The 43,031-nt window shown below is 61.7% G+C and carries 39 protein-coding genes, 1 tRNA gene and 1 pseudogene (1 of these 41 cut by a window edge); 21 read left to right on the plus strand and 20 right to left on the minus strand.

Annotated elements, in window-relative coordinates:
* A protein-coding gene (locus IPQ13_15145) for a hypothetical protein (protein ID MBL0212227.1) crosses the window boundary here: on the plus strand, positions 1-333 show its 3' portion. The gene continues 324 nt to the left of window position 1, outside the view; 333 of the gene's 657 nt are visible here — the last part of the coding sequence; its start codon lies off the left edge, out of view; its stop codon occupies positions 331-333.
* Complete coding sequence (locus IPQ13_15150; protein MBL0212228.1) at positions 326-1,180, plus strand: SDR family NAD(P)-dependent oxidoreductase; 855 nt, start codon at positions 326-328, stop codon at positions 1,178-1,180. Before IPQ13_15145 ends, IPQ13_15150 begins: the two co-directional genes overlap by 8 nt.
* A 7-nt stretch (positions 1,181-1,187) precedes the next feature.
* Here IPQ13_15150 and ccsA read toward each other — a convergent pair whose 3' ends face one another.
* The 3 genes from ccsA to IPQ13_15165 form a co-directional block, all read right to left on the minus strand.
* Positions 1,188-2,951 (minus strand): cytochrome c biogenesis protein CcsA, encoded by a 1,764-nt coding sequence (gene ccsA / locus IPQ13_15155; GenBank protein ID MBL0212229.1) that lies wholly within the window; start codon positions 2,949-2,951, stop codon positions 1,188-1,190.
* Positions 2,948-4,030 carry a cytochrome c biogenesis protein ResB gene (locus IPQ13_15160; GenBank protein MBL0212230.1) on the minus strand — a complete coding sequence of 361 codons (1,083 nt, stop codon included), beginning with the start codon at positions 4,028-4,030 and terminating at the stop codon, positions 2,948-2,950. The genes ccsA and IPQ13_15160 overlap by 4 nt, the downstream gene beginning before the upstream one ends.
* Before the next feature lie 70 nt (positions 4,031-4,100).
* A complete protein-coding gene (locus tag IPQ13_15165) occupies positions 4,101-4,700 on the minus strand; it encodes a hypothetical protein (protein ID MBL0212231.1) in 600 nt (199 codons plus the stop codon).
* A 311-nt stretch (positions 4,701-5,011) separates the two neighbouring features.
* Between IPQ13_15165 and IPQ13_15170 the strand changes: the two genes are divergently transcribed.
* Entirely contained in the window at positions 5,012-6,163 is a 1,152-nt protein-coding gene (locus IPQ13_15170) for an aminotransferase class V-fold PLP-dependent enzyme (protein ID MBL0212232.1), read from the plus strand.
* A 4-nt stretch (positions 6,164-6,167) separates the two neighbouring features.
* Here the strand turns inward: IPQ13_15170 and IPQ13_15175 are convergent, their stop codons facing one another.
* Together IPQ13_15175 and IPQ13_15180 are read right to left on the minus strand one after the other, a co-directional pair.
* Entirely contained in the window at positions 6,168-7,037 is an 870-nt protein-coding gene (locus tag IPQ13_15175; GenBank protein MBL0212233.1) for a hypothetical protein, read from the minus strand.
* Between the two features lie 337 nt (positions 7,038-7,374).
* Positions 7,375-8,412, minus strand: a complete 1,038-nt coding sequence (locus IPQ13_15180; protein MBL0212234.1) for an aminotransferase class I/II-fold pyridoxal phosphate-dependent enzyme — start codon at positions 8,410-8,412, stop codon at positions 7,375-7,377.
* 64 nt (positions 8,413-8,476) lie between these two features.
* Here IPQ13_15180 and IPQ13_15185 point away from each other — a divergent pair, with 64 nt between their 5' ends.
* From IPQ13_15185 to IPQ13_15215, 7 genes are all read left to right on the plus strand, one after another.
* A complete protein-coding gene (locus tag IPQ13_15185; GenBank protein MBL0212235.1) occupies positions 8,477-9,355 on the plus strand; it encodes an undecaprenyl-diphosphate phosphatase in 879 nt (292 codons plus the stop codon).
* A gap of 131 nt (positions 9,356-9,486) precedes the next feature.
* Complete coding sequence (locus IPQ13_15190) at positions 9,487-10,242, plus strand: ABC transporter ATP-binding protein (protein MBL0212236.1); 756 nt, start codon at positions 9,487-9,489, stop codon at positions 10,240-10,242.
* Complete coding sequence (locus tag IPQ13_15195; GenBank protein MBL0212237.1) at positions 10,239-11,462, plus strand: ABC transporter permease; 1,224 nt, start codon at positions 10,239-10,241, stop codon at positions 11,460-11,462. Before IPQ13_15190 ends, IPQ13_15195 begins: the two co-directional genes overlap by 4 nt.
* Before the next feature lie 103 nt (positions 11,463-11,565).
* Positions 11,566-12,081: a hypothetical protein gene (locus IPQ13_15200; GenBank protein MBL0212238.1), complete on the plus strand. Its 516-nt coding sequence runs from the start codon at positions 11,566-11,568 to the stop codon at positions 12,079-12,081.
* A gap of 6 nt (positions 12,082-12,087) precedes the next feature.
* Complete coding sequence (yvcK, locus tag IPQ13_15205) at positions 12,088-13,065, plus strand: uridine diphosphate-N-acetylglucosamine-binding protein YvcK (protein ID MBL0212239.1); 978 nt, start codon at positions 12,088-12,090, stop codon at positions 13,063-13,065.
* Between the two features lie 99 nt (positions 13,066-13,164).
* The gene (locus IPQ13_15210) at positions 13,165-14,283 is read left to right on the plus strand and encodes a DUF4388 domain-containing protein (protein ID MBL0212240.1); all 1,119 of its coding nucleotides are present in this window, start codon (positions 13,165-13,167) and stop codon (positions 14,281-14,283) included.
* 36 nt (positions 14,284-14,319) lie between these two features.
* Positions 14,320-15,063: a hypothetical protein gene (locus tag IPQ13_15215; GenBank protein ID MBL0212241.1), complete on the plus strand. Its 744-nt coding sequence runs from the start codon at positions 14,320-14,322 to the stop codon at positions 15,061-15,063.
* Between the two features lie 108 nt (positions 15,064-15,171).
* On the opposite strand, the gene IPQ13_15220 is transcribed toward IPQ13_15215, so the two are convergent.
* From IPQ13_15220 to IPQ13_15230, 3 genes are all read right to left on the minus strand, one after another.
* Positions 15,172-15,486 carry a (2Fe-2S)-binding protein gene (locus IPQ13_15220; GenBank protein ID MBL0212242.1) on the minus strand — a complete coding sequence of 105 codons (315 nt, stop codon included), beginning with the start codon at positions 15,484-15,486 and terminating at the stop codon, positions 15,172-15,174.
* 114 nt (positions 15,487-15,600) lie between these two features.
* Positions 15,601-18,174, minus strand: a complete 2,574-nt coding sequence (locus IPQ13_15225) for an FtsX-like permease family protein (protein ID MBL0212243.1) — start codon at positions 18,172-18,174, stop codon at positions 15,601-15,603.
* On the minus strand, positions 18,171-18,842 hold the full coding sequence (locus IPQ13_15230; protein MBL0212244.1) for an ABC transporter ATP-binding protein: 672 nt from the start codon (positions 18,840-18,842) through the stop codon (positions 18,171-18,173). The genes IPQ13_15225 and IPQ13_15230 overlap by 4 nt, the downstream gene beginning before the upstream one ends.
* 62 nt (positions 18,843-18,904) lie before the next feature.
* Between IPQ13_15230 and IPQ13_15235 the strand changes: the two genes are divergently transcribed.
* Together IPQ13_15235 and IPQ13_15240 are read left to right on the plus strand one after the other, a co-directional pair.
* Positions 18,905-19,531 (plus strand): arylesterase, encoded by a 627-nt coding sequence (locus tag IPQ13_15235; protein MBL0212245.1) that lies wholly within the window; start codon positions 18,905-18,907, stop codon positions 19,529-19,531.
* Positions 19,532-19,580: 49 nt separating this feature from the next.
* Complete coding sequence (locus IPQ13_15240; GenBank protein ID MBL0212246.1) at positions 19,581-21,848, plus strand: penicillin acylase family protein; 2,268 nt, start codon at positions 19,581-19,583, stop codon at positions 21,846-21,848.
* A 63-nt stretch (positions 21,849-21,911) separates the two neighbouring features.
* Here the strand turns inward: IPQ13_15240 and IPQ13_15245 are convergent, their stop codons facing one another.
* Entirely contained in the window at positions 21,912-23,261 is a 1,350-nt protein-coding gene (locus tag IPQ13_15245) for a cytochrome-c peroxidase (protein ID MBL0212247.1), read from the minus strand.
* 252 nt (positions 23,262-23,513) lie between these two features.
* Positions 23,514-24,404 carry a 3-hydroxybutyryl-CoA dehydrogenase gene (locus tag IPQ13_15250; GenBank protein MBL0212248.1) on the minus strand — a complete coding sequence of 297 codons (891 nt, stop codon included), beginning with the start codon at positions 24,402-24,404 and terminating at the stop codon, positions 23,514-23,516.
* 180 nt (positions 24,405-24,584) lie between these two features.
* Here IPQ13_15250 and IPQ13_15255 point away from each other — a divergent pair, with 180 nt between their 5' ends.
* On the plus strand, positions 24,585-25,010 hold the full coding sequence (locus IPQ13_15255; GenBank protein ID MBL0212249.1) for an SRPBCC family protein: 426 nt from the start codon (positions 24,585-24,587) through the stop codon (positions 25,008-25,010).
* Between the two features lie 40 nt (positions 25,011-25,050).
* Here the strand turns inward: IPQ13_15255 and IPQ13_15260 are convergent, their stop codons facing one another.
* Positions 25,051-26,658, minus strand: coding sequence for an aldehyde dehydrogenase family protein (locus tag IPQ13_15260; GenBank protein MBL0212250.1), 1,608 nt, complete (start codon positions 26,656-26,658; stop codon positions 25,051-25,053).
* A 218-nt stretch (positions 26,659-26,876) separates the two neighbouring features.
* Here IPQ13_15260 and IPQ13_15265 point away from each other — a divergent pair, with 218 nt between their 5' ends.
* The 3 genes from IPQ13_15265 (at position 26,877) to IPQ13_15275 (ending at position 28,776) form a co-directional block, all read left to right on the plus strand.
* Positions 26,877-27,650, plus strand: coding sequence for a site-2 protease family protein (locus IPQ13_15265; protein ID MBL0212251.1), 774 nt, complete (start codon positions 26,877-26,879; stop codon positions 27,648-27,650).
* Position 27,651: 1 nt separating this feature from the next.
* The gene (gene trpS / locus IPQ13_15270; GenBank protein MBL0212252.1) at positions 27,652-28,641 is read left to right on the plus strand and encodes a tryptophan--tRNA ligase; all 990 of its coding nucleotides are present in this window, start codon (positions 27,652-27,654) and stop codon (positions 28,639-28,641) included.
* Positions 28,642-28,699: 58 nt separating this feature from the next.
* Positions 28,700-28,776, plus strand: a tRNA-Lys gene (locus IPQ13_15275).
* Positions 28,777-29,012: 236 nt separating this feature from the next.
* On the opposite strand, the gene IPQ13_15280 is transcribed toward IPQ13_15275, so the two are convergent.
* Positions 29,013-29,651, minus strand: coding sequence for an SOS response-associated peptidase (locus IPQ13_15280; protein ID MBL0212253.1), 639 nt, complete (start codon positions 29,649-29,651; stop codon positions 29,013-29,015).
* Between the two features lie 137 nt (positions 29,652-29,788).
* Here IPQ13_15280 and IPQ13_15285 point away from each other — a divergent pair, with 137 nt between their 5' ends.
* The 4 genes from IPQ13_15285 to IPQ13_15300 are packed head-to-tail and all read left to right on the plus strand — an operon-like array spanning position 29,789 to position 32,771.
* The gene (locus IPQ13_15285) at positions 29,789-30,865 is read left to right on the plus strand and encodes a radical SAM protein (protein ID MBL0212254.1); all 1,077 of its coding nucleotides are present in this window, start codon (positions 29,789-29,791) and stop codon (positions 30,863-30,865) included.
* Positions 30,866-30,892: 27 nt separating this feature from the next.
* Positions 30,893-31,189: a PqqD family protein gene (locus tag IPQ13_15290; protein ID MBL0212255.1), complete on the plus strand. Its 297-nt coding sequence runs from the start codon at positions 30,893-30,895 to the stop codon at positions 31,187-31,189.
* On the plus strand, positions 31,186-32,202 hold the full coding sequence (locus IPQ13_15295; protein ID MBL0212256.1) for a radical SAM protein: 1,017 nt from the start codon (positions 31,186-31,188) through the stop codon (positions 32,200-32,202). Before IPQ13_15290 ends, IPQ13_15295 begins: the two co-directional genes overlap by 4 nt.
* 32 nt (positions 32,203-32,234) lie before the next feature.
* Positions 32,235-32,771: a nuclear transport factor 2 family protein gene (locus IPQ13_15300; protein ID MBL0212257.1), complete on the plus strand. Its 537-nt coding sequence runs from the start codon at positions 32,235-32,237 to the stop codon at positions 32,769-32,771.
* A gap of 187 nt (positions 32,772-32,958) precedes the next feature.
* Here IPQ13_15300 and IPQ13_15305 read toward each other — a convergent pair whose 3' ends face one another.
* The 5 genes from IPQ13_15305 to IPQ13_15325 all read right to left on the minus strand — a co-directional run bounded on the left by IPQ13_15305 (position 32,959) and on the right by IPQ13_15325 (position 37,816).
* Entirely contained in the window at positions 32,959-33,657 is a 699-nt protein-coding gene (locus IPQ13_15305; GenBank protein ID MBL0212258.1) for a hypothetical protein, read from the minus strand.
* A 252-nt stretch (positions 33,658-33,909) separates the two neighbouring features.
* On the minus strand, positions 33,910-35,769 hold the full coding sequence (locus IPQ13_15310; GenBank protein MBL0212259.1) for a type IV secretion system DNA-binding domain-containing protein: 1,860 nt from the start codon (positions 35,767-35,769) through the stop codon (positions 33,910-33,912).
* Positions 35,766-36,308 carry a hypothetical protein gene (locus IPQ13_15315; protein MBL0212260.1) on the minus strand — a complete coding sequence of 181 codons (543 nt, stop codon included), beginning with the start codon at positions 36,306-36,308 and terminating at the stop codon, positions 35,766-35,768. The genes IPQ13_15310 and IPQ13_15315 overlap by 4 nt, the downstream gene beginning before the upstream one ends.
* Before the next feature lie 5 nt (positions 36,309-36,313).
* Complete coding sequence (locus IPQ13_15320) at positions 36,314-37,444, minus strand: hypothetical protein (GenBank protein MBL0212261.1); 1,131 nt, start codon at positions 37,442-37,444, stop codon at positions 36,314-36,316.
* Entirely contained in the window at positions 37,445-37,816 is a 372-nt protein-coding gene (locus IPQ13_15325; GenBank protein MBL0212262.1) for a hypothetical protein, read from the minus strand.
* 393 nt (positions 37,817-38,209) lie between these two features.
* Here IPQ13_15325 and IPQ13_15330 point away from each other — a divergent pair, with 393 nt between their 5' ends.
* Positions 38,210-38,566: a hypothetical protein gene (locus IPQ13_15330; GenBank protein MBL0212263.1), complete on the plus strand. Its 357-nt coding sequence runs from the start codon at positions 38,210-38,212 to the stop codon at positions 38,564-38,566.
* A 129-nt stretch (positions 38,567-38,695) separates the two neighbouring features.
* On the opposite strand, the gene IPQ13_15335 is transcribed toward IPQ13_15330, so the two are convergent.
* The 3 genes and pseudogenes from IPQ13_15335 to IPQ13_15345 form a co-directional block, all read right to left on the minus strand.
* Positions 38,696-39,523 (minus strand): hypothetical protein, encoded by an 828-nt coding sequence (locus IPQ13_15335; protein ID MBL0212264.1) that lies wholly within the window; start codon positions 39,521-39,523, stop codon positions 38,696-38,698.
* A gap of 40 nt (positions 39,524-39,563) precedes the next feature.
* Entirely contained in the window at positions 39,564-40,367 is an 804-nt protein-coding gene (locus tag IPQ13_15340; GenBank protein MBL0212265.1) for an ATP-binding protein, read from the minus strand.
* Positions 40,368-40,515: 148 nt separating this feature from the next.
* Positions 40,516-43,031 (minus strand): annotated as a pseudogene (locus IPQ13_15345) (type I restriction endonuclease subunit R).

Genomic DNA, 43,031 nt, shown 5'->3' on the forward strand with positions numbered 1-43,031 from the left:
GCTGAAAAGGACACGGTTGTGGTTCCAACCTCCACGGGCGGGATGGTTCGCTGCATCCGTCCAGAAGCGCTTTTACTGGACCGTTTGGCTCAAGTAGTTGGCTGGAATCACGCAGATGCATACGTGCAGGCCTTGGCGGTATTGGTGATGCAGGGAAACACGCCGGGATGGGATTGGGCATGGCTTGAATCAGCCTCCAAAAATTCCCGTCTGAGCACTGCCCTTGGATACCTCCGACGCGAATGGGAATCTGGTCGACCGTCACCGGAGAACTTGGATGAAGTGCTTGGGCTGAATTGGGATTCAGTTAAGTTGAGGCCACCCAATGGATGATCTCAAAGACAAGGTCGCGGTCATCACGGGGGGAGCCGAGGGCATCGGCCGGGCCATCGCTATTCGCGCCGCCAGGGAAGGCATGAAACTGGTGTTGGCGGACATCAACGCGGACAGCTTGGCAATCACCGTGGCCGAGCTGGAGGGGCAGGGCGCCGAGGCCATCGGAATCCCCGCCGATGTCTCCAATTTCGATGAGGTGGAAGCCCTGGCAAATGCAGCCTTCACCCGCTTCCACCGGGTGCACCTGCTGGTGAACAACGCGGGCGTAGCGCTATGCAAACCCGCTTGGGCAGTGAGCGTCGAGGACTGGGACTGGGTGCTGGGAGTGAACCTCCACGGCGTCATCCACGGCCTTCAAGCGTTTGTGCCGCGCATGATCTCCGATGGCGAAGAAGGCCGCATCATCAACACTTCTTCAGCCGCAGGCCTGCTGGCCACGCCGGGCTTCGCGGCCTACAGCGTGAGCAAGCACGGTGTGGTGGCCCTCTCGGAAGTGCTGCACCACGACCTGGCTTTGCGGGAGTCCAGGCTCAAGGTGTCCGTGCTCTGCCCGGCCTGGGTGAAGACCCGCATTGCCCAGTCCGAACGGAACCGCGAGGACGCCGAACGGAGCGACCTGAAGACCTTCGACCCGGTGTCCATGAAAATCGCCGCCGCGGTGCTGCAGGCCACGGCCAGCGGCATCGAGCCCGACCGCGTGGCCGAGGCGGTCTTCGAAGCCATCGCTTCGGACCGCTTCTACATCCTCACCCACCCCGACACCAAGGCTGGCGTGAGGGTGCGCATGGAGGACATCCTGCAGGGCCGGAACCCCACGCTGCTGTCCTTCGATGCGGGCGAATGATTGAAGATCAGGACTGGGGACTGGGCTTCTGGAATTGGAAGCGCCGGGGCAGCATGCAGAGGCCCATCAGAATCCCCTGGGAGGCGATGAAGCCCATGAGGGCGACGAAGGCCTCGTCCATGAAGCCGTAGGAGTGCAGGCCCACGCCGAGCATGTTCACGCCGAACCAGGAGAGGCTGGTGATCACGTTGCCGAAGATGGCCATGGTCATGATGCCGCGGTCCCGGGCGATGCCCGCCCAGCGGGCGTGCAGGATGATCGCGTTCCAGAGCACGATGAGCAGGGCGCCGTTCTCCTTGGGATCCCAGCCCCAGAACCGGCCCCAGGATTGATCCGCCCAGATGCCGCCCAGCACCGTGCCCACGAAGCTGAACAGCAGCGAGAAGCAGATGATGCCGTAGGCCATGCCCACCAGTGCTTTGCCGGTCTCGGGATCGGGGTCGGGGGCGATGTGCTTCCAGAGCGTGTAGGCGATGGCGATGGCGCCAGCCAGGAAGGTGCCGCTGTAGCCGATGGTGATGGTCACCACGTGGGTGGCCAGCCAGAAGTTGGAATCCAGCACCGCGCGCATCATTTCCATGGTGTCGCCCTCGGCCAGGTGCTGGGCCACGATGAGTGAACCGAAGCCGGCGGCGGTAGCCACGGCGGTGCCGAAGCCCTTCTTGTACATCCGCTCCAGCACGATGCCCAGGATCACCGCTCCCCACCCCACGAACACCGCGGAGGAATACAGGTTGGTGACCGGCGGCCGGCCCTGCAGGATGATCCGGAAGGCCAGGCCGCAGGTGTGCACGATGGCGCCGACCAGCAGCAGGGAGAAGGCCGTGGGCTGGAGCAGTTCCCCTTTCCAGATCCAGGAGACGAAGATGGTCAGCAGGGCCAGGACGTAGATGATCATGCCCACGTAGAAGGGCTGCGCCCGGTTGAAGGTGATCTCGTTGTTCGCGTGGCTCATGGCCTCGGGCCGGAGGCTGGAGACGAGGCCCTGGAATTCGGCGACGCTGCTGTTGAAGGCTGCGGCATCCTGCGCTCCGTAGGCCGCCGCGATGCGCGACAGGGGCGCGAGGCCGGGATGCAGCGGCTGGCCCATGGCGCTGGCCTGCAGGGCCTCGCCGACGCTCTGCCAGGCTTCCGGTTTCTCCCCGGCGAGGGGAGGCAGGATCCGGAACATCGCCAACTGAGCCAGGGCGCTGTGCATCTCCGCCGCCTGCGGCGCGCCCACGGCCTGGATCTGCACGGCGAGGCCGGGCGTCCCCGCGAGCTGCAGGGTGTTCTTCAGCCGGAAGTACATGTAGACGCGGTCGAACAGGTTCACCACCGCGGACTGGAAGCGGGTGCGCTTCTTGGCGTCGATGGGCTGGGCGACCTTGGCCTGCTTCTCGAGCTCATCGATGTGCGGAGCCAGGGTCTCGAAGCTGAAATAGCGGACCGAGGATTGCTTCAGGCCGATGAGGCCCAGCACATCGGGATCATCGATGTTAAACACCGGCTGTTTGTCGGCCGCTTCGGGACGGAACATCAGGTCCAGGGCCCATTGGTCGGCGCTGATGGTCTTGCCCTCGAAACGGACGCTCTGCTTGCTGCGCATCAGCAGCAGGGAATTCCGCGCGACGGAATCCAGGGGCTTCACCCGGCCCCCTTCGAGGACAGGCAGCTTGCCGAATCCATTGATGTCGAAGCCGTTGGCCCTGCCCGGCGGCATGGCGGAGAAGATGGCCGCGAAGAGGGCTACGGCGCCGACGATCCAGGGGAAAAGTTTGGCGAGTTTCATGACACCTTCTCCTGCCGCTTCGAGAGCGAACGGCGCAGCATGATGGCGAAGTGCACCAGGAGACCGATGGTCACCAGGACGCATGAGATATAGGGCAGCAGCCAGCCTGGATTCTCGACGACCTGCAGGATGGAAAGGGTGTCGCCCTTGCCGAAGCTGGCCTGGTAGAAGGTCCGTCCCTCGTAGCGGAGGGGCTGGTTCATGTAGATCAGGACGTCCCGGGCCTCCCCCTTGGAGGGGTTGGAAATCTGCACGAGGCTTGAGAAGTTCTTGGGGATGTCGGTGCCGGGGTACTTGTCATGGCTGAATTTTTTCAAGGTCAGCGCGTAGGGGAGGTAGTGCCGCGTGGGGCGGATGGACATCATGTAGGTGCGGCCTTCATGGATGAAGGACTGGGGGGCGCCCAGGGCGATGGACACCAGCCAGATGCCGTAGCTGCGGCCCGCCGCGACGGGTTCGACGAACACGGACGTGTTGTTCAGCTCGTTGTCCGCGGATACGACGGCCCGCTCCTCGATCTTGACGCTGGGACCGACGCCCGCGGTGGCGATGGAAGGCGGCTCCATGGGACCCCGGTCCGCCAGCGCGGCGTTCGGGAAGAAGCGCTTCACATTCAGCGTGATGGGGTTGTTGGGCAGATTGACCGTGCTGGCCTTCGCCAGCAGGCTCGTGGGCACGGCGAACACCTCATCGAAGGCGGGATCCGTCACATCGATGATTGCGAGCTCCGTGTCCCGGTAGCTCTCCACGAAGTTCACGGTCTGCCCCTGTTCGATGGCCATGCGGTCGTCCACCTGCAGGGCCGCGGACACGAACTCTCCCGACACCAGCAGGATCAGGCCCAGGTGCACGAGCCAAAGGCCCGCTTTGGCCCAGGTGAATTGCAGGCGTTTCACCGTGGCGGCGAGCAGGTTCAGGGTCAGGATCAACCCTACGATGGTCCCGCCGGGGAAGACGGGAATGATCCAGGTCGACCCTTCAGGCCCCCACCAGACCAGGATGCTGCGCATGTACATGTTGACGGCGCCATAGGTGCCCAGGGGCACCTGGGCCAGCGTGCAGAGCACCACCAGCACCATGAGCAAGGCCAGGGACGCGATGGTGAGCTGGAAGGAGGACAGGACGTCCCAGGCTTTTTGCAGGTATTTGTTAGTCAAGGTGGAGGCTCCCGATGATGCGCATGAAGTCCGGTTCGGCTTTCCCTACGGGGCCGGCGTCGCCCACGAGCTTCAGGAACCAGGTGTTTCCATCGTTGGTGGTGATGAGGCCGGCCACCATGCGGCTCTTGGCCTGGCCCTCTCCGGTGAAGTCGAACACGGAGACCGTGCCGGCCTTCGACTTGATGGGTTTGCGCGCGGCGGCCAGGGCCTGCTCATCGATGGGGCCGAGTCCGATCTGGCCGCGCCAGCGATTGACGTTGCTGAGTTCGCCGCCGGCCATTCCGGGCAGCACCACCACGGTGGCCTCGACCTTCCCTTGGACGGGCGGCTTGAGGGTGGCGTAGCGCATGCCGCCCGCCTCGCCCTCGGTCCAGCCCGGGGGAAGCGACCATTTCAGGGCGCCTTGGCCCGTGGGGCGCGGTGGCGCGGGAACATCGCCCGGGACTCCCATTCCCGGCGGCGGCATCCCGGCCGTCCCCGAAGGCATCGCAGCGGGCGCCGCGGCGTCTTTGGGCACGCGGTAGCGGGTTGCTTCCTCCCGCCGGCATCCAAGCGACAGCAGCAGCATGGGGATGGTCGAGAGAATCAAGGGCTTGGCGATGGTGGATCGAAATTCTGCGGCAGGGGTTTGGCTTCTCGGTCGCAACGAATGGTTCCTCCGGGTGGGATCGCTCGGGCTCCATTTCCTGGAGACCAATCCATGGCTTATAGAGTACCGGTGGTACCGCCAGACTTTCGGTGATTTTGTGCTCAATTGCGCACCGGCGGTGTCCCAGGGGTTCCGGGGGACGGCCAAACGGGTCCGCGGAACTTCCTAATTGATCAAGCGTTCATGGATTGCCGCCGATCCACCCGCCTTGGCCATGGACGGGGAAGGCCATTCCACCTGATGCTGTTGCCATGCTCATCTACCTGGACAACAACGCCACCACGCGGCTTGCCCCCGAAGCGCTGGATGCGATGTTGCCTTTTTTACAGGAAAGTTACGGCAACGCGGGCTCCGGCCACGTGCTGGGGCATCTGAGCGAAGGCGCGGTGGTGCAGGCCCGGGACCTGGTGGCCGCCCTCCTGGGCTGCTCTCCGGCGGAGATCCTGTTCAACAGCGGCGGCACCGAGGGCATCAACCACGCGTTCCGGGGCATTTTCGATGCGTTCCCAAAGAAACGGCATTTCCTCGTCAGCGCGGTGGAACATCCGGCGGTGATGGCCATGTGCGACTGGCTGAAGCGGCAAGGGGCCGAGATCACGCAGTTGGGCGTGGATGCTGAAGGGCGCCTGGATCTGGCCGAGCTGGAAGCCTCCATCCGGCCGGACACAGCGCTGGTATCCCTCATGGCCGCCAACAACGAGAGCGGCGTCTTGTTCCCCTTGGAGGAGATCGCGCAGATCGCCAAAGAAAAGGGGGCCTTGTTGCATGTGGATGCCACCCAGGCCATCGGGAAAGTGGCCATGGACCTGGCCGGGCTGCCCATCGATCTGTTGAATTTCAGCGGCCACAAATTCCATGGGCCCAAAGGCACCGGAGCGCTGTTCATCCGGCGCGGACTCCGGTTGAAACCTTTCATGCTGGGAGGCCATCAGGAGCGGGGCCGGCGCGGCGGAACCGAAAATGTGCCGGGCATCGTCGGACTCGGCGCCGCTTGCGGATTGGCGATGGGGCACCTTCCCCAAGTGGCCGCCATCGGTGGGTTGCGCGACCGCCTTGAATCGGCCATCCAAGCTGGCATTCCGGAGGTCCGCATCAACGGAGCGGGCGCACCGCGGCTCGCCAACACATCATTCTTGAGTTTCAAGGGGCTCGAAGGCGAGGCTTTGCTGTTGAAGCTCAGCGAGCGCGGCGTCTGCGTGTCCACGGGCAGCGCCTGCACCACGGGCCAGAAGGAACCGAGCCATGTGCTGCGGGCCATGGGCGTGCCGGCGGAATTCGCGATGGGGACGATCCGGATTTCGCTGGGCCGGTACACCACCCCCGACGAAATCCAGGCCGTCTCGGAGATGCTGCCTGGCATCGTGCGGGACCTGCGGGATTCAAGCCTGTTCGCAAGGGCTTGAAGCCTCATCTCCGGTGGCTTGCCGGCCGCAGTTCCAGATTGCTGAGCTGGCCGCTTTTCCAGGTGGCCACGAGTTCCTGTCCATCGCTGTCCCTGAACGTGAGGATCCGGGAGCGGGTGAAGGGCGATTGATACCGATGGATGCTGAATTCCTGGGCTCCTTCCACCGGATTCACGGGCAGCTTGCCCAGAGCTGGCCGAAGGGTCTTCATGGATTCCAGAAAGGCGCCCTCGCTCGGGTAGTGCGCGCGCAAGCCTGGTTCCTGTCCGTAGAGGGCCAGGGCCTCGCGGTCCTCGCCGCACCGGAGCATCAGCTTCCGGAAATCTTCCCATTCCCGCTGCTTCTTCAAGGCATTGGCATTTTTCCGCGCGGTCCGGAGCGCCTTCCGGTCCTCCCCGAAAAAGATCCGAACAATTCCCTCGCCTTGGATGGGGCCCGCCAGGTCGCCGCCCCGGATCTCCACCCGCATCCAGGCTCCGCCCGATCCCTGGACCGAGGCTGCGGCTTCGCCGGGGTCCGCGTCGGGCGAATAGGTGGGGCCTTCGGACGGCTCCTGGACGGGCACATCGCCAACCTTGGCCCGCCAGGCGCGGACCGTGTCCAGGAAGTCCTGGTCGCTGGCGTAGGCATCAGCCAGGGCGGGGTTTTTCGCGAAGAGATCCTTGACGCCTTCATCAGTCTGCAAGCGGGCATGGACGGTCCGGACCACCGGCCATAGCTGGGCCCTGTGGCGCAAGGCCAGGCCGCCGATGGAGGCGGTCATCAGCAGGGGGAGGCCCACCATCAGCCCCGTCCCGATGAGCGCCCACTTGAGCCAAGGCCGGCTGGACGCCCGAGGCATCCCGCCGCCATTGTCCCAACTGCTATCGCGCATGGTGTTCACCGGCCTGATCTACGCACTAGCGCGTCCGACGCTTAGAGCGTGTTTTAAAATTCCCCCGCGCCGCGCTGGGAGCGCCGGGCGAGCAGGGCAAGGCAGCCGACCACGGCGTATCGCCTATACGCCACGGGAGGGTAACGCAGCCCTACGAAGCCCGCCGCCCCAGCCCGGGGGGACGGGGCCAGCCGCGCGCACCACGGCGTCACGGGCCTTGAGCGTATGACATATACGCTGCTGCGGCCCCTTCCTTGTGTTGCATCGCGGCTGACCTCCGTCGCGGCACGGGGGAATTTTAAAACACGCTCTTAGGGCTTTCCTTGGGATCATGCGTTCAGGTTTCGGAAGCGCTGAGGATCGCATCGGCGCAGGTGGCGATCCTCCCAAGGGCTTCCTGGATTCCCCCCGCCTCGATATCCCGATGCGTGATGAAGCGCAGGGCCGAGCCCACGCTGGTGGCCAGCACGCCCAGTCCCCGCAAGGCCTCCGTGGAGCTGGGCACCGAGGGCACGGGCACCAGCAGGATGTTCGTCTCGGGCGTCTCCAGGTGGAAACCGAGCTTCCGCAGGCCGGTCGCAAGTTCCATGGCTTTGGCGTGGTCCTCGGGGATCCGGGGCAGGTAGTCCAGCGCCACCAGCCCGGCCGCGGCCATGACGCCACCCTGGCGGACACCGCCGCCCAGCATTTTGCGGATGCGGCGCGCTTCTTCGATTTTCTCCGCGGTGCCCGCCAGGAGGGAACCCATGGGGGCGCCGAGGCCTTTGCTGAGGCACACGCTCACCGTATCTGCGCCATCTGCCAACTCATGCACCAAAACGCCCAAGAAGGCAGCCGCATGCCACAGGCGTGCGCCATCCAGATGCACCGCGAGCTTTTTTTCTTGGGCTGCTGCTGTCAGTTCGCGATGGTCCTGGAGGCTGAGGCAGGTGCCGCCGGCGAAATTATGGGTGTTCTCCAGGCAGAGCAGGGTGGTGCGCAATGTGTAGTAAGGGCCGCTGCTTCCCGCAGCCTTGCGCACCTGGTCGCCGGTGATGCGGCCGGATTTTCCGGTCCAGGGCAGGGCCTCGGGCATGCCCCCCGCGAGCCATGCGGCGGTGCCCAGTTCCGAACCCAGCACGTGGGCCTGGGCGGGAGCCAGGAAACGGTCGCCCCGCCGCAGGTGCAGCATCATGGCGATGCCGTTGGCCATGCAGCCCGTGGGCGTCCACAGCGCCGCCTCCTTGCCCAGCACCTCCGCGACCTTGCGCTCCAGGCGATCCAGGGTGGGGTCCCGCTCCAGCACGTCATCCCCGACCTCGGCCTCCGCCATGGCGGCGCGCATTTCAGGGGACGGCTTGGTGACTGTGTCGGAACGGAAATCAAGGATTCGCATGGCTTCATTATTCACGGGAATGGAGGGGAGGATGGCAAACTCAATCTTTACGCCGGGAGTCTGAATGCAACTTTGGCACGCCATCCTGCTGGGCCTGATCCAGGGCCTTACGGAATTCTTGCCGGTGTCCTCCACCGCCCATCTGACCTTGGCCGAACATCTGATGCTGGGACGGGGCATGCCGTTGGCCTTCGACGTATTGCTGCATGTGGGCACCCTGCTGGCGCTTTGCGTCTACTTCCGAAAAGAGCTGTTCCAGGTCTTCATGGGCATCATCGGGAAGGATGCCGAGGGACGCAAATCGGCCCTTTGGCTCTTCATCGCCATGATCCCGACGGGCATCTTCGGGCTTGCCACCAAGGGCATCAAAGAAACCGCGAAGCAGCATCTCTGGGTTTACGGCATCGGCCTGCTGGTGACCGCCTGGATGCTCTACCTGGCGAATGAGCGCAGCAAGAAACAGGCTGGCCGCGACCTCGAAGCGCTGACGGCGAAGGATGCCCTGGCCATCGGCGCCATCCAAGGACTGGGCGGGGGTTTCGGTCTCAGCCGCAGCGGCTCGACGATTTCCGTAGGAGTGTTCAGCGGGCTTAAATTGCCCTCATCCACCCGCTTCAGCTTTCTGCTGGGCATTCCCACCATCGCCGCGGCCGCCTTGCTGGAGGCGAAGGAGCTGGTGGTGCCCATGGTCAAACATCTGCCGATGCCCGAGGAGATGCGGTTTCCAGCCGGCTCCATCAATCCGGTCCTCGCCTGCGTCGTCGGCGTGGCGGTGGCCGCAGTGTCCGGCTACTTCGCCATCGGCGTCCTGGATCGGTTCACCCGCTCCCCGAAACTCAATGGTTTCGCGTTCTACTGCCTTTGCATGGGGCTGGCGATGCTGATCCTGGGCACGGTCGGCGTGGACGGGTTCTTCTACGCGACGACCATGCAGCATCCCTAGAACGGATCAAGCCCTTCCGCTGATCCCTGCCGCTGTTCCGCTCGCCGATCCCTGCGGCCCGTTGGCCGGTTTGCGGACGGGGGCTTGGGCTTCTTTCCTAGACTGGCTTCATCGCTTCAACAGGAGTTTTCGTGATCCAGGTGACGGACCTTCACAAAGCCTTCACGGTGAAGGACGGAAAGACCAAGGCCAAGAAGCGCATCGAGGCCGTGCGCGGCATCTCCTTCCAGGTGAACCCGGGCGAGATCTACGGCCTGCTGGGACCGAACGGGGCCGGGAAATCCACCACGCTGCGCATGATCGCGACCCTGATGCAGCCGGACCAGGGCACCATCGAAGTCTGCGGGCTGGATACCCAGAAGGAGGGCGAGAAAGTCCGCGGCAAGCTCGGCTACCTCTCCACGGACATGAATGTCTACGAGCGCTTCACGCCCCGGGAACTGCTGCGCATTTTCGGCGAGTTCCAAGGAGTCGATCCCACCATCGCCGAGCGCCGGGGCCTCTACCTGCTGGAGAAGCTCCAGCTCATGGATTTCACCGATGTGAAGATGGATGGCCTCTCTTCGGGCCAGAAGCAGAAGGTCTCCATCGCCCGGGCATTGCTGCACGATCCCAAGGTGGTGATCTTCGACGAACCCACCACGGGGCTCGATGTGCTCACGGCCAAGACCGTGCTGGACCTGCTGCGGGTGATGAAGAGCGAGGGCCGGACCGTGATCGTGAGCACCCATGTCATGCCGCTGGTGGACGAGATCTGCGACCGGGTGGGCATCATCTTCGATGGGGAACTCTATGGGGACGCGCCGCCGAGGGAAATACTCGGCCGCTACTCGGTGCGGACCCTGGATGAAGTCTTCTTCCAGTTGGCGGCGGGAGGTGCAAGGTGAGGGGCGTTGGACTGATCTTCAAGAAAGAGTGGATGGAGTTCTCCAAGGACCGGCGGACGCTGTTCTTCACCTTCGTGATCCCGCTCATCCTGTTTCCGGCCATCTTCATGATGATGACCAAGATGGCCCAGGGCGATTCGAACCGCCGGCGGGGCCAGGCGAGCCGCATCGTCCTGAATGATCCGGGCGGCGTGGTGAAGGCCTTCCTGCTCGGAGACGCCAAGGCCTTCCAACTGGTGGACGGTCCAGGGGGAGACCTGAAACAGGCTTTGCGGGACAAGAAATTCGAGCTGGCGGTGGACGTGGAAGCCGAAGCGCCCGGGAAGCTGCAGCGCCAGGAGCCCTTCACCGTGAAGGCGATGGTGGATGAGAGCGAACAGGCTTCGGAACTGGCCCTCAAGCGCCTGAAAGAGGCTTTGAAAAAACAGGACCAGGTCTGGGTGCAGGCGCGCCTGGAAGCCATCCGGGCGCCCAAGGATCTTCCGAAGCCCACCAATCTGATCACTGAAAAGGCCAGCGACTTGGCCCTTGAACTCAGCAAGATGCTCGGACTCTTCGTTCCCTACATCCTGCTCATCGGCCTTTACACCAACGCGATGCAGCACGGCGTCTACATGACCGCCGGAGAAAAGGAGCGCCACACCATGCTGAGCCTCCTCTCCACGGCCATCCCCCGCAGCCACGTCATCTGGGGCAAGCTCCTGGCCACCTTCTCCATCGGCGTCCTCGGCACGGTCATGAACGTAGTGGGCATGAGCCTGGGCTTCACCCTTCTCGGCCACCAGGTGGCGGGCTCGGAAGCCGCCACGGCCGGAGCGGCCGCGGCGCCAAGCCTCAGCTTCTCTTCCCTGGCCAGCCCATCGACCTTGGGCCTCACCCTGCTGCTGCTGGTCCCGCTGGGCCTGTTCTTCTCCAGCATCATCCTGGTGCTGGGCACCCAGGCGAAAAACACCCGGGAGGCCATGACGGCCATCACGCCAGGCATTTTCGTGGTGGTCATGCTGGGGGTTTTCTCCACGGCCCCCGGCCTGGAGAAGATGGCTGCGCTGCCCTATGTGCCGGTGCTGAACGTGGCCCTCACGATCCGGAAATTGTTCTCCCATCAATTCGTGGCCTGGCAGTACATCCTGGCTTTCGTCATGACGTCGGGGCTGGCCGCGGCCATGGCCTGGCTGTCCACGAACATCCTGAACCGGGAGTCGGCGATCTTCAGGCAGTGAAGGCCCGGCAGCCGGTGCAGGACCCGTTTCCTCCAATCCGTGGTTGAATCAAGGTTGCGGCCCTGCGATATGATTCAGGTCTGAAACACTTGCGAGGATTCGAATGGCTAAGGCGAAACAACCGAGCGCGACAGCTACACCCTTGCTCCCCAAGGCTATCGACAGCCAGCTCACCAAGGCCCTCGGCCTGGTGGGTTCGAAGCACTACGCCGAGGCGCTGGAAATCTTCAAGGCCCTCGCGGGGCCAGCGAAGGAGACGGGGAATATCGCCCTGCAGCGGACTCTGCGCAATTACCTCGTGGTGTGTGAACAAAAGACCACCAAGGCCGCCAAGGCTGCGGCTGGGCCCGAGGGCGAAGCCCAATGGCTGTTGAACAAGAAGGACTCTGCCGGTGCCTTGTCGCTGCTGGAAAAATCCATCAAGGCCGCGCCCACCAGCGGAATTTTACACTTCCTGAAGGCGACGGCCCACGCGCAGCTCGGAGATGCGGAGGCCGCCGCTGAAGCGCTCAACCGTTCGATGCTGCTGAATGGCGACCTGCTGCACCTTTACCGGCTGGAAACGGATTTCGACGCGGTCCGCAACATGGCTCCTTTCGCGGCCATCGAACGTTCCTGACCCTTCATGGCGCTGCATCCGGACCTGCCCCTTCGAGTGGTGACCCTCGGGGGCGGGACGGGGCTGGCTGCCCTGCTCAGGGCCCTGAAATCAGAAGCTGAGCGGCCGGACCAGCCCTGGCAGCTCACCGGCATCGTCACGGTGTCGGACAACGGAGGATCTTCGGGACGGCTCCGGGAGGAACTCGGCGGCATCCCGCCCGGGGATCTGCGCAATTGCCTGTCGGCGCTCACCCGGCAGGAATCCATCCTCAGCGACCTGTTGAGCTACCGGTTCAAAGGCGAAGGAAGCCTGGCGGGACACAGCCTGGGCAACCTCATGCTGCTGGCCATGGTGGACATCACCGGGGATTGGGTGAAGGCCATCCGGGAGCTGAGCGGCGTGCTGGTGACCGCGGGGCGGCTCTTTCCGTCCACCACCGTGCCTGTGACCCTTTGCGCCACGGATGCCGAAGGCCGCTCCTATGTCGGCGAAACCGCCGTCAACGAAACCAAGGCGCCCATCCGGTCCATCTGGCTGGAGCCCGAAGCCCCGGAACCGCTGCCGGAAGCGATGCTCGCCATTCTGCGGGCGGACCTGATCCTCCTGGCGCCGGGAAGCCTCTACACCTCCACCCTGCCGAACCTGTTGATTCCGGAATTGCGGCGCGCCCTCCAACAGACGAACGCCCCGATCCTGTACGTGGCCAACTTGATGACCGAAGCCGGCGAAACCAGCGGGTTGGACTTGGAGGGCCACCTCCGGGCGATCCTGGACATCGGCGGCGTGCGGCCCACAGCGGTGCTGGTCAATGATTCCCTGCCTTCGCCCGAGGTCATGGCCCGCTACCGGGAGGAAGGCGGAGCTCCGATCCTGCCATCGGGTCCGGAGACCGCGGGCATTCCCGTGACCGCCAGACCCTTGCTGGACCTGGATGCGTCCGCGGCGAGGCATCATCCGTCGAAGGTGTTGAAGGCTGTCCGGGAAATGATTACAAATTATTAACAGGCCAATTCTGCCCTCGGGACGGCCAGCCTATTCATCTGTGCGTAAAATACTTGCCTGAGCTACTGGATATCTGGGATGGGGTGCCGCTGAATGGGGTTGAAGGGCGAACTTGCCACGATGGGCCTGGAAGACATCTTCCAGTGGCTGGCCGTTGGGAAGAAGACCGGAATCCTCGAAATCAAAGGCACGTCCCACACCAAGCGCGTGAGCTTCGCCGACGGCAAAGTCACCTCCGTGTGGTCTTCGGATCCCAGGGACTACCTGGGCCAGTTCCTGCTGGCCTCCAACCGCATCACCGAACAGCAGCTCGCGGAAGCGCTGGCCGCCCAGGAGGATGAGAACCAGGTGCTCGGCAAGATCCTGGTGAACCGCAACCTCATCAGCGAGGCGGAAATCCGCCGGATGGTGCAGACCAAGACCGAAGAAAGCATCTACGACACCTTTCTCTGGGGCGTGGGGACTTTCGAATTCCACGACAACCGGCTGCCAGACCAGAAGACCATGCTCATCAGCCTGGAGGTCACGGGCATCGTGCTGGAAGGCGCCCGCCGGATGGATGAATGGAAGGTCATCCGCCAGACCATCAAGGGCGAGGATGCAGTGCTGGGGCCGGTTTCGGAAGTCATCGCCGATATGCTGCCGCTCTCGCCGGAAGACGCCGATGTGCTGTTCCGCCTGGACGAGCGCAAGACCATCGCCCAGCTCATGCAGGAACTCCGCAGGTCGGAATTCATCCTCAGCAAGCATCTGCACGAAATGCTCGAGCGCGGCATGTTGCGGACCATCGATCCGGGCGGGCACCTGAATGACGCCACCCACGCCCAGCTCATGAAGGCCAAGGGATTGATGGAAAAGGAGAAGCTCCAGGAGGCCCAGAGTGAACTCCGGCGCCTGCTGCAGGTGGACCCGAAGATCCAGGAAGCCAGCCGCATGCTGGAGATGGTCCAGCACAAGCTGGAAGACCAGAACCTGGACCAGGAGCAAGTGCTCGAGCTGGCCCTGAGCATGGACGAACTGATGCAGACCCACCTGGAATCCAGCGAGGCCTTCCTGGCCACCCGCGTGAACGGGGTCTGGAGCATCCGCGATGTCATCGCCGGGAGCCCATTTCCTCCTGAAGAGTGCCTGGCCATCTTCGCGAAACTCATCCGCCGTGGGGTGCTGAAAGTGAGCAATGCCGGGCCATCCGGGACCCGGACCGCGACGTATAATTGAATTATGAGAAGCTGGATGCTTCCAATGGGAGGATTCATGCGCCTTGCCACGACCTGCTTCGCGCTGGCGGCCCTCACGCTGCCCCTGTGCGCCGCGTCCGCGCCCCAGTCCAGATCGAAACCCAGGACCAAGGCTCCGAAAGCTTCCCAGGCTGTGGCGAACCTCCAGGCCCAGGTGAAAAAACTGACCGCCGAGCGCGATGATCTCTCCGCGAAGCTCCGGGAAGCCCAGGTGCAGCAGGAAGACCTCGCCGCGGCCCAGAAGAGCCGGGACCTGGCCAAGGAAGAAGCGGCCTCCGTCCGCAAGGAACTGGAGCAGATCAAGGGCAGCCTGAAGGAGAACCAGCAAAGCGGCGACAGCATCCTGATGGACCTCCAGCGGGGCCGCGAAGCCCTCAAGGCCGCGCAGGAAGAGAACGCGAAACTCAGAGCAGACCTGCTCGCCGCCAACGCCAAGCTGGCCGGAAAGCAGGGGGAAGGCGCCCTGCTTCCCATCACCCCAGACGTGAATCCCGCCCGGCCCATCAACCTGAACCAGGTGCGTCCCAAGGCGAAGAAGGTGGACACCGGCGTGGTGGTGGTCAACGTGCTCGTCAATGAGAGCGGCGAAGTGCTGGCCACCAAACTGCTGCAGGGCCTGCCGGGCACTGGCGAGTGGGTGGACAAGGCCAACGAGGCTTGCGTGGAGGGCGCCAAGCGCCTGGTGTTCGAACCCGCTACCGTCGGCGAAGGCAAGACCCGCGTGCGGGTATGGCAGGGCGTGGGATTCTTGATCGACTAGGCCGAAAAGAAGTCCCAAGTCTCAAGTCTCAAGTAAAGCGGCCCCGAGTGGGGCCGCTACTGCATTTACTTGAGACTTTGGACTTGAGACTTGGGACTTCTTGCTCCGCTACTTCCCGCTCCGCAGATCCTTCCCCTCTTCTCCCACTAAGCAGCTCACGTCGCCCTGGGCCCATGCCTGGCAGGCCAGGCGCTGGTCCGGGGAGGCTTTGAGGATGGCGAGGATGCGCTTTTCAGCGGAGAGCGGCTCGCTGAGGTTTTGAGCGCCGCCTTCGATGGTGACGAGGCAGGTTCCGCAGCGCGCATGGCCGCCGCAGCGGTGGTGGAGGTCCACCTCGGCCTTGGTCGCGATGGCCAGGAGGCTCAGCTCCCGCTCCAGCTGCACCTCGCCTGCGGTCTTGCCTTTGAATGAAACCGTGAACATGGATGTCCCGCCAAGAAGGCGCCCGGCGCGGCAGCACAGCATTCAAGGCCGCGGCCGCACCGGGCGGAGCTCCATGTTAGCAGGCGCCTCGGGAGGCAGCGCGGGGAGCCGGGTTCACTCGGATCTCAGCGCATCCAGGGGTTTCGCGTTCAAGCTCCTCCAGGATCCCAGCAGGCCCACCGCGGCCGTGAGCAGGGCGGCCGCCGCCAGCAGCACAGGCGCGGCCCATGGATCCGCGTTGGCGGGCAGTTCCAGGATTTTCTTCGCGTAGAGGTCCGAGAGGATCCGGGCCATGCCGCTGGCGATGAGGGCCGCGCTGGCCCCCAGCAGCAGGAATTCCCAGAGCAGGCTGCCCAGCAGGGTGCCGTGGGTGGCGCCGAGGGTGCGCAGCAGGGCCAGATCCCGCTGCCGGCCCAGGCGGCCCGCCAACAGGCTCGCGGCCAGCACCAGGAGGCTGGAGGCCAGCATGAGCGTGGCGAGGGCGCGGGCCACGGTCGAGATCAGGTCCAGGATCCGGCCCACCTTGCGGGCCACTTCGGAGATGTCGATGACCGTGATGTTGGGGAAGGCCTGCGCCACCTCCGTCTGGATGCGGGCGCGGGTGTCCTCGCTTTCGGCTTCGAGGGCCACCAGATCCAGGCGCGGCGCCCCGCTCAGCAAGGAAGGGTGCAGGACGATGAAGAAATTGGGACGCATGGTCTGCCACACCACCTTGCGCAAGGAGGTGACCTTGCCGCGGATTTCCTGGCCCTGCACATCGAAGGCGAGTTCATCGCCGAGCCTGGCCTGGATGCTTTGCGCGAAGAATTCCTCCAGGGAGATTTCCGCGAGGGGCGCCCTGGGATCGCTCCAGAAGCGCCCGGCGACGAGGGTTTCGCCTTCCTCCAGCACCGCGCGGTAGGTGAGGTTCTGCTCTCGGGTGCGGAAGCCCTCGCGGCGGGTTTGCTCCTCGTTGCCTTCCACCGCCCCGGGCGCTTCGCGGACAGGGCGGCCGTTGATCGCCTTGAGGCGCGCCCGCACCAGGGGCGCCACCAAGGGCTCGCGTCCGGAAAGGCGCTTGAGCCGGGTTCGCAAGGCCTCGCTCTGGTCCGGCTGGACATCGATGAAAAAAAGATTAGGGCGGTTGCCCGCGCCGCGCTGTTTCAGGATCGGGCCCACCAGGTCGTCCTTGATGAAAGACGTGGCGAGCGTGAGGAAGATGGCCAGTCCCATCACCGCCATCATGAGCGAGGTGAGGGCCGGCTTGGCGCCCAGCTGCGCGAAGCCGAGCTTCATGGCGAGGGGCATGCGCGGGGCGAAGCGGCCATAGAGCCAGAGCATCAGGCGCGTGGCCCCCATGAGCAGCGCGAAGAGCAGGGCCAGGCCCGCCAGGGTGGCGAAGCCGGCCTTCAGGCTCGGGGCGTTGCGCAACACCAGCCAGGCCGCCACCAGCAGGGCCGAGCCACTGCAAAGCCAGGTCGCGGCGCGGTCCCCTCTCTGGACGGTGGATTCCCGCAGCAGCTCCAGGGGCCTGACCTTTCCCAGGCGCAGGAGGGGCGGAAGGGAAGGCAGCAGCACCATCGCCGCGGCCGCCAAGGTCTCGGTCAACGGGGGCCATTGAGCCGGGGCGTTCTTCGCCGCTGCGGGGATGATGTCGCCGAGGATCCTGGGGATGAACGCCGCGGCCGCCGAGCCCGCGGTGAAACCGAGAGCCAGGGCCGCGCCCAGCAGGATCAGGGTGAGTCCGCTGTAGATCAGCACCGGCGCGTTGGGCGGAGCGCCGAGGCAGCGCAGAATGGCCGCGTCGCGCCGCCGGCCATCGAGAAAGGCCGCGAGGATGGCCCAGGCGCCCAGGAGCGCCAGCAGCAGCGTGAACAGGCCCAACTGCTGGATGAACCGATTGAGGTTGCGGATGGGGCGCGCCAGGGCCCCGCTGGCCTCCTCATGGCTCTGGGCCCGCACCATCGGACCAGCATTTCCTGCAAGGGTCCGCAGCTTTGGCAGGAGGCTTCCGAGCCCGGCGCCGGGCTTGAGGGTCACCAGCAGGCGTCCTGTCATCCGCGAGCGCTGGGTCATGAGACCCAGGGACCGAGCTGTTTCCAGTTCCATGTGCACCCGCGGCCCGAGCGTGAAGGCCGAGGCCTGGCGGGATTCATCCCTGGCCACGATGCCCCGTACGGGCAGGTCGCTGGTGCCGATCCGCAGGGAGGCGCGCGGTTGGATTTCCGTAGATGGAGGTCCCGCCACCGACAAATGGAAGTTCTCCGCGAGAATCCCTTCCACGAACACGCCGTGGTCCAAGGCCGGGCGGCCCCCGGCATCGCCGGCAGGGCCGCCGGTGATGTCCAGCGCTCCCGCCAGCGGATACCCGGGGCCCGCCGCGCGCACTTCCACGAGTTTGGGCGGGGAGCCCTCCACCGTGGCCATGGTCGCGAAATCATAGACCAGGCAGGCGCGGTCCACCTCAGGAAGGGCCCGGACCTTGGCTTCCAAGCCTTCGGGCACCAGGCCGGTGGCATTCAGGGCCGCATCGCCGCCGAGGATGGCCCGGCTCTCGGAGTGGATGGCGCCCAGCACCCGCGCCGAGAACCCGTACGTGGCCGCAAAGGCTGCGAAGCCCAGGGACAGGCAAAGCGCGATGAGCAGCAGCCTTCCCTTCTGGCGGTCCAGTTCCCGGCCCACCATGCGAAGAAGGAAACCAGCCGTCATGCCGCGCCGTTCCCGAAGCGCCCGCCCTCCAGGAAGACTTGGCGATCCAGGCGGTCCGCCAGGTGGGGATCGTGGGTCACGAGCACCAGCGTGGTGCCCAGGTCCTGATGCAAGGCCAGCAGCAGCTCGAACACCTTTGAGGCGTTCACGCGGTCCAGGCTGCCGGTGGGTTCATCGCAAAGCAGGATCTTGGGCCGGGCCACGACGGCCCGCGCGATGGCCACCCGCTGGCATTCGCCGCCGCTGAGCTGGCCGGGCAGGTGCGCCATGCGGTGTTCCAGCCCCACCCGGGCGAGGGCCTCCTGCGCGGATTTTATGGGAGAGCCAAGCCCCGCGATCTCCGCGGCGATGACGACGTTTTGCAGTGCCGAAAAATGCTGGAGCAGGTGGAAGGCCTGGAACACGAATCCCAGGTTCCGGGCCCGGAAACGCGACAGGCCCGCTTCGCCGAGGGTTCCCAGCCGGTGGCCCGCGACGTTGACCTCGCCGGAAGTGGGCTGGTCCAGGCCCGCCAGCAGGCCCAGCAGGGTGCTCTTGCCGCTGCCGGAAGGGCCCTCGATGGCCACCGAAAGGCCGGCCTCGAAGGAGCAGGACAGGTTTTCCAGAACCGTGAGGGATTCACCCGAGGGGGATTCAAATATCCGCGACACCGCGCGCAGTTCGATCATGAACCCAGCGTACCGGAACAGACCACGTGAATCCTGGACCCTAGCCGTGAGAATCTTTTCCTATGCGCCATTGGCTGTCCATCCTGCTGTTCCTGCCCACCTGCGCGGGACATGCCACGGCTCCATCCGAAACCCGCCGCACGGTCGTGTTCCTGGGCGACAGCCTGACGGCGGGGCTGGGATTGCCGCTGGAACAGTCCTTTCCGTCCCTGATCGAAGCCCGCCTCCGGGCGGAACGGAGGCCCTGGAAGGTCGTGAACGCGGGTGTCTCCGGCGACACCACCGCCGGTGGATTGGCCAGGCTCGACTGGATCTACAGGCAGAAGGTGGATGTGCTGGTGGTGGCCTTGGGGGCAAACGACGGCCTGCGCGGACTTCCCGCCGTCCAGACCGAACAGAACCTGCGGGGGATCCTCCAGCGGGCCCGCAGGGAAGGCTCCCGCGTGCTCCTGGCGGGCATCCGCCTGCCGGATAATTTCGGTCCCCGGGCCCAGGCCCGCTTCGCGGCCATCTATCCGCGCCTGGCGGCGGAATTCCGCGTGCCGCTGGTGCCTTTCCTGCTCGAGGGTGTGGCCATGGAACCGGGATTGAACCAACCGGATGGCATCCATCCCAACGCCGAGGGAGCGCGCCGGGTGGCGGACCACCTCTGGAAGAAGTTGGGGCCGATGCTCTCCGGTCCACGCTGAAGAGCTACACTGCACCAAAGCAATCGTAATGGGTGGAACTGGAGCCTTCATGAAGTGGTTGAAGCGGATCGTGCTGATCCTGGGTGTGGCCTTGGGGCTTGGAGCCCTCTGGGCCTGGTGGACCATCCAGCGCCAGCTCCCGGATAGCGCGGTTCCCGTGATCCATGGCCTCGCCAACCGCGTCCAGGTGGTGTTCGATGCGCGGGGAGTCGCGACCATCAAGGCTGGATCCTTCCAGGACGCCTTCCGCGTGCAGGGCTATCTGTCGGCCCGGGAACGCCTGTTCCAGATGGAATTGCAGCGTCGCACCGCCGACGGGCTGCTGGCCGAAATCTTCGGCCCCTCGGCCTTGCCGGTGGACCGGATCCACCGGGTCTATGGCTTCCACCAGACGGCCGATGCGGCTTCGCCCCAATTGCCCGAAGACGAACGGGACGCCTTGGAGGCCTTTTCAGACGGGGTCAACGCCTTCATCCAAAGCCATCCCGGCCGGTGGGGACTTGAATTCCAGTTGCTCGGCATCAAGCCCCGGCCCTGGACCCCCGCGGATTGCCTGAAGGGCCTGCTGCTGATGCACGAGGATCTCTCCAGCACCTGGAAGACGGAGCTGCGCAACGAAGCCTTGAAAGTCCTGCCTGAACCCCAGCGGCGCGCGATCCAGCCCGTGGCGACGGATTGGGACCAACTCATCATTCCGGACGTGGAAGCGCCGCGCCTGGATGCGGAGCTGCTCTTCCAGGCCCAGCCGCTGTTCAAATCCGCGAAGCTGCCCGGATTGCCCAGGGATGGGCTCGGCCTCAGCCCATCCGCCGGAGAACGCGATCCCTCCATCGGCTCCAATGCCTGGGTGGTGAGCGGGAGCCGCACCGCGAGCGGGAAGCCGATCCTCGGGAACGATCCCCACCTGGGGCTTTCGAGTCCCGGCATCTGGCTGCCCCTGCGCATCGAAATCGGCGAGCGGCACGCAGAGGGCGTGGCGCTGCCCTTCCTGCCGGGCATCACCCTGGGCCGCAACCAGGCCATCGCCTGGGGATTCACGAATCTGGGCACCGACGTCCAGGATCTCTACCGGGAAGCTCCGAAGGGTGAGCGCATCGAGGACATCCCCGTCAAAGGCCGGGCGGCCGAGCGGTTGCGGGTGCCCTTGGGCGCCCACGGGCCGCAGGTGCGGCCGGGCTACAGCCTGAAATGGACCGCCCTGGATCCCGCGAATCTGCGGATGCCCGTCACGAAGCTGATCCGCGCCACGGATTGGGACAGCTTCAACGCCGCCTGCGATGGGTTCCTGGGTCCCGCGCAGAACATCGTCTATGCCGACGCGGAGGGCCACATCGGCTACCGCGCGACTGGTCTCGTGCCCCTTCGGAAGAAGGGCGACGATGGTTCCCTACCGGTGGACGGCAACGACCCCAGCAACGATTGGCAGGGCTTCGTGAGCCAGGCGGAAATGCCCCGGGTGCTGGATCCGGCCAGGGGCTACCTGGTGACCGCCAACCAAAGGATACTGGGCAGCGGTTTTCCGTATCCGGTCGCCACGCGCTGGGCGAGCCCCGTCAGGGCCAAGCGCATCGCAGAGCTGATCGAAGCCGCGGGCAGGCTGGATCATCAATGCGCGGAGCGCATCCAGCTGGACATCGCCTCGCCTGAACACCGTGAATTCATGAATCTGGCAACGCCAGCCCTGGACGCGGGCTGGCGGTCCGAATTCCAGGGATGGGATGGCTTGGCGGAGGCGGGGTCCAGAAAATTCCTGGAGGCCGATCTGCTGAAGAAGCATTTCCGGGCCCAGTTGCTGAGCCGCCTGCTGCGGGGCACCGGGTGGGACGCGGACAATTTCAGTTCGGACACCGACGATGCCCTGCTGCGGGAAGCCCTGAAAGCGGATCAGGATGCCTGGACCCGCGTAGGCCTTGGCGACAAGCAAGAAGCCCTTTTAGAAGCCGCCCGTCTCGTCAGGAAGCAGCTGGAGGCGGGCCCCAGGACCTGGGGGGAATCCAACCGCCTGGCCATCCAGAATCCCCTGGGCCGGGCGGGCGGCGTGCTGGGCTGGGCCTACAATCCGCCCCGGGTCGGCCAGAAAGGCGCGAACCACAGCGTCCGCGTCGCCAAGCCGGGATTCGGCCAAAGCATGCGCCTGATCGTGGATTGGGGGGATGCCGACGCCACCACGCTGGTGGTTCCACTGGGCGTGAGCGGCCACCTGGGTTCCAGCCACCGCCACGACCAACTGAAACACTGGCGCGAGGGCGATCCTGCCGGCCAGGCGACCCGGCTCAAGCAGGCGGAACGCGGCAGCGGGCTCGTGTTCCCGAATTGAGCCCCCAGCCCGATGGTTCTCCCGCTGCCATGCCGCGGGAAACGATGGGTTCAAGAATGGTGATCAGTCCGGCACGGGCAGGCCGCTGGGAACCGAGGACGGGACTTCTCCGCTCTGGTCGAGCGCGCCGGGATCCGTCAGGGAGTGGAGGAACTCCACCAGGTCGCCGACTTCCGCCTCCGAAAGGGCCAGCGGCGCCGCCACGATGGGATCCAAGGTGTTGAACACCCCTGCCTGGATGATGTCCTGGTTGCGCACCTGGCTGGCGAAGCGGGAGGGCAGTTGATTCGGATCGTAGGTCTGGAGCGACTGCCTTGGATTGAGATGATGCCTGACCACGGCTTTGAGGGAGGCATACCCTCCGGCGTGGGTCCAGGGACCGGTCAGGGCGACGTTCCGCAATGGGGGAGTGCGGAATTTGAAACGGTCCGGGGCCAGGCCCGTTTCGCGCCCCCGGCCAAAGTCCAGGGGGGATTCCGCCCCCTTGCCGGGGCCGACCTGGGGCATCGCGAGGTTGTGGAATTTCAGGTCGGTCATCGAGGGGCCCGAGTGGCATTCGGAACAGAGCGCTTTCCCATAGAACAACGCCGCGCCGCGTTTTTGGGCCGCGGAGAGGGTGGTGGAATCCCCGGCCACATAGCGGTCGAACGGGCTATCCGCCATCGCCCAGACGCTGGCTTCGAAGGCTCCGATGGCGTTGGAGGCATGTTGGAATCCCCACTGGGCTTGGGGCACAGCCGGATAGGCGGCCGAGAACAGCCGGACATATTCCGGTATGGCCATCAGACGCGCCATCAGGCCATTCCAGATCCCGGAGAAATCGCTGTCGGCCAGGGCCGCCAGTTCGTTGGGCTGGCCGTCCACCCGGGTCTCTCCCGCGCTGCCCCGCATCTCGTCGCGGGAAGTGACCGGGAACATCGCCTGGGCTGCCAGCGCATTTTCCAGTCCCGGCAGAAGCTTTGGGCCCGCCGGCGTGGTCAAACCGGTTTGGGCGGTGCCGCTGACCCGGCCATCCCAGAAGAGGACGTTGAAATCGCCGGCGCCGCGGTTGAACACCTCGGGCGCATTACGGGGAATGAAATTCCGGCCGGGTCCATTTTCCCGGTTCGCCCCCAGCCCGGCGCCGCCGGTGCCGATGGAGACGCTGAGCGCGTCCGCGGTGTGCGCGGCCGGGTGATGGCAAGTGGCGCAGGAGATGTCCATGTTGCCGCTCAGGATCTTGTCGAACATCAGGGCCTTCCCCAAAGCGACTTTTTGCGGAGCCTGGGCGGGCGTCTGGAGGGCCCGGACCCCGGCCTTCTCCAGCTTGGAGCGGAGCAGCCCATCTTCGGAGGCGCGGTCTTCCTGGCGGCCGCCGCAGGCCGACAACAGGACCACGGAAAGCAGTGTAGGCAGCAGTAGGGATGTCTTCATGAGTCCTCGCTCAAGCGTGGGGATGGAAGGGCGCCTGGAACCGGCGTAGCGGTTGGTTTGCCTGGGGCCGAATGGGGGGAGATGCATCATTCTCAACCAGAACCGGACATTTGCCCAGGGTGGCGCCGGATGCAACGCTCCACCTGCGGCGCAGGCCATCCGAGCAGGCGGAACTTCGTTGCGAGGAGGCGTCCTGGCTGGCTGAAGCGTCCTGGCGTCGCGCCGGGGGGCCGCGGATGCCCGCGAAAAGGCCTACAACGAGGCGGGCTCCATGCGCTGCTCGCCTTCCCAGCGGTAGAAGCCCGAGCCGCTCTTGCGTCCCAGGCGCCCCGCCGCCACGAGCTGTTTGAGCAGCGAAGGCGCCTTGAAGCGAGGCTCTCCCAGGGCGTCGAACATCACATCCGCCACATTCGCGATGGTGTCCAGCCCGATGAAGTCCGACAGATGCAGCGGGCCCATGGGGTGGCCGCAGCCCAATTTCATGCCCGCGTCGATGTCGGCGGTGCTCGCGAGATGCTGCTCGCGGGAGCGGATGGCGTCCAACAGGAAGGGCACCAGCAGGCGGTTGACGATGAAGCCCGGCGCATCCGGCGCCAGCACCGGGGTCTTGCCCACCCTCCGGACGAAGTCCTGGAGCGCTTCCACCGTGTCGGCGGAGCTGAGCACGGTCCGGATGATCTCCACCAGCGGCATGGCGGGCACGGGGTTGAAGAAATGCAGCCCCGCCGTGAACGGCTGGCGATCGGGCCCCAGGGCGGCGGCCAGCTCGGTGATGGAGATGGATGAGGTGTTCGAGCAGAGCAGGGTGGAAGGGGCCATGACGCGGTCCAGCTCGGCGAACATCTTCAGTTTCAGGGACAGGATTTCAGGCACCGCCTCGATGACCAGTTCGCAATCGCCCAGGGCGCTCCATTGCAGCGTGCCCTGGAGCTTCGCGCTGAAGACATCGGCCTCCTGCTGGCTGCGCTTGCCCTTCAGCACGGCCCGGTCCCACTGGTTCTGGATGCGGACCAGGCCGCGGTCCAGAGCAGGCTGGTCGACCTCTTTCACCACCACGCTGAAACCCGCTTCGGCCGCGATCTGCGCGATTCCTGCGCCCATGAGCCCGCATCCGACGATGCCCACCGTGTTGACCGAGCTCATGTCCATGGAGGCCTCCGGAATGAAAACAGCTTAGCTCCCCGCCCCGGGATTGCGGGAAACTCTGGGTCGTTGTTCTGGAATAACTCAGTCCTTTCATCCAATGGCACGACATAAGGATCCGTAACTCAACAACCAGAAAAGCATTGGTTGTTTCGTAACGGCTCCTAAGGTGGAGACCCCATGATCATCGCGCAGCACACCCTTGAAACGACGGCCACACCCGAAAACATCTGGGCGCTATGGGCGGACGTGGCTCGCTACCCGGAGTGGGATGGCGGGACCGAATGGGCCAGGCTGGATGGTGGATTCAAGGCGGGCAACCACGGCGAACTGAAGCCGGTGGGCGGCCGGGCCGCAGCCTTCACCATCACCGAGATGGTGGAAGGGCGGTCCTTCTCCGACCTCATAGGGCTGCCCTTCGCCCGGCTGCGGTTCCACCACTCGATGGAACCGACCGGCATGGGCGCCCGCCTGACCCACCGCATCGAGGTGGAAGGCCTTCTCGCCTGGATCTGGGCACGCAGGTTGGGACCGGCGTTCCGGACGGACCTTCCGGCCTCCATGCGGAAACTGGCGCGGCTGGCCGAGCGGCCCGAAGGCCGCTGAAACGCTGGAGCCAGCCGCCAGCGCTAGACCGGGAAGCCGATCAGAGCGAGGCCCAATCCGTCGGTTCCGCGGCAGCAGCACCATAGTTGGTTTCGATCTGCGCGAGCTGCAGCTTGCCGCTGGCGTCGTCGTTCACGGCGTGCCACTTGGTGTAGGAGTCGATGACCCAGATGCCGCTTTCGCGGGTGCCGTTGCCGCTCCAGCCGTTGCCGCCGAAGGGCATGTGGGCCTCGGCGCCTGATGTGGTGTTGTTGATGGAGCTCATGCCCGCCTTGATCTCGCGCTTGAAGCGCTCCACCCAGTGGCGGTTCTCGGTGTAGAGCGAGCTGGACAGGCCGTAGGGCGTGCCGTTGGCGTAGTCCATGGCCTGGTCGAAGTCCTTCACCGTGGAGATGTTGACCGTGGGTCCAAAGACCTCGTTCTGGAACAACCACATATCGGCGGTGACGTCGTCCCACACGGTGGGCTGCATGTAGATGCCGTGGCTGATGTCGCCCTTCACGACCGCGGTGCGGTTGGCGTCGGTCCATTGCGCGCCGCCGCTCAAGCGCTTGGCGCCCTTGTCCTTGGCGCCCTCCGCCCAGTGCTCCTCGAAGCCCTTGGCGAAGCGCGCGTTGATCATGGGACCGTAGGTCACTTCAGGGTGCGTGATGGGGTTGCCGATCTCCAGTTTGGCGAGCCCGTCCATGAAAGCCTGCTTGAATTCAACTGCGCAGGCCTCGTGCACGATGATGTTGGCGAGGCTGGTGCAGCGCTGGCCTGCGGTGCCGAAGGCGCCCCACAGCGCTCCGCGCACGGCGTTGTCCATGTCGCAGTCCGGCATGATGATCATGGGATTCTTCCCGCCCAGCTCCAGGCTCGGGATCATCAGATTGCGCCCGCACATTTCGCCGATGGTGCGGCCCACCTGGGTTGAGCCCGTGAAACTGAACTTCTGGTAGTAGCCCTTGTCGATGCCCGCCAGGAAATGTTTGCCGCAGCCCGCGCGGCCCTTGCCGTTCACGGTGTTCACGACGCCTTCGGGGACGCCCGCGTCCTGCATGGCTTTCAGGAAGAGGTAGGCGATGGTCGGCGCGTCGTCGCTGGGCTTCCACACCACGGTGTTGCCGCAGAGGATCGCGGGGATGATCTTCCAGGAGGGCACGGCCATGGGGAAGTTGTTGGCGGCCAGGATGCCGCACACGCCGATGGGCCGGCGGTAGGTGTAGAGCTCCTTGTGAGCCATCTCGGAGGGCACGGTCTGGCCGTACAGCCGGCGGCCTTCGGAGGTGAAAAAGGTGCAGGTGTCGATGGCCTCCTGCACTTCGCCCGCGGCTTCCCGCGGGGTCTTGCCGATCTCGCGGGTGATGACGTGGGCCAGTTTGTCCTTCTGGTCGGCGAGGATTTGGCCGATGCGCTGGATCACCGCGCCGCGGATCGGGGATGGGGTCGCGGACCAGGTCTTGAAGGCCTTCGCGGCCGCCTTGGCGGCATTTTCCACATCCTGTTCGCCGCTGTCCGGGAAGACACCCACGAGATCGCGGTCATCCACGGCGGAGCGGGATTCGATGTGGCCGACCCCCTCGACCTCCTTGCCATTGATGTAGTTGAAGCCCTGGATCGTTTTCCCGGCGTGGGCAGCTTCGGGGGCGTTGGGTTTGAGAATCATGTGGGTCGCTCCATATCAAACCCTCAAGGATAACGCGGCCTTCCCAAGTTGTCCGAAATGGTTCCAGGACTCCCTCATAGGATTGGAGAACCGCCCTTCCACGGGTTAGTCTGGATGTCTAAGGGAGAGCGCAGGTGCGCCGCTTCCAGGAAGGCCAGCCCATCTCTGAAACCTTCGTGATCCGGTCCGGCATCAGGGTTCCTCCCTGATCCGGAGCAATGACATTATCTGGAGCCAGATTGTCCGAAACATTTTCACTGCCTACGGTCCTTGTCACCTACGTGGCGCTGCTCTTTGCCCTGAGCGTCCACGAGGCTTCCCACGCCACCATGGCCTACTACCTGGGGGACGATACCGCCAAGCGGATGGGCCGGATGACCTTGAATCCAATCGCGCACATGGACCTTCTCGGCACCCTCATCCTTCCGCTGTTGGGAATGCTCACGGGCTGGCGGGTGCTGGGCTGGGCCAAGCCTGTCCCTGTCGACCCCAGGAACCTGACGCGCCACATGCGGGCCAGGGTGGGCATGGCCGCAGTCGCGGCCGCCGGGCCTCTGTCCAACTTATTGCAGTCCCTCATCTTCATCCCGATTCTCGCGATCCTCATCCGGAACCTCCCCGGCGCGGTCGAGGCAGAGCGGATGAAAATTTTTCAGGCAGCCATGTTCCTGCCCGTGGATGCCTTCACCGGCGGCAGCCTCAGCAACCTCCAGGTGTTCGGCCTGACCCTCCTGGGCCGCCTCGTGATCATCAACGTGGCCTTGGCCCTCTTCAACCTGCTGCCGGTCGGTCCCCTGGACGGCTCCAACATCATCCGCGGGTTCCTGCCTGTGGAGTGGCTGGCCAAGTATGATCGGGCCCAGCCCGCCATCTCCATCGCCCTCCTGGTGATGTTCCTGTTCGGGTTCATCGGCATCATCCTGGGGCCGCTCTTCTTCCTGGCCGAAACCTTCTATCTGAATCCTACGGCCCGGTTCTTCCTCGGAGTTTGAAATGCAGCGAGTCCTTTCCGGAATCCAGCCTTCCGGCTCCCAGCACATCGGCCACCTGGTCGGCGCGCTCGACAATTTCGAAAAGCTCCAGCACGGCAATGAAGCCTTCTATATGATCGTGGACTGGCACGCGCTCACGTCGAAGTACGAAGCCGTAGAAGAGATCTGGCCCGCCACCGAAGAGCTCACCGCCTGCTTCCTGGCCACAGGGCTGGATCCGGATAAGGCGACGATCTTCATCCAAAGCCAGGTGAAGGAGCACGCGGAACTGCACCTGCTGTTGAGCATGATCACGCCCCTCTCCTGGTTGGAGCGCGTACCGACCTACAAGGAGAAATTGCAGAATTCCGTGGCCGATCTCAGCAGCTACGGGTTTCTGGGTTATCCCCTGCTCATGGCGGCGGACATCATCCTCTACAAGGCCGACAAGGTGCCCGTGGGCGAGGATCAGCTCTTCCACATCGAGCTGGCGCGGGAGGTGCTGCGCCGCTTCAACTTCATGTACCGCAAGGAGGTCTTCCCAGAGCCCGCCGCCGTGCTCACCCAGACCCCCAAGGTGCCGGGCCTCGATGGCCGCAAGATGTCCAAGAGCTACGCCAACTGCATCTACCTGCGGGACACCGATGCGGAGATCCTGGAGAAATGTACCCGCCAGATGGCCAGCGATCCCGCCCGGGTGAAGCGCACGGATCCAGGCAATCCGGAGGTCTGCCCGGTCTTCGAATTCCATAAGCTCTTCAGCGACGATGAAACGGTCCAGATGGTCAACACCGAATGCCGGCGCGCCGGCATCGGCTGCTTCGACTGCAAGAAAAAAGTGGCCGAGGCCATGATCCGGCGGATCGCCCCGGTCCGCGAAAAGATCGAGGATCACCTCTCCCGCAAGGACCACCTGCGCGATGTCCTGCGCATCGGCAGCGCCAAGGCCCGCCTGGTGGCCCAGGCCACCATGGCCGAAGTGCGCGAAGCCATGCAGTTGCCCAGTCTGTGACCCCCCAGGATGAATCTTCACCTTGCGGATATTCCCCCCATTGCTACACTGGAGCGTCGGTTCCTTAGCTCAGTTGGTTAGAGCAGCTGACTCTTAATCAGCGGGTCCAGGGTTCGAGTCCCTGAGGAACCACCAAAGAACCAAACACTTAGGCCCACTCACAAAGTGGGCCTATTTGTTTCATCCTGCGTCTGGCATGCATAGGCCTCTTTCACTTCGGGGTCATGGTTTCACAAATATTGGCAGTATCAAGAACAGGTCGGGGCATCTCCACGGACCTAAAACCCCAGGCCACCACCTAGGCGGTTCGCCAGCAAGCTTACTTGCATCTCTACCGCTCCTTTAGTTGGACGAGTGGGTCAACCGAGGGTTCAGCTAGGTCTCAAGGGGCGGATCAATTCAGGTCCATCGTTCCGTACGTTGCCCACGGTGGGGCCGACCTCGAAAATCTTGAGCCAACTATCGGGGCAGGGTTTTAGGAGGACCTGAAGGCCATCGGTTTCTGCCTCCGGGTTCAACCAGGATTGCCAGGTCCCAGGTCCTAGGATCACCGGCATTCGGTCGTGCAGCCCAGCCATCGCAGCATTGGCCTCAGTCGTGATTATGGTGAACGATTCCACCAGGCCGTCAGGCCCCTGCCAGGATTCTGACAAGCCCGCGAGCATCCATAGATCATCATCGGCGGGCAAGATGCAAAAGGCCCGTTTTCGGCCACCAATCACGGCCCATTCATAGAAGCCACTCACTGGAACCACGATCCTAGACCGCTTGAAGGAAGCGCGGAAACTGGGTTTGGTCGTGACCGTCTCGGCCCGTGCATTGACCAACTTAGTCCCAATGCTCGGATCCTTGGCCCAGGATGGGATCAGTCCCCATCGCCGTATGGAAGCAGCCAAAATCACATCCGCCCGGTGAATCGTCACGGCCTCTTGGGTTGGAGCCAAGTTATAGCGGTCCCGATATTCGCCGTCGAGGATCAGGCGGGCCTCATGGTCCGCCTTCTGCTTCATCGCTACTTGGAGTAGGCGCCCGCACACGCAGAAGGATAGCTTCAAACGTTAGGCGTTACCTCGACTAAGAAACCACTTGCCCTGGAGACCTCAGCGGATAGTGTCTCTTGTGTATTCCGACCAGAAGGGAGTCTCTAATGGCGCTCAGCCGTCAGCTCACAACTTTCAAAGCCCCTCTCTACATCGCCTGGGAAATCACTCACCAATGTAATGCCCACTGCATTCACTGTTACTCGAATTCCGGTCCTGAAGTCTGCGCGGCGGCTGAGTTAACCACAGTTGAGGCCCTTGGTGTCGTCGACCAACTGGCTGATGCAGGACTGCTTATGTTGGCCTTCTCTGGTGGAGAGCCGATGCTCCGAAAGGACTGGCCGCTCCTAGTGAAACGCGCAGTCGTCCGCGGACTAGGTGTAAATGTCGGGACGAATGGCTCGACAGTCACCTCCGAAACAGCGGAACAGTTGCGAGACCTCGGAATCAAGAGCGTCACCGTTAGTCTCGATAGCGACAAAGCCGAAGTCCACGATCGCATCCGCGAGTTTCCAGGTCTCTTTGACCGCGCGATTAACGCGATCCGGCTCCTGGTTGAGCACAATGTTCGTGTCGTAATTGGATTCACACCAATGCGGCTCAATTGGCAGGACGGACCTAGAGTGATTCAGCTCGCCCTTTCTCTGGGCGCTGACGCAGTCAACCTATCAGAATACGTGCCTGCCGGACGGGGCAACGTTGATCTAGCACTTTCACCGCCCATGCTGCGCGACCTGCTTACACAGTGGATTCACCTACGCGAATACTTCGAGGGTCAAATCCAGATCATCTGGCATGATTGCCGCGTTGGGATGTTAGTTCCGGAAAAAGACCGCCGAGATTATCTCGGCTGCGGGGCTGGACGCCTCGTTGCCCGCATTTTGCCCGATGGTGTGATGACTCCTTGTGTCTTCTTACCCACACCAATGGGTAGCTTCCTGAAGTCCACGTTCTCTGAAATGTGGTGTGGCTCTTCCTTGGCCGCTCAGTTTCGAGAGCGCAAAGGTCATTTCAAAGGTAACTGTGGAGATTGCGAATATTTGGAGAGCTGCGGGGGTTGCCGGGCGGTCGCTTACGCCTATAGCCATGGTGATCCCCTAGCAGGGGACCCGCATTGCTGGGTGAAACCCGAAGACTCGAGTCCCCTTCCGCAGCTCATCGATGGCGAAGGATTGCCGATATGACGCGTGCAAGGAATGGAAAGTGGAGGGATGGAGCACATGATTAATCCCAGTGATATTTTAGTTCGTTCTAGCTGTTGTGTAGTGCGCGACCAAGAATCCGGAAAGCTTGTATATAACCCGCACACAGATGAACTGCACCTCGTGCCCCCAACCGGGTTCCTCGCAATTGAATTGTGTGATGGACTGAAAACGGCCGGAGAGATCGCGACCGGCTTGGCTTCTGCTTTCGATATCCCCCCGGAAGAGGTGCGGGTCGCGCTACTTTCCTTCTTTGGCAAACTCGTCGACCGAGGAATCCTCCAAATTTATGAGCGCGAAACATGACTATGCCTGTCTCTTACTCAGAAGGATTTCTTGTCCGGATCCCATTTCACATGGTCTGGCTCGCTACAGACACCTGCAATGCAAGTTGTCTTCATTGCTCATCCAGCTCGAGCATGCGCTCCCCAGATGAACTATCCACTCGTGAAATTTGCCGCGTGGTCGATGAAATGTCGGACTGGGGCGTCGTCGATCTCGCTGTATCGGGCGGTGAACCTCTTCTCCGTGGTGACATCTTTGAGGTGCTGCAGCACATCCGTCTCTGCGGTTTGAGCGCCGGTGTTGGTTCGAACGGAGGGAAACTTTCCCCTGTGCAAGCTCGCAAGTTGGGTGACTCAGGCATCAACCGTTTTCAAGTAAGTCTGGACGGATTGGAAGATCAACATGACACACTACGCCGCTGGCCGGGCCTGTTCCAAACCGCAGTGAAGACAATTCGACAAGCCTCTGAAGCTGGATTGCGAGTCCATGTGTGCTGCACAATCAACAAACTTAATCATCTTCACCTAGAACGTTTCACGAAATTCGTAGCTACGCTACCAGTCGCTCGTCTGAACTTATCTCGCTTCGTTCCGACTGGCAGAGGGACAAGCCAACTGGACCTGTCAAAGGACGAGTGGCATACCGTGGTCGCACAGTGTATTGCGCTGCGTTCTGCGTTTCAGGGTCGCCTCGATATCGTTTCACACCTCGCTCAACAGATACTCGTTGATTCAGATTTAGCAGAACTACCCGGATTCATCGGCTGCCAAGCTGGCATAGGGCAAGGTTGTCTTACCGCCAACGGCACGATATTGCCATGTGTCCTCCTTCCTGTCCCAGTAGGCAATATCCGAGACGGGTCGTTTCGTGAAATATGGCTTAATTCACCTATTATTAATAACTTACACGATAGAGCGCGCTTCGATAGGAAGTGTTCTCAATGTTCCGTTGTCAGTCGCTGCGGCGGGTGTCGCGCCGTCGCCTATGCAAATACAGGTGATTACTTGGCGGCGGACTCCCGCTGTTGGTTGTAGTATGCGTGTCTCAATCTAAAAGGAGGATTGCCATGACTGAGGCTGAAAAGAAAGCGAACGAGAAGTTGGTTGATGACTACTTCCAAGCAATCAAGGATCTAAGAGCGGGCGACCCTAGCTCTGTTGAGCAGTTGGTAGGTATGTGGGACGAGGATGGTGTTTTTGAATTCGCCGGATCTCCCCCGATTACTGGCATCTTCCGTGGTCGAATGGCGATCCATACTTTGTATAAGAACCGACTTCTCGCGAGCGGTATGCCCGTGCGATTAAAAGCAACAGGCAAGAGGGCGGACCAAGCCGCTGCCTTGGGTGTTGTGGCCACCGAGGTCGATCGCAGAAAGACGATGGAAAGCAAGATCGTAGCTGGCTGGACGACCACGATTGGTACGCAGGATGGCCGGGGTTTCCGGGTCTCCGGTAGCCACAGTTTTCAGTTCAAAGACGGCAAGATCTCTGCGCTAAAGGTGGTCGTTTCTCCTCAACCCGAGGCCACTAAGGATCTGCGGTTGGAAGGCCTCAGTGTCGAGGACATCGGGCGTCTCGCCCTCGCCGCTTGGCCCGTTGTCTAATGGCAATGAAGATTGGCCGATAACTAAAACCCGGACCAGATGAAGGCTGAATATCGGCCCCTGGTGATCCCCAAAAAGAGATCCCAGTGGGAAATTCCACCAAGCAAATTAGGGTGAGACCTACGCCCTGACCTTCCAGTTGCTTTTTGTAGCGCGGCAATTGGGGCGTGAAACGAACCGCCTCATTTCAGCATTGATCCCACCCCTCTGCTGCCCGGAAACTGTGCCAGGCGCTGCTACCCAGGACGATGTGGTCGGCGAGGGGGACACCCAGACTTTCACCGGCCGCCCTCAGGCGTTTGGTGAGTTGGATATCTTCCCGAGATGGGGAAGGATCTCCGGACGGATGGTTGTGCCAGGCAAGGGCCGAACAGGCCCCTAATCTTAGAGCTTCCCTGAAAAACTCCCTCGGGCTGATCAGGCAGGCCGTGGCCGTGCCATGCGCAAGTACACGGTCGGCAAGAAGGTCGCCCTTCGCGTTGAGGGCTAGGATTCCGAATCGTTCCTCGGTCCATCCCTGTACCTTGGGCAACAGGTAGTCTCCAGCCGAACGTGGGGAAGAGATCCGAGGGCGGATCATATTGCGCGTTGAGCGGCGCTGAACTTCCGGTAGGACGGCGAACCTTGCGATCTCGGATCGAGATAAACCCAAGCCTTTAAGTTCGGCTGCACCCATGGCCGCCAACCCAGCGATGGTGCCGGAATGGGACAGGATCTCTTCAGCACGCCCCGGACGTGGGCGGGTGAGCATTGTTTCAACGATCTGCTGGTCAGACAGGGCCTCGGGGCCGTAAAGGGCCAGGGTTTCGGCAACGGTGGCGTGTGCCTGCTTTCGCTTGGATTCGAAATTGTCAGTGATCAGAAGAGGGGTCGTCTCAAGGCTCATTTTGGCTTCTCCGTGCCTCCGTGTTGGGGCACGAATCGCCGAGGAACCCCGCTCCCAAGGGCCGGACCGGGAACGAACCGGGTAGCGGGTAGAGAGCGGGTAGAACCGCCGTGGCGCGGGAAGAGGTCCGTAGGCAGTGCCCGACACGAAGGCTCGGAGAAGCCCAGAGCCTTCGAGTGGGACCTGCGGTCTCCGCACTATTCGAAATCAAGAGAGAGTCTAGGAACTCACTTTAGCTATGAACCATGGTCATCAGTCCCACGGGTCTATTTCGTGCTCATCGTCATGGAGTGCTTCCAAAGCCTGGATGACTTGAATTGGAGGCTCCCCTTGTGTGATAAGTGGCGGCGTTGTGGGGCGCGGTGAGTATAGGTCGGGATGGTTCTCGGTAGCTCCAATAGGAGGCCGTTGGATCAGGTCCGTGGGGCCTCCCTGCATCCGACAAATGATCGGGTTTCCTTCAGAGGAAGGGCTCTCGATCACGGCCCAAAACACACCACTTTGATTTGCTCTGCGATTGAGATCTGCCCGTGCGAGAAGAGGCACTTCAATGGGAACATCCTGTCTATTCGAGCCGCTCCCGTGTTTCTCGATGATGATCCGCGTACCAAGTTCCTCGATTAGCTCCTTACGGTCGCGATGGTCCAATGCGCTCAGCAACCAGATTCTTGAAGCGAAGGAGGAAATGAGTGAGTCACCCTCTTCCCGGCCATAAACCTGACGCAAACCAGAGAGATGTTGGGTCCCAAAAATCACGCTGACATCCCGGTCACGGATCGTCATCAGAAGGTCCTGAACATCAGGAATTCTGCCAGCAGCCAAAGCCTCATCGAAAAGCAGTGTGAGTGGAATTTTCTCTGAGCTGCGCTGAAGCCTCCGCAAAAGGAGACGCCAGAACACAGTGAGCGGCGCCCTCAGATTCCGTTCTGGTTCGGCAGATAAAACGTAGGCCCCTTGTGAGCAAACATCGGCCAAGGTGAAGTCGTGGCTGGATGTCACCTCGCGGCCCCATCCGCTGCCAAAGCAAGCCAGAGAGGCGAAGAGCGTGGTCCCAATGTATTCGCGAACATTCTTTCCCTGAAGGGCCAGCACCAATCCTTGGGGGACTTCTGCCGTGTCGAGGACGGAATCGACGCCCTTGTTCACCAAGGCATCCTGTAAATTGGCCAAGGAGTGGGATTGTCCACGCTCCATAACCCAGGACAGAATCGGCCTCGAAAGCTGGGCGACCCAATCCTCATCGCCTCGTCCTGGGATGAGTGCAGCTGCCAAAGCATTGAATGACGCCGATGGAGCCGTGTCGCGTCGGCATTCTTCCATCGCGTTCCAATTCATGGAGGCCCACCCTCCCTGCGCGGCGCACCCCCAGCGGATAGGATTTACACCAAGACGCGCCTTCACGCGGTCGATACCTGGGCACTGGCCCTTCACGTCTTGATAAACAATGGGTGTACGTGAGCTCTCGATGATCGGACCGAAAACGGTGAACCCCTTTCCGGAGCCTGTCTGCCCTACCAGGAGGATGTGGCGGGCAACATCTGATTCACGGACCGTGAATAGTGTTTGTCCACCGCCCGTGCGCCAGGCTTCGAATGAACCCCGGAAGTGGACTGAGATAGGGATTGTCCACCGCCAACCTGGAACTGGTGAGATATCCCCCCACTTGGCCCATCGGGCGGAGCTTCGCTGGGTCTTGGGTAATGAAACGTGATTGGATCTCAACACCAGCAACAGGGCGCCCAGGATCACCATCGCTCCACCCAGTGCAACCCAATTCAGGGAGGTCCCAATGGCGATGTTCTGAAGAGGAGGCCAGCTGGTTGGCCGGTATCTTTCCATCCCATCCACGTAGTAGGGAGTGCAAAAGGCGATGAGGAATCCGATTAGGACCGTTAGCAGCGGCGCAATGAAGGGGTAGTGGAGACCCCGGAATAACGAAGGGCGAGAATAAGCAAGCCCTCGGCCCCACGACGTGTGACGAAGCAGAATCAGGGTTGTCAGAGCCAGTGCGAGCAACATGGCTACCCCAACCCATGGCTTCAATTCGCTGCCATGTTTGAGCAAAAAGGTGGCGATCTTCAACCCAGTTTGGCGTACAGGATCAGGCGTCATCGCTCTATTTCCTTTCCGATGCCATGGATTACTTTCGCGGCGAGGTGTGCGACTTTGACTCCCAGCCCAATGATGGGGAGCATTTCGGCTGCCTTGATGGGCACGCGAAGGACAGCAGGTAGTTCAGTGATAGGGAGAATTGAACGAGTGACGGCTGTACCGGTTCTGAGGGTGCCTTCGGCCACACTCATGACGGCCCCCTTCAGGTCCAGGCACAGCAGGTCCTTGGAAGTGGCCAGGGTGGTTCGGGCGGCCTCTTTTATGGCCAACACGGTATGCCGTGCAGGGCGGGGAAGAACACTCAACCCAACTGTCCCAAAGGTCCGTATCCCGTCGCCAACTGCGCCTACGGCGGCCTCACCCATGTGTCGAGCCCCTCGGAGTGCATGTTTAGAGGTGACTTGTCCGGCCTCAATAGAGTCCTGGCCCAAATCCTTTGCTGCGCTCCCGGCGTCCATCAGGGTTTCTTTCCCAGCGGCTTTCAAACTCCCGCCGAGCGTCGGTACAACTGCAACCAGTCCAATGCCAATCTGCGCCATTACCTTCACGCCGAGGGCACCTCTCTGGCAGCAGCCCGGACTCCGATCTGGGCAAGTTGGTAGGTGGCTTTGATCAGCTCATGAATGAGCTGGATCAGGACCTTCATGACACGCCGCGTGCACGACTGAATCAACCGCAACCCTTCCGCTGAAACGCGGATGGTCTGATGAGCTATAGGGCGCAAAGCCTTTGGTGTGTTCTGAAGGGTGTGACCTGCGAGACGGTGGGCCAGACGTTCGATAGAAATAGGTAGGGCATGGGAGAGGACGCGCTTGGCCCGCCGTTTCGCTGAGCTGACGGCCCGCCCTGCTCGGGAGATCAGCTTCTGGTGCAACCTCCGGGGAATCGTCCGCCCTGAAATCCGTCCCAAGGCAGCAGATTTTCGGGCATCAATGCATTGAAGTTCGGCGAGGTGGGCTGGTCCTCCCAGATCCATCCTGGCGCCGTAGCGAGCGTCGCAGGCTGCCCGTTCGAGCGTGTGGCGGCGGTGGATCAAACCAGTCTCTCTGCCCAGGTACTGATCCCTAATGGAACGCTTGGCACTGGGTGAACGCGCCGCAACTAGGTTTCGTTGCCGTGCCCTATTCACTTCCCGTTGTTCGCGGGTCACTTCCCGTAACTGGGCTCGGATCTCGATGAATTGTCTATGGCAGTCCCAATCCTTAATTGGCTTGCGGTCCAGATTCCAAGCTCGGTCCCATGACCGTTGAAGAGCCCCTTTTTCACCAAACATGCGGGTGGGGCAGGGGCCTTTCCCTACATAGTGGAAATGAAACCGGAGGTCCGGACCTGTCGACCGCTCGACATGAATAGAGACGCAAGGGCGGGGGCATCTGGTTGCTCGCGTCAATTCAAGCCCGATTGATTTGGCGTGCTCCTTGGCGGCCGATTCGAGGGAGCCATAGCGCTCGATCAATGCCAGGCATTCATTGGTGCTCGGAGCCACGATGGCGTGCCAGTGCTGGGCGTTGTAACCGCCGAGCTGATCTCGCATGGATTCGGAATCGAGGGTTTCCCCGTGCACATCAAGGGTCCAAACCTGCTCTCTCGCTTCTTCCTGGACCAGGTAGCGACACAGTTCACCTGCTGGGGGCGCATGCCCGCCCTGGTGCTTGGGAGCCTTGCACATGGCCATTCAGGCGCCCTCGCGCCCGAGGCGGTCAATCTCGACCTCCAGCTCGGCCTTCTTGGGTGAAAGGTTGACCATCGCTCGGGAACATGCCGCTGCTGAGTATGCGTTCTGGATCGCGGCCTCCATCTTGGCGTTGGCACCCTTCTCGACGCTGTGTGTAAGGGTGATCAGGTATTCGATGCGTGAACGGAGTTCATCGACAGGCCCTGCCAGTTCTTCTTCCTGGTGACGACGAAGGGCATCGCGTACCGCGAAGCGCAGCGTATCTGCGAAGCCCATCCCGAGGATGTCGGCCAAGGCCGAGAGCTCTCGATGCTCAGGAGGAATGAGGCGGAGGGTGTAGCGCGTGACGTCGATTCTTTTCTTTGTTCTCATGATAAAGATCAATATAGGTCGTCAAACCATTACGCTAGACGTCACATAAGTATTTTTTAAAAAATAATATACAATGGCTTATGATTAATGACTACATTCAGGACGCCGTCCAATCTAGCCCTCAATCTAAGGATTGAGGCATTTCTGTTTTCATCCATTCCTTTCTACACATATCTATTCGAAGTATCTTGAGTCATGATAATTATTAAATTTTGTAAAATTTGTAATAAATTATAATATTTATTAACTAATAATTTTTAATTTTGAAAACATGTATTACAATTTTCGAATGGAGGATTTAATGCGACTTGGTGAACGGCACTCAAAAATGGCTTTGTTCGCGGCAGACCAGTGTTTGCGGTGCCTTGATGAGTTCCACCAGAGTTACGTATCATGCTCGAAGATGCATTCAGATCAGGTGGCCCCTCCGCTGTATTGGATGGGATCCATAAAGTAGGTGAAGCCCTCGGGCCCTTGCACAAACAGCTCGTGCCTGATGGGAAAATAGCTCTCTACAGCATCCGAGACATCCTGTATCGGCTCTGGAATCCAAATAACATCGATATTTGGACTCATCAGACAGAAGGTCAGTGGGATGGCTACGAGAATCAGCTGGCTCAGGACATTGCTACCCGGCGCCTCGGTCGCCAGTGCTGTTCATCCGGTGACCTGAAGGTGTGGAAGGGAATAATCGAGGAACTCAGACAAGTCGATCCAACCATAGACGTTCTGTATGACATCCTCAGCTGATCCGTATTCTCCAGAATCTCACTCCCGCCTTATCTCGACAACACGTACTCCTTCCAAGGGGGGATAAGCAATTGATACCCCAGGGACGCTTGCGAGAACCTGGGAGTGTCTTTGATGGATCACGACGACCTATGGGACGATTCCTGGCACAGCTTCTGGACTGTTTAGCGGTGGGATTTCGGAACCACACTCAGATTCAGCAAGATCAGCCACAAGCGAACCGAAAAGAGTTCGCACAAATACGAGTGCCTCTTCGTCATCTATTAGTAGTTTGCGAACAGCCGCTTCATATTGTTCCCGGTTTTGAAACCCAAGATCTGTTGCGATCCTTGTCAATGCTGGCGTCTCGCGCACTGGGTACCGGGTGATGATCTCCTCAAGATTTCCGGCCGCAATAGCATCCTCTAATCGCTTCCGCTCCGCTGTCACCGCATTGGGTACATCAATTGATATGGTTATAGGGTTAGCTGCCGCTATATCCTCTCTTCGAGGCAATTTTCGCATCATTTCCTCACGTAGCGTCTTCTCTACAGTGCGCTCGCTCAATCGTTGGACATGTGGGCCGATGGCCGAAAGAGCTGAAGCCGTGGCAGCGTCAAGACGGGCAGATGCATCCTCTCCTGTGACGGCCGCATGGCGTTTAACTACGCGGTTTTGAATTTCAGGATGGTAATAGATTGATTCGACCGCGTAGACCGAGACAGCATAGACACCCTTCCCCTTCAGGCGGACGGCATCGTTAGGAGTTCGGCGATCGTTGTCAACGATCCCGAAAGCACGTAGCCAGTGGAGGGCCGCCGTACCTCGAATCCCGGAGACAGCATGTTCGACATCACGACAACCAGATTTTGCAAGAACGGACACATCCGGGAATAACAAGCTGTAGAGAGGCTTGTCTAAACTTTGATCTTCACCTTCGATAAAAAGAAGCTTCCTGCGTGAGCCAATTATTTCCATTTTGAGATCATCAGGAAGCTCAGTTTGGGAAGAAACCAAATCAACGTCCCATGCCGTGAATGAAGAACCTCGCAGAGGCAATTTCGAACGAGCAAAGTATGAGCACTGGGATTGTCGAGGGCAGCATTACCTCGTGCGTCGAAACGATGAAAGCGCAGTCCAGTCGCTTTTGGAACAATAGGGTAAGAAGAGGGGAAATGATGGAGCGATGAAGATGGCGTTCGGGTTCATCAATGAGAATTAAGGAACCAGGTTTAGCCGTCAGCACATCCGCCGCGATAAGGAGAGAATTACGTTCGCCGTCCGAAAGCTCGGCAATGCTGTATGGATTACAGCCTGATTTGCTGGCGAGGACTTGCTCGTTTTCTTTTACTGAGATTTCAATGGGTATGTTGGAAAGCCGAAGCAACTCGTTAATGATCTTGATTGGCGCATCTTTTTTTGAGAGTACCCTGGCAAGATCAATATCGCTGATATCGACCGCTCCAGCTATGGCTCGCGCACGAACATTTTCAGCGTCAATGAGGTCATATATTGCAATGCTTGCACGCGCTGCAGAATAGTCATCTCTCCATCGCGATGTGGGTCCGGCGTCTGTTGCTTGAATATCGTTTTGGGTGCTTCGCCTTTGTTCGGGTGACAAGGTTATTGCATTGGAAGAAAACCATGTCTGCCGGTGCGCGGATATCCGACGAGCGTTGGCCCTATGAACATTATAGAACCGGTGCATTAAGCTTGATTTACCAGTTCCATTAGCCCCTAAGAGAAAAAGGCTTTCCCCGACATTTAAAATAAACTCTAAAGGGTCGCCAACTATTTGAGGAATGGAAAAGTTGAAGGACATGACACTTATCCTTATTGAAAGTCACCATAAATAACGGTGTCCCCATGATAATACTCGATCTCTAGGTGGCCAGAGCCTTGGACAAGCCGGGCTAAGGCAGAACCCATTGAGTCCGAGCTGGGATCCTGAAGGTCTCCGATATGAATCATTACCCAACCAGGTTTCCCATAATCACCTCGGCCTGTTCCAACACGGTTTGGGTGGCCTTCTCCTGCATATCGGGTGGGTATCCGTGTTTTCGTAGAATGCGTCGTACCAACACTCGGAGTTGGGCCTGCACATTGTCACGCAAGGTCCAGTCGATGGTCACATTCTTCCTGACGGTATCCACTAGCTCGCGAGCGATGGCTTGGAGCGTGGGCTCTCCTAGCACCTTTACTGCGCTGTCGTTGGCCTCCAAGGCGTCATAAAAGGCAAGTTCATCGGGGCTGAGGCCTAGCGACTCTCCGCGGGCGTCTGCGGCCTTCATCTCTTTGGCAAGCCGGATCAGCTCCTCGATCACCTGGGCAGCTTCGATGGCGCGATTCTGATATTTGCGCACGGTCTGATCTAGCATCTCCGCGAAGGATCGGGCCTGGACCACGTTTCGCTTGGCTCGGTTCCTGATCTCTCCCTTCAGTAGCTTCTGGAGCAACTCAACAGCCAAGTTTCTCTGGGGCATATCGCGCACTTCAGCCAGGAACTCGTCCGACAGGATCGAGATGTCGGGTTTCTTGAGACCCGCAGCGGTAAAGATGTCCACGACTTCGTCCGAGGTCACTGCCCTGGAGATAATTTGCCGGATGGCAAGGTCCAGTTCCTCATCCGTCTTACTTTCGCCGGGCGTGCTCTTGGAGAGCACAGCGCGGACGGCTTGAAAGAAGCCCACATCGTCCCGAATGCGCATAGCCTCTGTGTGTGGCACTGACAGCGCAAAGGCTTGGGACAGTTCGGTGACAGTATGGAGTAACCGGTCCTTGCCGTTCTCCTGCACAAGGATGTGCTCCTGTGCTTCAGGTAGCAGCGAAAGGCGAGCCTGCGGCGAACCGACCACCCACTTGCTCCAATCGAAGCCGTGGAACAGGCCCCTGGCAGACCTCGTATTTCTCTAACATCAAGGCTACGGCTTCGGCCTGGTCAAGCGCGGTCTTCCCGGCGCCACCTGCCTCCGTATAGGTCGCCAGTGCCTGCTTCAACTCGTCCGCCAAGCCGAGGTAGTCCACCACAAGTCCGCCCGGCTTGTCCTTGAAGACGCGATTGACGCGGGCGATGGCCTGCATCAGCCCATGGCCGCGCATCGGCTTGTCCACGTACATCGTGTGCAGGCTGGGGGCGTCGAAGCCCGTGAGCCACATGTCCCGGACGATGACGATCTGGAAGGGGTCCTTTGGATCCCGGAAGCGCGACGCCATGTCCTCACGGCGCTTCTTGTTGCGGATATGTGGCTGCCAGTCGAGCAGGTCTGACGCGGAGCCTGTCATGACAACCTTGAGAGAGCCATGTTCGTCATCTTTGCCGTGCCAGGCCGGGCGCAGCGCGACCAACTCACGGTATAGCTCGATGGCGATGCGACGGCTCATGACCACCACCATCGCCTTACCATCCATCGTCGCGATACGGTTCTCGAAGTGCTCCACTAGGTCACGGGCGAGGAGCTTGAGTCGGTTCTCGGAACCGACCACTGCCTCAAGCTGAGCCCAACGGCTCTTGAGCTTCTCCTTGCGCTGGACCTCCTCCCCTTCGGTCGCTTCCTCGAAATCGGGGTCAATCTTCGGGCGTTCCGACTCCTTCAGTTCAAGTTTCGCGAGTCGGCTCTCGTAGTAGATAGGCACCGTGGCGCCATCGGCGACGGCGCGCTGAATGTCGTAAACGCTGATGTAGTCGCCAAACACGGCCCGCGTATTGGCGTCGGTCTTCTCGATGGGTGTTCCGGTGAAGCCAACGAACGACGCATGGGGCAGCGCGTCGCGCATGTGTCGTGCGAAGCCGTCAATGAAGTCGTATTGACTGCGGTGCGCCTCGTCGGCTATGACGACGATGTTGCGCCGGTCTGAGAGAACTGGGTGCCGATCTCCCCTCTCTTCCGGGAAAAATTTCTGAATAGTGGTGAATACCACGCCGCCGGAGGCGACGCTGAGTTTCGCGCGCAGATCGGCGCGGTCGGCGGCCTGCACCGGCGGCTGGCGCAGCAGGTCACGACAGCGCGCAAAGGTTCCAAATAACTGGTCATCGAGATCATTGCGGTCGGTGAGTACTACGATCGTCGGGTTGGCCATCGCGGGGTGCAGGATCAGGCGCCCAGCATAGAAGGCCATGGTCAAACTCTTGCCCGAGCCTTGCGTATGCCAAACCACCCCGATCCGCCGGTCACCTGGATCGCCGCCCGGTTGGCCACCAGCGGTATAGCGCCCGGTGAGGTCTCCAGCATGTTCCTCGGTGACGGCCTCGGCCGCTCGCAGCGTTTCCTCAAGGGCCACGTTCACAGCGTGGAATTGGTGGTAGCCCGCCATTTTCTTCACAAGCTGTCCGCCGCCCTGATCCTCGAACACGATGAAGTAGCGCAGCAGGTCCAGGAAGCGACGCTTCTCGAAGACGCCCTCCAGTACGACCTGCAATTCCGACAGCTTTACAGAGGCGTCCTCACGCCCGGTGATAGTGCGCCAGGGCTTGAACCACTCCATGCCG

It is taken from the genome of Holophagaceae bacterium (genome assembly GCA_016720465.1).
Lineage (GTDB): Bacteria > Acidobacteriota > Holophagae > Holophagales > Holophagaceae > JANXPB01.

Excerpts from the sequence above, each read along its gene's own strand:
- IPQ13_15150 (MBL0212228.1), top strand. The coding sequence starts at position 326 with ATGGATGATCTCAAAGACAAGGTCGCGGTCATCACGGGGGGAGCCGAG.
- ccsA (MBL0212229.1), bottom strand. The coding sequence starts at position 2,951 with ATGAAACTCGCCAAACTTTTCCCCTGGATCGTCGGCGCCGTAGCCCTC.
- IPQ13_15160 (MBL0212230.1), bottom strand. The coding sequence starts at position 4,030 with ATGGTGCTGGTGGTGCTCTGCACGCTGGCCCAGGTGCCCCTGGGCACC.
- IPQ13_15170 (MBL0212232.1), top strand. The coding sequence starts at position 5,012 with ATGCTCATCTACCTGGACAACAACGCCACCACGCGGCTTGCCCCCGAA.
- IPQ13_15175 (MBL0212233.1), bottom strand. The coding sequence starts at position 7,037 with ATGCGCGATAGCAGTTGGGACAATGGCGGCGGGATGCCTCGGGCGTCC.
- IPQ13_15180 (MBL0212234.1), bottom strand. The coding sequence starts at position 8,412 with ATGCGAATCCTTGATTTCCGTTCCGACACAGTCACCAAGCCGTCCCCT.
- IPQ13_15185 (MBL0212235.1), top strand. The coding sequence starts at position 8,477 with ATGCAACTTTGGCACGCCATCCTGCTGGGCCTGATCCAGGGCCTTACG.
- IPQ13_15200 (MBL0212238.1), top strand. The coding sequence starts at position 11,566 with ATGGCTAAGGCGAAACAACCGAGCGCGACAGCTACACCCTTGCTCCCC.
- yvcK (MBL0212239.1), top strand. The coding sequence starts at position 12,088 with ATGGCGCTGCATCCGGACCTGCCCCTTCGAGTGGTGACCCTCGGGGGC.
- IPQ13_15215 (MBL0212241.1), top strand. The coding sequence starts at position 14,320 with ATGCGCCTTGCCACGACCTGCTTCGCGCTGGCGGCCCTCACGCTGCCC.
- IPQ13_15220 (MBL0212242.1), bottom strand. The coding sequence starts at position 15,486 with ATGTTCACGGTTTCATTCAAAGGCAAGACCGCAGGCGAGGTGCAGCTG.
- IPQ13_15225 (MBL0212243.1), bottom strand. The coding sequence starts at position 18,174 with ATGACGGCTGGTTTCCTTCTTCGCATGGTGGGCCGGGAACTGGACCGC.
- IPQ13_15230 (MBL0212244.1), bottom strand. The coding sequence starts at position 18,842 with ATGATCGAACTGCGCGCGGTGTCGCGGATATTTGAATCCCCCTCGGGT.
- IPQ13_15235 (MBL0212245.1), top strand. The coding sequence starts at position 18,905 with ATGCGCCATTGGCTGTCCATCCTGCTGTTCCTGCCCACCTGCGCGGGA.
- IPQ13_15240 (MBL0212246.1), top strand. The coding sequence starts at position 19,581 with ATGAAGTGGTTGAAGCGGATCGTGCTGATCCTGGGTGTGGCCTTGGGG.
- IPQ13_15245 (MBL0212247.1), bottom strand. The coding sequence starts at position 23,261 with ATGAAGACATCCCTACTGCTGCCTACACTGCTTTCCGTGGTCCTGTTG.
- IPQ13_15250 (MBL0212248.1), bottom strand. The coding sequence starts at position 24,404 with ATGAGCTCGGTCAACACGGTGGGCATCGTCGGATGCGGGCTCATGGGC.
- IPQ13_15255 (MBL0212249.1), top strand. The coding sequence starts at position 24,585 with ATGATCATCGCGCAGCACACCCTTGAAACGACGGCCACACCCGAAAAC.
- IPQ13_15260 (MBL0212250.1), bottom strand. The coding sequence starts at position 26,658 with ATGATTCTCAAACCCAACGCCCCCGAAGCTGCCCACGCCGGGAAAACG.
- IPQ13_15265 (MBL0212251.1), top strand. The coding sequence starts at position 26,877 with ATGACATTATCTGGAGCCAGATTGTCCGAAACATTTTCACTGCCTACG.
- trpS (MBL0212252.1), top strand. The coding sequence starts at position 27,652 with ATGCAGCGAGTCCTTTCCGGAATCCAGCCTTCCGGCTCCCAGCACATC.
- IPQ13_15280 (MBL0212253.1), bottom strand. The coding sequence starts at position 29,651 with ATGAAGCAGAAGGCGGACCATGAGGCCCGCCTGATCCTCGACGGCGAA.
- IPQ13_15285 (MBL0212254.1), top strand. The coding sequence starts at position 29,789 with ATGGCGCTCAGCCGTCAGCTCACAACTTTCAAAGCCCCTCTCTACATC.
- IPQ13_15290 (MBL0212255.1), top strand. The coding sequence starts at position 30,893 with ATGGAGCACATGATTAATCCCAGTGATATTTTAGTTCGTTCTAGCTGT.
- IPQ13_15295 (MBL0212256.1), top strand. The coding sequence starts at position 31,186 with ATGACTATGCCTGTCTCTTACTCAGAAGGATTTCTTGTCCGGATCCCA.
- IPQ13_15300 (MBL0212257.1), top strand. The coding sequence starts at position 32,235 with ATGACTGAGGCTGAAAAGAAAGCGAACGAGAAGTTGGTTGATGACTAC.
- IPQ13_15305 (MBL0212258.1), bottom strand. The coding sequence starts at position 33,657 with ATGAGCCTTGAGACGACCCCTCTTCTGATCACTGACAATTTCGAATCC.
- IPQ13_15310 (MBL0212259.1), bottom strand. The coding sequence starts at position 35,769 with ATGACGCCTGATCCTGTACGCCAAACTGGGTTGAAGATCGCCACCTTT.
- IPQ13_15315 (MBL0212260.1), bottom strand. The coding sequence starts at position 36,308 with ATGGCGCAGATTGGCATTGGACTGGTTGCAGTTGTACCGACGCTCGGC.
- IPQ13_15320 (MBL0212261.1), bottom strand. The coding sequence starts at position 37,444 with ATGGCCATGTGCAAGGCTCCCAAGCACCAGGGCGGGCATGCGCCCCCA.
- IPQ13_15325 (MBL0212262.1), bottom strand. The coding sequence starts at position 37,816 with ATGAGAACAAAGAAAAGAATCGACGTCACGCGCTACACCCTCCGCCTC.
- IPQ13_15330 (MBL0212263.1), top strand. The coding sequence starts at position 38,210 with ATGCTCGAAGATGCATTCAGATCAGGTGGCCCCTCCGCTGTATTGGAT.
- IPQ13_15335 (MBL0212264.1), bottom strand. The coding sequence starts at position 39,523 with ATGGAAATAATTGGCTCACGCAGGAAGCTTCTTTTTATCGAAGGTGAA.
- IPQ13_15340 (MBL0212265.1), bottom strand. The coding sequence starts at position 40,367 with ATGTCCTTCAACTTTTCCATTCCTCAAATAGTTGGCGACCCTTTAGAG.